A 57671-nucleotide genomic window follows, 5' to 3' on the forward strand; every position below is an offset into this window, starting at 1 on the left:
TTCCCTCCTGTTGGAGCATCAAACCATGCAAAAGTTTGCGTTCCTGTAGCAGTAGCGGTTAACGTAGCTGTACTGCCTGCACAAATAGGTGCTGAAGCTCCTGTTATTGTTGCATTAGGGAATCTGTATGAAGCTTCATAAATTTCCAGACTTGATAATGCAGTCGCTAATCCGTTTAGTTGTACTCTAACACTTGTAAAAGGTCCAGCTGCAACAAAACTTGCTTTAAAACGATTTCCGGATAATAACTGAACATTTAAAAGTGAACTAATTGCTGAAAAATCACCGTTAGGTAGACCAGCATTAAAACTTTGCAAACTAATATAAGATAAAGCACTAATATCCAGAAGTCCAACAGGAATTCCTAATTCTACCTCTATAATATCACCAGTCTCGCCTGTTGTAGGAAAAGTTAATACTTGTTCAATATGATCATTTAACAAGCCCAAAGGTATTGATAAGGTCGCAGCTGTACTATTACTTCCATCTACAGAACCTCCATCATTAGATGAACTACAGGTCAAACATCCTGTTGTTCCTCCTTTGGTGGTCACTTGTGAATTTGCTAATAAACAATTACTAACCGCATTTATAACCGTAACAGTAATAACTGCTCTTGTACTACTTGGACAATCTGTTGTCAAATCTCTTGCTTCAACATAAAATGTTTTATTTGCTGTTAAAGCCGGGCTGGGAGTATAAGTACTTCCTGAAGCTAACGAAGTCCCTCCAGTTGCAACATCATACCATGTATAGGTAAATCCCGGAGCATCTGTAACGGCTAACATTACACTTTGTCCCGATTGAATAACAACATTTGAATTTACCGGAACCGGTGCTGCTGGTCTAGCATTTACATTTACAGTCGTTGCTGTACGACCTGGACTTACGCAAGTACCAATTACCGCTTCTATATGATAAGTTGTACTGGCAGTCAAATTTGGAGTTGCAAAAATTTCACCCGTAAACACTAAATTTCCTCCAGTTGCGGCATCATACCAATTGTAAGTTGTACCGGCAACCGGTGACTGAATCGTTATGGTTGTAGCGTCTCCACTGCATATATTTAAAGGACTTGCTACTACTGTGGTCGGTGCCAAAGGATTGTCTACAGTAACAATTACAGGATTACGTTCGCTATTAACACAGCCATCACGTGTAAGTTCTGTATAAAAAGTAGTTGTTGCATTTAAAACTGGCGTTGTATAGGCAGCTGTAGAAGCAAGTAAACTTCCTCCAGTTGGAGCATCATACCATTTAACTGTTTCGGCAACTGCTAAATTTGCTGTTAAAGTTGTTGTCTGTCCGCCGCAAATATTTTTATTACCTGTAACTGCCGGCGCTTTGTATCTGTAAGATGCCTGATAAATGTCTAAATTAGTAAGTAAAGTTACTAAACCACCTATTCTAATTTCGATACGGTCAAAAGTGCCTCCAGCTACAATACTTGCTTTAAATCTATTTCCGGATAATAATTGTAAAGTAACCAAAGAGTTATTAATAAAGACTCTGTCTCCATTATAAGTTGAGCCATTATATGTAGCCAGACTAACTGCGCCAAGTAAACCGACATCGGCAATTCCGCCAGGTAAAGCTAACTCAACATCTATGGTATCATCCGCTTTTCCCGGATTATTAAATTGCAATGTTTGCTGAATCCATCCATCTGCTAAACCTACCGGAAGAGTTAGTCTTGCAAAAGTGGCAGGATTTCCATCAACTGAATTATTTGGAGTTGTAGAAGAGCAAAGTAAACAGAGTCCATTTTGAGCCGTTTGCTGGCTATTTGCTTCTAAGCAAGTTCCTAAAGGATTAGCAGAAACATTTACGGTCACTGCTACTCTTGAAGCACTTACACAACCTGCGGCACTATTACGTGATTCGATATAATAAGTTTTTGAAGCCGTTAAAATAGGAGTTGTAAAAGTATTAGAATCTCCTAATAATTTAGTTCCTCCGGTTGGTACATCATACCAGTCTAAAACAACTCCGGCTTCAGATGTTGAAGCACTTAAGGTTGCATTTTGTCCTGATAAAATAGAAACACTTTGTGTTAATACTGTTGCCAGTCCGGGAACCGGAGTTGAAGTAACACTCACTTTAGTACGAGCCGATTTGCAAGAGCCAATTGCTGCCTCTACATAAAAATCAGTTACACCTACCGGCACGGTTGGTGTATAAGTTGTACTTGTACTTAATGCACTTCCTCCTGTGGCCACATTAAACCAGGAATAAGTGGTTCCGGGAACGGGATTTATAACAGAAAGTGTTGTTGCCTGTGTTGCCCCCGAAGAACAAATTGAAGTTCCGGTCGTGCTTATAGTAGGTTGTATTGGTTCTATAACATTTATCGTTACAGGGAGCCGTGAATCACTTTCGCAACCCGGATTTCTTGAAGTACTTATATAATAAGTTGTTGTAGCTGTTAAAGCCGGAGTAGTATAGGTCGCCGAAGTTGAAAGCGCGGTCGTTGCAGTTGGAGTATCATACCAGGCAATAGTAGTACCTGAGGCTACAGTAGCCGAAAGTGCAATCGACTGTCCAAAACATACCGATTGTGTTTCTCCTCCTGTAATAGTTGGTTTTGCAAATTGTAATCGCACATCGTAAATCCTTAAATCAACTAATGCGGACAAAAGTCCGCCTGATTGAATTTGTATCTGATTGGCATCACCGGGTAATGTGTACTTTATTACTGCAGAGTTCCCCGCAGATAATAACTGGAGATTTAAAATGGGATTATTCATCGCAACTGCAGAACCAACATTAGCTGCTCCGTTTTTTGCCTGAATAGTTGCATTTGCAAGCAAACCAACATCCAACAATCCATTTCCTTCACCAAAATAGATCACTATTTGGTCCCCTGCCCTTGCAGTCTGATTAAAATGCAATGTTTCTTGCGCAAAACAGGCTAGACCCAGCACGTTTGTAATAGATGCATAAGTCGCCATGCTCGAATCAAATGCATTATCCGGATTCGTAACACTCATTCCTACGCACAAAAGACCTCCAGTACTATTTGTCTGGGAGTCTGGTCGACAAAAAGTTTGTGCAAAGTTTTTATTGCAAAAAAGCAACAAAAACAACAAACTAAATAATCTCTTCTTTAGGATGAGATCATAAAAAGTAAATTTTTTTTTCATAATTTGGAAGATTAGAAAATGGACAATAAAATACCTGTTGCGATAAGCACATATGCTTAGGCAATTCAAAAAATCGTTAATAATCAACTACTTAAAATGAAATTTAAATCTTAGCTGCTAAGATTTCATATTCCATTTCTTTTAAAAAAATTCATGATGCATTGTGTTTACAATATGTAAACTAAAGAGCATTCTCTACCTTAAAAGGTCTAAAACGCCTGGAAACTTTTAGGGAATACAGATCTTAATCAGTCTTCCATACGGAGTGATTTATTGGAGGCCTAATTTTCATAAACGAAAATTTAAGTTAAGCTAAAAGGGGGGAACTCTGAAAATATATTGGGTATTTCAATATTCTAAGAAAGTTGATTAGGCCATCTATGAATTTGTTTTTATTTTGAAATAGTCATGTAGATCAAAATAATTGAAATACGATTTTTAATCATTACTGCTATCACATTTAATAACTATTAAACATGAAAAAGTTTTTCATTTACACAATCGCCGACCGAAATTGATAAATAAAAAACAGATATAATTTTGACTTTCGTGGAACAAGTCTGCTATAGAAACAAAATTTACTTTTGTAGCAAATTTTAAAAAAGCAAAAAATAAAGTTAAAATAATTTGAACGCTTAATACAAACTTAATTATTAGAGTAGTTGTCAATTCCATATGCAAACTAATTTAAGTTAATTAATAAACCTTATTCTTTTTAAGACATTTTTAAATTCTCAAACATTAAACAAAACAGACACTTAATTTGTTTTAAGAAAAAGCACAAAGTATTTTGTTTAACATTTTCCTATCCTAAAATTAAGCAAAAGAAAAATATAAAACAAACAAAATATTATTATTATTTTAAGAGACTTGTGCTCAAAAAAGGAAAAAAAGGCTTATTCTATAGGAAAAAACAGCTATTTCAGGCAAAAAAGACTATTTTGCAAGTGAAGTTAAAAATGCAATATTTAACAAAAATATTTGCAAATATAGTATTTTTACTACATAAATATAAATTTCAATCGATTTAAATTTAACAACAGCTTAAAAACAGAGATAAAACCTACATTTTAAGCCCGAATATCTTAAAATTTTAAATAAATAAGAAAAAACACGTAAAAGTACGGGGTAAACAAAATACAAAAGATTAAACAAACGTTAAAAAAATAAAGAAAAAACAAACAATATACAGCAATATTGTTTATCCTTTCTTTATATGATTAAATACTACTAAGACTCAATTATAGTATTAATTTGCTTAAATAACTGTCCGTCACTTAAAAAAGCACCTTGCTGGATTAATTCAAATATCGAAGCATTTCTATCTTCTGTAAACACTTTCTTCCCTACTTTCATTTCAATGTTTTCTGTAAACATATTATCACTTAACCATTGCAAGCCTTCTTTAGACAGGAAATCCGTTTCCTGAACCAAAGACTTCAATACTATAGATTGCACATGAGTATCAAAACACTGAAATAAAAAGATATGATTTCTTGAAAAATGCTCTAAAAATTCTGCTCTTGACAAAACTCCTTCCCAAATCAAATCTGAAAAGACATCCAATTCCTGCTCAGCAACTTCCGGTTTATTTATTTTAAGTGAATCCCACTCAGCTTTATCAATTGCCTGTGTAGCCAAAAAGCTGGCAAATTCTGCATGCAATTCATCAAATTGCTCCTTAGTTAATCTTGCGTATTTCATTTTGTTTTTTTTTGCGTTTAAATACTTTCCGGAAGGCAAATAAATATTTTACGACAATATTATCTATAAAAAAAGCCCCCGCAAATGCGAGGGCAAATTTATCACTTTTTTTGCTTTACTAAAAAATGTATCTAAGACCAAATTGCGCTTGCCATCTGGACGTCAAACTAGCATCATAACTATACGTTTTAGTCTGAGTACCATTAAAGGTATAAGTAGGTACATTCCCTGCCACAGTTACCCCAATAGGCTGAACACTGGTAGGAACCTGCACAACTCCCCAATCAGAATTTATAAGGTTTCCAAAGTTCAGAACATCGATACTAAACTGAATAGTATTTTTTTTCTCTGATGCCGATGAAATTTTAAAATTATAATCCTGCATTACTTTAAGATCACATCTTCCTCTCCAAGGCGATATTGCCCCATAGCGCTCTGCATATTGCCCTCTTCTGTCTTTCATATAATCATCCTGCGCAATAAACCTGTCAAAAGCTTCAGCTTGTCCGGCAGCACTAAAATTCATCTGAGCAATTTCTGCAGTTGTAGGAATATAAATTAAATCATTTACAGAAGAACCATCTCCATTAATATCACCTCCGTACGTATAATTATAACGTCCTCCCTGAGCATATTCAAAAAAAGCAGAAACGGTCGTTGCCCATTTATCTTTTCCATATTTCCATTTTTTAGAACCAACTGCAATAAAACGATGATTATCTCCATATTTAGAATTTGAAAGCACATCATTATTCACATTACCCAATGCTGGATTAAAAGCAAATGCATCTCCGGTTATTTCTGCTTCAATAGAATTCACATCTTTTGATTTTAAATAGTTATATGCAATACTTGCATATAAACCATTCTCAAAATTTTTCTGCAATTTAATTGTTGCATTAAAAGCACTTCCTTTATCTGAATTTGTCATCACATAAGCATTATTAGCTCCTTTATCTGCCGCTGTATAAATCAATCTGTTATCTACCCCTGCCAATGTTCCTGTTGGAGGTTTTAATCCCCAGTTTTGCACATGAACAGCATTTATATCTTTATTATACGATAAATCAAGAGTTACAATATAATTTCCTTCAAATCGGTGATCATAACCCAAACTTGTTCTCCAAACCTGAGGCCATTTATAGTCAGGATCCATAATTTGTAAAAAACTATCATCCGCACCACTTACCTGATTTCCCAACCAAACAAACGGAATTCTTCCCGTAAATATTCCGGATCCACCACGAAGCTGAGAAGTAGCATCACCTTTTACATCCCAGTTAAATCCAATTCTTGGAGACCAAAGAATTCTGTCACTTGGTAAATCTGTCGAAATTAATTTAACAGCCTGCCCTGTTTGTGGATCATAATAATCAATACTATTATCTCTGCCCGCTCCTCCGTTATCAGTATCAATATATTTCTGAATCAAATCTGCCGTATTAAAATACAAAGGTTTATCGATTCTTAATCCTAACGATAATTTAAAATCATCACTAACACGAATATCATCCTGAGCATAAAAAGCCCATTGCCCTACGTTTAATTCAGCAAGCTTCCATCCGCCATCAGAACCAACAGCAAATTGACTTTTAGTATTGTGAGTATCCTGAGCATATTGAAGATTTTGAGCAATGATACTAGTAGCAAAAGGTTTTGCTGCATCATTCAAAAAGTCCTGTGTTGTAAAATAAGGCGTAAAAAAAGTACCCGCATACCCATTTGGATTACCGAAATTATCATAACCTGCCAAATTGAAAGAATTAGCAAATTCAAATTTTTCAAAAGAAGTTCCAAAAGTAAAAGCATGTTTACCTACCGTATAAGACAAATTATCAGTAATCTGAATTACTTTTTGATCTAGTGTATTATTGATAGAAAACGGTTCATGTCCTGCAATAATATAATTAGAACCCGCTCCATCCTGAATATTAATTACAGGCGCCGGAGTCGAAAAAGGTCTTCTGTAATCATTAAAATGAGTATAACCAGCCTGCAGTTTATTAGAAACTGATTCACTAAATTTTGAATTCAATTCTAATAAAACCGAATTCAACTTATTGTTAATCTGATATCCTGAATTTTGAAATTGTAAAATAGAAGCATTTGGCCCTCTAAATCCAAGAGCTGTTGGGTGTGCCGGTTTGTCTTTTGAAGCATCAAGGAAGTTGTAAATAACAGCCAGCTTATGATTGTCATTTATATTCCAGTCTACTTTTATAATTCCTTTACTGGAATTTGATTCATGTATAAACCCCTGATAAGCTCCTGTATTATATCCTAACTTAGCCAAAGCATCAGAAACCGCAATTAGATCAGACTCCATAACACGGGATTCATTAATTCCTGTTACACCGTCATTATTATTGGCCACAAAATTAGATCCAAGATCGCTTCTTTTATCAATTTCAAAATTTCCAAAAACAAACAATTTGTCTTTTATAATTGGTGCCCCTAAACTAAAACCTGCCTGAGTCTGCTCTAAGGTAGGAACAAATATTTTTTCTCCTTTAATTTTACTACCTGTTAAATCCTGATTTCTGTAAAAAACATAAGCAGTACCGTGAATTTCATTTGTACCCGATTTTGTAACCGCATTTACAGAAGCTCCTGTAAAACCTGATAAAGTAACATCATAAGGTGCTGTTGCTACCTGAATTTGCTCAATTGCGTCAAGAGAAATAGGCTGAGCACCTGTTTGCCCACCTGGAGTTGCAGCATCTAAACCAAACGGATTATTAAACACTGCTCCGTTTAGAGAGTAATTATTATATTGGTCATTTCTCCCTCCAAAAGAACCGCCACTTGCAGTTGGTTCTAAACGGGTAAAATCCTCAGCAGATCTTGAAATTGTTGGCAAAGCGGTTAATTCTCTTCTTCCAATAGAAGTTTCAGCACCTGTTTTTCCACTTTTAAAAACTTTATCTTTTGCTGTCACTTTTACTTCTTCAAGAGCCTGACTTTCATCTGCCAGCTGAACATCAAGAGTAAACGGCTTCCCCAAATCAAGGTAAAGATCGTTGTATTCCTGATTTTGAAATCCAACAAAGGACACAATTACTTTATACGGGCCTCCAATTCTCATGTTTAAAATATTAAACCTTCCATCTTCATTGGAAATAGCAGAATATTTAGTTCCGGTTGGAGTATGAATTGCCAAAATTCCGGCTCCTGGCAAAAGTTCATTACTTGAACTCTTAATAATCCCTTTAATACTCGAAGTTGTTGTTTGTCCCGTAGCAAGGGTGAGCCCGAAGACACACAACATTAGTGCAAAGATTTTTTTCATTTTCCTGGTTTTGAGTGAGTTAATTCAATCAAAAATAGGCAAAAAAAAATCACTCCTAAGAGTGATTTTTATATTTTATTAACAAGAAGTTAACAAAATGTTATTTTTCAGCAACGATTTCGTATGCTAATTCAACGATAACATCTCTGTGTAAACGGATGCTCGCTGCATATTTTCCAGTACGTTTTACGATACCACTAGTGATGAATTTTCTATCGATAGCATTTCCAGATTTCTCTAAAGCTTCAGCGATATCAATATTCGTGATAGAACCAAAAAGTTTCTCTCCACCAGCTTTTGCTGTAAGTTTAATTTCAAGAGCTTTTAAAGTTTCAGCTAATGCTTTAGCATCAGCAACAACTTTAGCTTCTTTGTGAGCTCTTTGTTTTAAATTTTCAGCTAAAACTTTTTTAGCAGAAGGAGTTGCTAAAGTAGCAAAACCTTGAGGAATTAAAAAGTTACGACCGTAACCAGGTTTTACAGATACTACATCATCTTTAAATCCTAAGTTTTGTACGTCTTGTTTTAAAATAAGTTCCATGTTGTTGTCCTTATATTTTAGAAGTTAGGTTCTGCTTTAACAGAAACCAGCGACTAGAGTTTTTAATTATTTTAATAAATCGGCCACGTATGGCATTAAAGCTAAGTGACGAGCTCTTTTTACAGCTACAGAAACTTTTCTTTGGTATTTTAATGAAGTTCCGGTTAAACGACGAGGAAGAATTTTTCCTTGCTCATTTACGAATTTCAATAAGAAATCAGCATCTTTGTAATCGATGTATTTGATTCCTGATTTTTTGAAACGACAATACTTTTTAGTTTTGTTAGTTTCAATGTTTAAAGGCGTTAAATATCTGATATCTCCGTCTTTTTTTCCTTTTGCAGATTGCTCGATTGTAGACATAATAATTACGCTTTAGTAGATTTTAATTTAGCTCTTCTTCTTTCCGCCCATGAAATAGCATGTTTGTCTAAACTTACAGTTAAGAAACGCATAACTCTTTCGTCACGTCTAAATTCAGTTTCAAAAGCTACAAGAACTTCTCCAGCTACTTTGAATTCGAATAAGTGATAAAAACCACTTTTTTTGTTTTGGATTTCGTAAGCCATTTTTTTCAGACCCCAATCCTCTTTCGATACCATTTCAGCTCCTCTACTAGTAAGAAATTCTTCAAATTTCGTTACTGTTTCCTTCACCTGAACCTCAGATAAAACGGGATTTAAAATGAAAACAGTTTCATAATGATTCATAAATACAATATTTATTTGTTAAAATTGGGTGCAAAAGTAAGCATAAAATTTAAATATCCAACAAAATTTTACTTTTATTCGTCATACAGCAAAAAATAGTCGCTCATTTTAGTTTTTTGTTCAAAAAAATAATACATTTACTATTGCTATCCTGAATTTATTCTAAATTAAAATGTTATGAAACTAAACTGTGTTGTTGTAGATGATAGTTCTATACAGAGGACAATTATTGCAAAATTAGTTAATAATCACCCAGGTTTGCACTTAATCGGGGATTTTTCTAATGCAATAGAAGCGAAAAGCTGTATCTCTTTAAATAATATCGATTTAATATTTCTTGATATTGAAATGCCTGTTATCAATGGTTTTGACTTCCTAGACGGATTAAAATCAAAACCTCAGATTATATTTATCACTTCTAAAGCAGAATATGCTTTAAAAGCTTTTGATTATGACGCTACCGATTATCTGCAAAAACCAATTGCCGTTGATCGATTTAATGCTTCTGTCAAAAGAGCCATTGATATGCATTTACTTAAGAAAGAGGTTAAAGAAGAAGAAGGTGAGCATATTTTCATCAAAAGCAATCTTAAAAAACTCAAAATTTTCACTGCCAAAATCAAATGGATTGAAGCTTTTGGAGATTATGTAAGGGTAGTTACCGAAGATGACAGCAATTTGGTCCTTTCAACAATGAAATCTTTTGAAAATGATTTATCAAAAGACAAATTTATTCGTGTACATAAATCGTATATCATTAATATTGATAAAGTAGAACGCTTCAATAGTAAGTTTGCAGAAATTCGAATTACTAAAATCCCATTAAGCCGCAACAAAAAAGAAGACTTAGTTAAAGCACTATCTACATCGTCTTAATAGAAATCGACATTCACAACAACTTTTATAGCTCTGTACTGAGCGACAGCTTCAAAACTATTCAACATTTTCTGAATAGTTTTTTTAGTATTCCCTAAATGCAGATTTTGTGGAATCTTAATTAATATAGTTCTAAGGTATTCATTTCTTATCCTGCTTATTGCCGGTTCTTCCGGTCCTAAAACCGGTATATTCAGATTCTGACTTAAAACCTGATACAGCCACATTGATCCTTCTTTTAATTTCTCGAATTCACGATGCTTTAAAGTCAGCTTTATAATTCTGAAATAAGGTGGGTATTTATAGATTTGTCTGTCATACAATTGCTCCTTATACATACCTATATAATTATGACTTGTAACCTGCTGAATTGTATTATGATACGGATTATAAGTCTGAATCACTACTTTTCCTTGTTTTTCAGATCTTCCGGCTCTCCCCGCGACTTGTGTCATCATTTGAAAACTACGCTCAAAAGCTCTAAAATCAGGATGATGCAGCATATTATCTGCATTCATAATTCCAACCAGACTTACATTATCAAAATCCAGACCTTTAGCCAGCATTTGTGTTCCAACTAAAATATCGATTTCTCTATTTTTAAAAGTATCGATAATCTTTTCAAAACCAAATTTTCCACGTGTGGTATCCTGATCCATTCTTCCGGTTTTTGCCTTCGGAAAAAGAGATAACAACTCCTGTTCGATTTGCTCAGTACCAAAACCTTTTGTCGTTAAATCTATACTGGAGCAGCTATGACAATTGGTAGGTTTTGCAATTGAATAGCCACAATAATGACAACGCAACTGATTTTTATACTTATGAAAAGTCAAACTTACATCACACTGTTGACAATGTGGTACATGACCACAAGTCATACATTCTATTATTGGCGAATATCCTCGTCTGTTTTGAAACAAAATCACTTGCTCACCCAAAGACAAAGCTTCGGCAATTTCTTCTATTAAAAGATCACTAAAATGCCCTGTCATTCTTTTTCTGAAATGCTTATCTTTTAAATCAACCAGAACAACCTCGGGCATCTGAACGTTTTTATAACGTTCAGTCAAAGTAACCAAACCAAATTTTTCAATCTGAGTATTAAAATACGTCTCAATACTTGGAGTTGCAGAACCTAACAGCACCTTAGCATTATGCAAATTTGCCAAAACAATTGCCGCATCACGAGCATGATATCTTGGTGCAGGATCGGTTTGTTTAAAAGTTTGTTCATGCTCTTCATCGACAATTAATAAACCTAAATCATTAAATGGCAAAAACAAGGCCGACCTTGCTCCTATCACAATTTGGGCTTTCTCTGAATTTTCAAGCGTTTGCCTCCAAACCTCAACTCTTTCATTGTTACTATATTTCGAGTGAAAAACAGCTACTTTATCCCCAAAATGAAGTCGTAAACGTGAAACTAACTGAGTCGTTAAAGCAATTTCCGGAAGCAAATACAATACTTGTCTTCCTGTTAACAAATATTCTTCTATTAATTTGATATAGATTTCAGTTTTCCCACTTGACGTTACCCCATGAAGCAGACAGACCTCTTTTTCTGAAAAACTATTCTTAATCTCAGAAAATGCATTCTCCTGTGCCTCACTTAACGTAAGTTCTTTCTCCGACTTTTCACCATTATAAGAAACCCTGTCGTGTTGTAAAAAATATTCTTCAAAAATCTCCTTTTCAATTAAAGCCTTAACAACTGCCGATGTAGCATTCGAAACTTCAGTAAGTTTTTTTACTGTAATTGGCTTTTTTTCTGAGGCATTAAGCTGAAAATAAGTCAAAACAATTTCTTTTTGTTTATTAGCGCTTTTCAACACTTCCAGTAATTCTGCCAGACCATTATCAGATTCATATTTTGAATGTAGCTTTACATATCGAATCAATTTTGGTTTATAAGTTTCTTTTATTTCCTCTTCTAAAACAATGATATCTTTACTCATTAATTTTTGAAGAACGGGAAGAATATTCTTTTTATTTAAAATTGAAGCAATTTCCTGAACCTTTAATGAACTCTGATGCTGCAATGCTTCATAAACCAGAAATTCATCATCAGAAAGTTCACTGTCATTTACTACAACTTCAGGCTTATGTGTAACTATGGTTTCACTCTCCAGTAATAATCCACTCGGGAAAGCACCACGATAGACATCACCAATACCACACATATAATAGCTTGCAACCCAAAGCCAGTGTTTGATCTGTATTTCGGTTGCAATAGGTTTTTCATCTAAAATCTGATGAATTTCTTTAGCATCATATAATGTTGGCTCATTTTCATGAATATCCAGCACAAGAGCAGTGTATATCTTACTTTTACCAAAAGGTACCGCCACCCGCATTCCTTTTTTAATGAAATGATATTCGGCCTCAGTAATACGATATGTAAACGTTTTTGCTAAGGAAAGCGGTAAAATAACTTCGATAAAAAACATGTAGTAATTTTAAAAAATTGAGAAATGAAACAGAACAAATCAGTCATTTATTTTCTTTCAAACCAATTCTCTATTTGAATTCCGTCTAAAAATTTAAAATCCTTAATATTATCTGTAACTAAAATCAATTGATTCTCAACTGCAGTAACGCCAATTAAAAGATCAAACTCGTCATTAATAGGTTTTCCTATTTTTCTAAGCCTGACTTTCTCAACAGCATACCTTTTAATTGATCCGAAAATTGGAAGTATCGTTAAACCTTTTAAAAATATATCCACAGCTTTATTAGACTTTATAGGGTCATCACTATTTTCTGCACCAAAGCGAAGCTCTGCAACTGTTATTTCTGAAATATAACAGTTTTCTAAACCAACTTGCTTTATCATTTTATCAAGATTAAGTTTTCCTCTAAGAAAAAAAACGCAAATACTTGTATCTAATAAATATCCCATTAAAACTTAATTTCTTTGTCCTTAAAGTTTCTATTAGATTTTATTTCTGAAACTATTTCTTCTGCTGATTTTTCAGATACAAAAGCTCCAAAAGATTTATAAAAATTATTCTCTTTTGATTTATTGCTTTTTAAAGATTTTGTAAGTCGTTCTATAAGTTCAATTTTATTAGAAAAACTAAGCCCTTCAAACAAGTTTGAGTAGGTTTCAAGTATATTTTTATCTATTACTGTCATTTTATTTTTCTTAATAATTACAATTACAAAATTAAACTATTTTTAGACTCTAATTATGTCCTGCTGAGATTTATAAATTTACTTTTTCTCAGAAGACTTCTGAGCCAAATACTCGTCGACTAATTTCTGTGTATGATTTAAAGACTCTATATTAGTCCAATCATCATGACCTGGAATGATATAAACAGGATTTTTAAATTTTGTCTGCACTTTTTTGATAGATTTTTGCCACTCCTTTACATCAGCATCACCCAAATAACCTAGATCTGTTGCCACAGTACTTTTTACAAAACAACCTCCGTAAAGTACTTTTTCTTTAGCAAACCAAACTACAATATTATCTGGCGCATGGCCTTTTCCAGGATAATAAACCTCAAAAGTATATTGTCCAACCTTAAAAGTTTTATCATTTGGAATTATAAATTCAGCTCTGCCTTCATTATTCTTTTTAAGAATATCATCGGTCAATTTGATTGAATACGTTTTTATTCCCTTTTTCTTATAAAAATCAAACCCTCCCGCACGGTCTTCATGAGAATGCGTTCCAAAAAGCATTACAACTTCTTTATGATGTTTTGCTTTTATACTGTCTAATAAAGGCTGAAACTGCGTTTTATCCCATGGGGCATCAAACAAAACAACACCTTTATCTGTAACCAGATACATGGCATTGGCAGAAATCAATGTTCCTTTGTAATCATGAAATGTTTTATAAACATAAAAGTCACCTGTAAGATGACTTATTTGTAATGGCGAATTCTTAGATTGTCCAAAAGTATTTGAAAAAATCACTAAGAATAAAACTATCGAAGCTAATTTTCGCATTTATATTTTATTTAGTTTTTTACGCGTGTCCAGTATTGCGTTCTGCCCATTAACGAGATTCCAACATAACCACGAAGTTTCAACTTATCTGCAGAATCTAAAGTGATATAACATTTGTATTTTTTACCATTTGTCGGATCAAGAATAGTCCCGTCATTATATTCACTTCCGTCTTTTTTAAGACCATTAATAATAACCATTCCTAAAATTGGTTTATTTTTCTCTGCACCGCTACATTTAGTGCAAACATCTTTTTTGTGGCTCTCACGAAGTATCTCTACTACTTTACCATAAATTTTCCCAGACTTTTCATAAACCTCTACAATAGATTTTGCTTCACCTGTTTCATCATCTATTGTTTTCCATTTGCCAACAACACTTTGAGCCTGCATTGTCATAGCGAAGAAAAAAACACCAATAGTTAACATCCAATTTTTCATATTATTTATTTTTTTTTTGTTTTAATTTTCTGATAGTAGCATTCAGTTCGAACCCCAAAAGCAGAATCATACAGTTTATCCAAATGTAAAACATTAGAATTAATAATGTACCAATTGAACCATAAAGTTCGTTATATTTTGAAAATTTTATAACCCAAATCCCAAAAAAGAACGAAGATATAACAATTAATATCGTCGTAAAAACAGATCCAATACTTATAAATGGCACTTTATTATACTGCTTAGTGCCATAACGAAGTAATATTGAAGACGTTATCAAAATCATTAAAACAACAAACAAATATCGGCCCAAAATAATCAGCGGAATTCGGTCACTAAGCACATCCTGAATAATAGTCTTTTGAATAAACACCTCAAAAACCACAATTGTTGCCACAGTTACAAATAAAATAATAGTCATGACAAGTGAAATTGCCAACGCAACAAGATACTGATTTAGAAAACCACGCTTATCAAAAACATGTTTGGATGATTCAAAACCACTTAAAATTCCGTTAATACCATTTGCCATTAAAAAAATCGAAAGCAAAAATCCCGTTGACAGCAATCCTGAGTGACTATTATTTAAAATATCACTAATAATTTTACTTATCGCATCATATGTATTTGGAGGAACTCCCTGTTGCACAAACTGAAGAAAGTCATCCTGAAAATTATCTATCGGAATAAACGGAATCAAGTTTAAAATAAACAGTGCAAAAGGAAACAAAGCCATAAAAAAACTAAAAGAAACTGCGCTTGCATGATATGAAAATGCACCATCAATAATTCCGATAGTGTACATTTCGAGCAGATCATACAACGAAAAGCCTTCCAGCCAGGGCAATTTTATTCTCTTTAAAAGTCGGGCCAAAGAACGAACTACAGGTAGCTTCTCAATCCGGTCTTCTATCTCTTTAGACATATTTTTTTTGATTTTAGATTTCTGAGCTTAGATTTTAGATGAAGAATAAACTAAATAATTTTCAAACTCGCAACTTATAACTCACAATTCAAAACTTAATTAAAAAGCTTTCAGACTCAAATCCATATTATAAACAGAGTGCGTTAAAGCTCCGGACGATATATAATTAACACCGCAAAGTCCATATTCGCGAATAGTTTTTTCATTAATATTTCCAGAAGATTCTGTCTGGCACTTTTTACCAATTAAAGCCACTGCTTTTTTAGTATCTTCATAATTGAAGTTATCTATTAAAATTCTGTGAACACCATCGCTTAATAATATTTCACGAATTTCATCCAGATTTCTGGCTTCAACAATAATTTTTAAATCCAGATTATTAGCTTTTAGATATTCTTTGGTCTTTTTAATTGCCAATGTAATTCCGCCTGCAAAATCAATATGGTTATCTTTCAGCATGATCATATCGTAAAGAGCATAACGATGATTTTCTCCTCCTCCTATTTTTACTGCCCATTTTTCAGCCACTCTGAAATTTGGAGTCGTTTTTCGGGTATCTAATATTTTAGCTCCCGTTCCTTCTAACAATTGCATCAAATGACTTGTTTTTGTCGCAATTGCAGACATACGCTGCATGGTATTCAAAACCACTCTTTCTGACTTTAAGATAGATTGTGAACTGCCTGAAACTTCAAAAACCACATCACCATATTCTACATGCGTTCCATCTTCAATAAAAGTTTTTACTTTTAATTTAGGATCAACAAACTCAAATATCATCTTTGCCATTGCAACTCCCGCAATAATTCCCTGGTCTTTAACCAATAATCTAGCCTGACCGTGCGCTGTATCAGGAATACAGGCAAGCGAACTGTAATCGCCTGGTCCCACATCTTCTCTAATGGCATTACTGATTAAAAGTTGTAATTCTGCTTGAAATTGAGCTTCGGTTATCATTTTTCTATTTTTAATAATATGCTAAATTAGGATATATTTTATGGATTTGAAAATTTAGAGCATTTGAAAAAAGCTTAATTTTTTATTTAATTGCTGATACTAAAATGATTCCATTACAAACCAACCAAAAAAAACATATAATGTTATTTTAAAAACTTTTAAGGGATGCTACTTGATTCATTTTAAAATATTTTTATCAGAATAGCTATTAAAAAACATCAAAACCATTTTAACAGTGTGAACTATAAGGAATAAAGCTTCAAAATAGTTCCAAAAATTTTAATTCTATCTAATCAATTAAATTTTATTAAGATGAACAAATTTACACTCTTATTGTTTTTTGCTGCATTTTTCTATTCTTGTGATAAAGATGATAATTCTGCTCCTCAACCTTATACTCCGGGAGAACAACCAACAGCAAATTTACCCGCCTATCCCGTTCAACGGCAAAATAATTATCCTATAGTACTCGTACATGGAATGTGCGGCTGGGGAAGAGATGAAATGAACGGTTTTTATTATTGGGGTGGCAAAGGTGATATTCAGACTTATTTAAACACACAAGGTTACACAACTTATACCGCTTCGATGGGACCATTATCAAGTAATTGGGACCGGGCTGTCGAATTGTATTATAATATAGTGGGCGGCGTGGTCGATTATGGTGCCGTGCACGCTATGCGTCACGGACACAGTCGTTATGGCGAATCGTACCCGGGATTTTACCCAAAATGGAATGCTGCCAACAAGGTTCATTTTATAGGACATAGTATGGGAGGGCCAACTCCCAGATTATTAATTGAGTTACTTGAAAATGGTGATGAACAGGAAAAAGCCTATATCCCGGGACCACATGAAGCTCCAACTTCTGATTTATTTAAAGGCGGTAAAAACAACTGGGTGGCAAGTCACACAACCATTTCAGGTGTTCACGATGGAGCTCTGCCTGCAGATTTTGTAGGTTTTCATGATAACTTAATGAAAATGTTAATTGGCATGGGTGCGATAGGCGGAATTATACTTGAAGAAAACGCCGTTTATAATTTTGATCTGGGACAATGGGGGCTTCAAAGACAAGAAAACGAAAGCCCAAAAGCATACATGGAACGTGTTTTTGATAAAACAGCTGCAGATGATGGCTCTGCAGCCCGCTTTTGGCAATCACAGGATAATTGTGTTTATGATTTAAGTGTAAAAGCATCCCAAATGCAAAATTATTGGGCAAAAAGCTCTCATAATGTATACTATGCTTCTTATTCGTTTAATGATATGACAGAACAACCGGACGGAATCTGGACACCTTCGGATAACATGAATCCATTATTAAAGCCAGACGGAGTTGGTATAGGTAAAACTACTTTAAATTTACCGCTGGGTTATAATAAATGGAGGCCTTGCGATGGATTGGTAAGTGTACCTTCCGGTCAATACCCAATTGGACATGATTATATTTTGAGAGACACAATTCATAGAAAATTAGCTCCAAAAGGTGTTTGGGATGTACATCCCGTTATTCAGGGACAAGACCACATCAGCATCATTACACCAGACAATAAACAATCTTCAACAAATTGGTTAAATAAATTTTACTTAAAGATTGCTAAAGATCTTTCCTGTTTACCCATCTAGCTCATCTAAAAGCCGAAAAATCAAAGCATACAATATTGATTTTCGGCTTTTATTACTTACTTCCTCTCTGCCTCATCAATTTACATAACACTTTAAAAAATGCGCTGTTCTTTACAATAAATCTTAAATAAAATTCCTATTCTTAAAATAATTTGTTTACCAAAAATCGAAGAACATTAAATATCTTTGAGGTTCAATCAAACAAATTATGGCATTAATCAAAGATATTTACTCCGTTTCTTTCTACGAAAAATTTGGTCAGGCTGTCGCCGAAGTGCATCCAGCATTCAATAAACAAAAATTCATTGAAACAATTTATGAAGGTGATTTTGCACAGAAAGAATGGAAAGAACGGATGAAACACACTACTGTTGTTTTTCATCAATTTATGCCACAAAATTTTACCGAAGCTGTTGCTTTAATTGATAAAATCATCGAAAACCTAAAGAAAAACAATTTCGCAGAAAGCAATTTAGCTTTCATTTTCTTTGCTGATTATGTCGAAATGTACGGTTTAGACGATTTTAAAACTTCTGCTAAAGCTTTTATTTCTATCACACAATTTATAAGCTGTGAATTTGCAGTTCGTCCTTTTATTTTAAAGTATAAAGAAAAAATGATTGACGAAATGATCCAATGGTCACTGCATGAAAATCTCCATGTACGAAGATTAGCAAGCGAAGGTTCACGCCCGAGATTACCGTGGGCAATGGCGATTCCGTTTTTGAAAAAAGATCCCTCTTCTATCCTTCCTATTTTAGAGAATTTAAAAAATGATTCTTCAGAATATGTTCGAAGAAGTGTGGCTAACAATTTAAATGATATTGCAAAAGATAACCCGCAGATTGTTCTGGAAATTGCCTCTAGATGGAAAGATCACAGCAAAGAAACCGACGCAATCATTAAACACGGAAGCCGAACTTTACTAAAACAAGGTCATCCGGAAATTTTAAGCCATTATGGCTTGGAAAGCAACAATATTGAACTTTCCTCTTTTGCAATCAAAACACCAATTGTAAAAATTGGAGATTATCTTCAATTTCATTTTCATTTAAACAATAAAAATGAAGAAGCTAAAACAGTTCGCTTAGAATATGCAGTTCATTACAAAAAAGCAAAAGGACATTTGGCCAAAAAAGTCTTCAAAATCAGTGAGAAAATTTATCCGCCGAATCAATTAATAAAGGTTGACAGAAATCAATCTTTTAAGATAATTACAACGAGAGTTTTCCATACGGGAATTCATCAATTATCGATTATAATTAATGGTACAGAAAGTGACGTTTTGGAGTTTGAATTGATTGATTAAAGAGAAAAGAAATCTTCATCAATATTGTCAGACTGAGGGAAGTCGAAGTCCAGCAAAGTGATTCAGCATGTGAGACTTCGACTTCGCTCAGTCTGACAAAAATGCACTTCGCCTTACAACAACAAAAATGAAATGAACTATTCGGGATTTTTCTTATTTTTATAAAACAAAAATCCAGAAACAACTTTTCTTAATCTAAATTAAGTTACAGACTCGCATTACTACTGTAATTTTGTTTTCAAATCAAACTATACCACATGTCAAATATCAATTTAATTATCGAAGAACGTGCTGCCAATATTGGCAACTTTATGGTAGGTCGTTTATTGCCTTTCCGCGAAAAAAGAGCCGTTGGGCCATTTGTATTTATCGATCATATGGGGCCAGCGCATTTAAGTGATCATGAAAATATGGATGTTCCGCCACATCCGCATATTGGACTTTCTACACTAACTTTTTTGTTTGAAGGAAGCATTATGCACCGCGATAGTTTAGGAACAGAATTAGAAATAAAACCCGGAGCAGTCAACTGGATGACAGCCGGAAAAGGAATCGTTCACTCTGAAAGAACTCCTGAATATTTAAGACATTCAGACAAAATGCTTCACGGATTGCAGATTTGGGTGGCACTCCCTAAAGAATTGGAACAAATGGATCCAAATTTTGCACATGTTGAAGCAGATGATATTCCGGCTTGGGAAGAAGATGGTGTTTCATACAAATTAATTGCCGGCGAAGCATTCGGAAAAAAATCTCCGGTTCCCGTTTATAGTCCGTTATATTTTATTGAAATTAAAAGTAAAACCACTCAAAAAATTAATATTGGAAGCCATTTATTTGGTGAAAGCGGTTTGTATATTTTAGAAGGAAGTATTAAAAGTGGTGAACATGTTTATGATCCAAAACAGATCTTAATTACCAACGACAGTACACTTTGCGAATTTGAAATTGCCGCTAATTCAACCGTATATATCTTTGGAGGGCAATCGTTTCCTGAAGAACATTTTATATTTTGGAACTTTGTTTCTTCGGATAAAAACCTCATCGAAAAAGCCAAACATGACTGGACAGCACAGACTTTTCCAAAAGTACCGGGAGAAACTGAATTTGTTCCGTTACCTGAACCAAGAATCAAATAAATATGGATACAGTATCAGCAAAAATAGATACGCGTTTATATCGCACCGAAATAACATCTACCAGTGGAAATATCTTAATTTCAGACGAACCGACACAATTGGGAGGTAAAAACTTAGGTTTAAATCCTACTGAACTTTTAGCTTCGTCTTTGGCCTCATGCACTTTGATTACTTTACGAATGTACATCAATCGCAAACAATGGGATGTTTCAGAAATAAACGTCAAAATTGATTTTGAAAGAAACTCAGAACGAAATGTATCTTCTTTTATCCGAAAAATTGAAGTAATTGGCGAAGTCGACGAGATGCAAAGACTAAGATTAGAAACCATTGCAAATAGTTGCCCTATACATAAAACACTAACACATTCAATCGAAATTAAAACGACATTAATATAACTTATCATGGAAATTCAACAAATAAACGATACAAGAAGAGGCTATTTTGAAGCTGTAGAAGATGGGAAAGAAGCTGGAAAAATGACCTACACTTGGGCAGGAGACTCAAAATTTATTATTGATCATACAGAAGTGAATCCTGAATTTAATGGAAAAGGTGTTGGTAAAAAACTAGTCATGGCCGCAGTAGAATATGCCAGAACAAACAATCTGAAAATTATTCCACTTTGTCCTTTTGCAAAAAGTGTTTTTGATAAGGTGCAGGAAATACATGATGTACTTTTTTCTTAAAAGGTACTAAGGTTCTGAGATACTAAGTTTTTTTTAACCGCAAAGCTCGCGAAGAATTACGCAAAGTTCGCAAAGTTTTTTTTTAAAAGCTTTGCGAACTTTGCGTTTATACTAAGTCTAGCAGATAACAAAACCTTGCGTTCTTTGCGTTAAAAAAACAACGCATAGAAATTCGATTTTCAAATTTCCGCGAAAACTCGTATATTTGCATGTAATTTAAACTTAGAGTATGACAAGGATAATTACGCTTTTCTGTATTTTTATAGCACAAATCGGCTTTTCTCAATCGGCTGAAAGTTATTTAGAAAAAATCAGAAACAATGAAGCTCTCTTAACAGCTTTTTTTCAACAAATGCCAAAAGGAGGCGATTTACACCACCATTTTTCAGGATCAATTTATGCAGAACCTCTTTTAGAAAGAGCAATCACAGAAGATTTCTATTTGAATTTAGAAACTATGGAAGTTTCTAAAACCAAACCTGCAAACGGAAACTGGCAAACTTTCTCCTCATTAAAAAATCAAGGCAAACTAGATTACTACCAACAGCAAGTTATGCAGACCTGGTCTATCAAGGATTATAATGGATCTGTACCTTCCGATGATCAGTTTTTTGACTCTTTCATGAAATTTGAACCAACTATCGCAGGTCATTTTGCAGAAGGAATGCTCGAATTAAAAAAACGTGCTATTGCAGAAAATGTAAGTTATATCGAAACACAATTATCGACAATTCCATGCGATATGAATGTTTCGGATTTGACTGATTTTAATACAAAATTGCGTCAGGCTGCGGCTCAAAAAGATGAAAAAGCAGTTTTAAAACTTTTAGACGAATTGTATAAATCATTTCAACAAAAAGACGCCAAAAAATATGCATTAGATTTCAACACAAATTTTATTGCTAAGTTGCATAAAGATTTAAAAATAGATGACGAAAAATTCACCATGCGTTATCAGAATTTTGTGCTTCGATTTATGGATCCGGTTGATTTGTTTAAAAACTTAAGCATCGCCTTTATCTCTGCAAATGACAGTAAGCTGGTTGCAGGTGTCAATATTGTTTCTCCGGAACATGGCGAAAATTCAATGAAAGATTACTGGTTACATATGGTAATGTTTAAATATTGTCATTCGAAATTTCCTGATGTAAAATATACGCTTCATGCCGGCGAATTGACTTTAGGCTTAGTTCAGCCAGAAGATTTAACCTGGCATATTAACGACGCTATTTATGTTGCCGGCGCTAACAGAATTGGTCATGGAGTTGATATAGCTTACGAAGCAAATTCGTATGATTTACTGAAATACATGTCCAAAAATAATATTCCTGTTGAGATCAATTTAACGAGCAATGAATTTATTCTGAAAGTAAAAGATAACAGACATCCGTTTACGCTTTATAAAGAATTTAATGTGCCAATTGTAATTAGTACAGATGATGCTGGAATTTTGAGAAGTAATATGACCGAACAATATGTTTTATTAGCCAAAAGATATCAGGATGTTTCATATGCAACGATAAAACAATACGTTTACAACAGCATTAATTACAGTTTCATTCAAGATGCATCTGTAAAAAAACAATTAATTAAAGATTTAGATACTCGTTTTAAAGCTTTTGAAGCGAAGTTTTCTAAAAACTAAACCAAACCCGACAAGTTTTAAAAACCTGTCGGGTTTGCTAACGTTACAACTATGATTCTAGAAGCAGCATTTTTATATGTTAAACCGGAATTAGCCTCTCAATTTGAGGTTGATTTTGCAAAAGCAAGCCAATACATATCATCAATAAACGGTTATTCAGGACATCGTTTGGAAAAATGTCTGGAAGTCCAAAACAAATATCTTTTATTGGTCGATTGGAATACGCTTGAAGATCATACAATTGGTTTTAGAACTTCTGAAGCTTATCTGGAATGGAAAAAGATTTTACATCATTATTACGAACCGTTTCCGATTGTAGAACATTTTGAAACTGTTTTCGAGAATAAAAAATAGATTTTTATTTTGCCACAGATTAAAAAGATTTCCACAGATTAATTTAAAGTAAAATAACAAAAATCTTTTCAATCCTCTTAATCTGTGCCTAAAAAAACAAACCAATGAACATCAAACTCATCGCAATAGGCAAAACGGATAACAAATCGCTTCAAACTCTGATTGACGATTATACCAAACGTTTGTCGTTTTACATCAAATTTGATTTGGAAATTATTCCCGATATCAAAAACGTAAAAAACTTATCTGAAAGCCAGCAAAAGGAAAAAGAAGGCGAATTAATTCTGTCGAAACTTTCGGCTACTGATCAATTAATACTTTTGGATGAAAACGGAAAAAACTTCTCTAGTGTAGGTTTCTCAGAAGAATTGCAAAAGAAAATGAATTCAGGAATCAAAACACTGGTTTTTGTAATTGGCGGACCTTACGGGTTTTCAGATACCGTTTACAGTAAAGCGCAGGGAAAAATTTCGCTTTCGCTAATGACGTTTTCTCATCAAATGGTTCGTTTATTTTTTATCGAGCAGCTATACAGAGGATTTACGATTTTGCGTAATGAACCTTATCACCATCAATAAATTGTCAATCACAAGAAAAACCACAATACTAACAATCAGCATTTTAAAATCAAAAAAAATTCTAAATCCAAAATAAAAGCGTAATTTTATACTGCTTTTATTAAATCTTAATAAAATTTAATAATTATAGTTTTTTAACCCTATTTTTTTAATCTAAAAACATATAATTATGAAATCTTTACTTCGTTTTTCAGCAATCTTATGTTTGCTTTTTATTGGAATTTCATGTTCTAATAATGATGACAATTCTAGTCCGGTTATTGTGACATTTACTGCAAGTTTGACTCCCGTTACAGGCGCTACTTCAACAGCCTCTGGTGATGCTACACTCAAATTAAACCAAACAGCCAAAACGTTTGAAATAAAAGTAAATTTTACAGGACTAACACCAATTCACGGGCATGTTCACAATGCTGCCAAAGCAATTGTTATTCCATTTCCCGACTCAAGTGTATCAACTTCACCCATAACAGTGTCCGGTACACTTACAGATACACAAATAGCTGAATTAATGGCTAATCAATATTATGTAAACCTGCATACAACTGCTTATCCTGATGGAGAAATAAGCGGAACCCTCATCAAAACAGGTACCTCCGGTGGCGGAGGTGGTGGAGGTGGCGGTTATTAACACCTGAAAAAACTAAAAACAAAGCCTTTCTATCATTTGGACGGAAAGGCTTTTTGCTGTTTTATATTTCAAATTAGAAAATGAATTCTACCGGAAGTTTATCAAGATTGTAAGTCACATATTTTTGCAGTAAAATTTTATCTTGAATATATTCTTCATAACTCATGTTCTTATCAAATAAGAACACCAAATCTGGTACTTTCTCAAACTTTATACTATAAAAATGCTGTAATATCTCTGTTATTTTTATTTCCTTATTTCCCATCAAAACATGTTCTTTTCCTTTTCTAAAATAAAAGACAAAATTTTCCTTATTCGGTTTTTCTGTTTTATAGTACACTTTCGTGAAAGACAAAAAAGCAAGATTCTTTCCAATAGAATCTGCATAAGAATAATAATTTTGGGCATTTTCATTTTTGTGTGCACTGTCAGCCCTTTTCTTTTCCTGCATTTTTATAACCTCCGGAATCACTAATTTCAAAGGCAAACGCTTATCGATATTAAAAATCCAATTGGTCGAAATAATAGCACTTTTTCTATTCAAATCAGCTATTGTATCTTTTCCTTCAACTTTTAAGAAAATATAAACTGGCGAATGATCCTGGACATCTTTTACAATCGAAATATTTGATTTTGGGAGTAAAACATCTTTCTTTTCTTCACAGGAGAAAAGAAGAAAAACAATAATTAATGTAATATATTTCATGTTTCCTTAATTATTTTATTCGATTTTATAATCTTCTGGTTTAAGTAAAGGAAGCCAATGCGTTAAATTTGAAAAACGCATTATATGATAACTATCATAGCCTCCTAAAAGCACTTTTTCTTTTGTGAGAATCAGCCTGGTCTTTTGAGGATACAAACCAAATCTGGCTTCATATATAGATACTCCTTCAAAAAAATTATTCAAAATATAAGGCGATTCGCGACTTCCTTCTCCATATTTAAATACTGATGCGATAATCTTGACCATCATCGAAAAATGAAGATTGCACAATTCTGTATTACCAAGACGTTTATAAGCGTAACTTAATTCTTTATGCCCCGTAATGTTGTTAGGACTTTGACTGAGAATTTCTTTAGCTACAATAATTGCTTCATTATATTTTTTGTCTTCATTAAGTTTATAAACTTTACGGGCTAAACTATCTAAATAAGTCGGATTTATTGTCTTAGAATGAATTTTATATTTAGTCAGACTTATTATTTGTGCAGCCGTTATAGCTGTTGTATCTCCTTTTTGAAGAAGAGCTTCAACATTTTTGTAGTAATAAATAGAATTTGGATTTGTAGATTCGGTAAACTTTACATCAAAACGCTGAACGCTTTGTTGGGATTTATCTTCTCCGTAAACTTTAGTACTATTTTTTACTCCTGTTGCTTTTACTTTAGAGTTTTGACTTTTCTTATTATCTTTTCCGTCGGGATCTCCATAAATTAGATCTGCTTTTTTAACCTTTTGCGTTGGCGGTGGTGGTGGCAAAGGAGCTTGTCCAGAGCTTAAATTAACCATAAAACAAACAAAGCAAACCAAGAAACATTTCTTTTTCATATTAATATCTAAACTTAAAAGTATATAATTTAAAAACTCATTTTATTAAACAAAGTAACGCACTCAACAGCTTCTTTCACATCATGAACACGAAGGATTTTTGCTCCTTTGGTCAAAGCAATTGTATTCAGGAATGTTGTTCCGTTTAAAGCTTCTTGTGGTGTAATATCAAGTGTTTTGTATATCATCGATTTTCTGGAAATTCCTGCTAAAACCGGTAACTTTAATAAATTAAAAAGCTCCATTTTTTGCATTACTTCATAATTCTGATCGGTTGTTTTAGCAAAACCAAAACCGGGATCTAAAATCAAGTCGTTGATTCCTAAACTTCTTGCTTTTTTTACTTTTTCAGAAAAATAGAAAAGCATTTCTTTTACAATATCTTCGTATTGTGTCAGGCTCTGCATCGTTTGTGGATTACCTCGCATATGCATCATAATGTATGGTACATTGTAATGCGCAATTACATCAAACATATTCTCGTCGAGTTCTCCTGCTGCAATATCGTTTATAATCGCTGCGCCACTTTCTATACTTGCTTTTGCCACTTCGGCTCTAAAAGTATCTATTGACAACAATGCTTCCGGATAATGCTTTAAAATCAATTCAATTGCAGGAACAATTCGGTCAATTTCTTCTTGCTCTGTTACAAATTCAGCGCTTGGTTTACTGGAATATGCTCCTATATCAATGAAAGTTGCCCCTTCTGAAAGCATTTTTTCAACCTGCGAAATAATTTCAACTTCGTTTTTATATTTTCCACCGTCAAAAAAAGAATTTGGCGTGACATTCAGGATTCCCATTACCTTTGGAATCTCTAAATCTATAAGTTTGCCTTTGCAGTTAATTGTCATTGTTTGTTTTGTTTCAGGTTTCAAGTTATCACCGTTAACAATTTGTTTAGAAAAAACTTGAAACAAAGAAAACCTGAAACTTGAAACTCTTTAATATTATCCCTATTTTTGGAAAAATTTAAGCAAATATACAGCATATAAATGAAGAATACTTCCCAAGAGTTTGATAATGTAATCGCGGTTTGCCGAACCTTGTTTATCAATAAAATGAAAGATTATGGCAGTGCGTGGCGAATTTTAAGACTACCATCACTAACAGATCAGATTTTCATAAAAGCGCAAAGAATTAGAAGTTTACAGGAAAATGATGTCCGTAAAGTTGATGAGGATGAAAAAGGAGAATTTATCGGTATCATCAATTATTCTATCATGGCTTTGATTCAGCTGGAACTGGGTGTTGTAGATCAACCCGATCTGGATGTTGAAAAAGCAACTGAATTATATGATGCTAAGGTTAAACTTACCAAAGAACTAATGGAAGCCAAAAATCACGATTACGGTGAAGCCTGGCGTGACATGCGTGTAAGTTCTTTAACCGATTTGATTTTGCAAAAATTACTTCGCGTAAAGCAAATTGAAGACAATAAAGGCCTTACTTTAGTTTCTGAAGGCATTGATGCTAATTATCAGGACATGATTAATTATTCTGTTTTTGCTTTGATTTTAAACCCTATTACTAAATAAATTCCAAATCGTAAAATTCCAAATTCCAATGCTAAACTTGGAATTTGGATTTTGAATATTTAAATATTTGTTATGAAGAACATCATTACCCAATTCTCCCGATTATTTGTCGGTATTTTATTTATCATTTCCGGATTAATTAAATTAAATGATCCAGTTGGTTTCTCTTATAAATTAGCAGAATATTTCAGCGAACCGGTTTTCAATATGCCTTTTTTAGAGCCATTAGCTTTAGGATTGGCTATTATCTTAGTGATTCTCGAAGTGGTTTTGGGTGTAATGCTTTTGGTTGGATACAAATCAAAGCTAACCATTTGGGCTTTATTACTTTTAATTGTTTTCTTCACATTCCTTACCTTTTACTCTGCTTATTTTGATGTGGTAAAAGATTGCGGATGTTTTGGAGACGCTTTACATTTAACGCCTTGGCAATCCTTCTCTAAAGATGTTGTTTTATTATTTTTCATTCTGATTTTATTCATCAATCAAAAATTAATTAAACCTTTATTTTCAACACCGCAAACTAACTTTGCTGTTTATGTGAGCGTTTTTTTATGTGCATTTATGGCGGTTTGGGTTTTAAATCACAATCCGTTAAAGGATTTCCGTCCGTATAAAGTTGGAACTAATATCGAGAAAGGGATGGAAATTCCTGAAGGTGCTCCGAAATCTGTGGTAGAAATGATTTTTATCTACAAAGTAAATGGTGTTGATAAAGAATTTACAGAGAAAGATTTAATGAATATTCCTGAAGGTGCCACTTTTGTTGATCGTAAAGACAAAGTAATCACAGAAGGTTATGTACCGCCAATTCATGATTTTACCATGACAAAAGATGATTCAGATTATAAAGACGAATTATTAAAGGAACCAAAACTGGTCATTTTTGTTACTTACGATTTGACTTTATCAGAACCAGCCGGTATGAAAAAACTAGCTAAAGTAACTGCCGATGCAAAAGCAAAAGGATACAAAGTAGTTGCTATGACAGCATCTGGAGCTGATGAAATTGCAAAAGCTAAAAAGACATACGGATTAGATGTTGATTTCTATTTCTGCGATGCAACAGCATTAAAAACTATCGAAAGAGCAAATCCTAGCATTGTAATTTTACATAAAGGAACAATAGTACAAAAAGTACATTATAATGACGTTGATAAATTAGAATTATCAGATGTTGCTTATGGTATTTAAAAAATATCATCATACTATTCAAAAAAAGCTACAATTAAAATTTGTAGCTTTTTTTTTACTTATTTTTATACTTTTGTGAATTTAAGACAAAAGAATGAAACATCTACAATACGATCTTTATAGAAATACTGACACAACTATTTTGGAATTTAAAAGCATCGGACCAAATAGAGAAATAACGAAAGTTATAACTTTTAATCCAACTCAATCTAAAGAAATTTATAATCTGGCATTTGGAGATTTAATTTATAATGAAGTTCAGGAAAGATATATTTTGGATGATTCAATAATAACTGACAACGGAGACAGAAATATCATTTTAGCTACCGTCGCAAAATCGGTTTATATTTTCACAGAAAAATATCCTGAAAAGATGGTCTTTTTTAAAGGCAGTACACCTGGACGAACACGTTTATACAGGAGAGCAATATCAATTCATTTAGAGGAATTATCTGAAACTTTCACTATCTTTGGAACAATAAAGAATGAGGCTGAAAATGTTGTAAGTGTTCCGTTTAAAACAAATGGCGATTTTTTTGGTTTTATATTAAAAAGAAAAGAATTATGAAAGCTACAGTAAGAAAAAAATCAGCTGAAAACAAAAATGCTTCTATTAATTCCAAAATAAAGATTGATAGAAAATTAGACGATTTAAAAATTACAGAATCAAATAAGCAAGAAGAAGTTAATAAACTTACTTTTAATGTGAATTTATAATTTAAGTCAACATATAAATAAGTAAAAAGTCCTTTTGTAAAATGGACTTTTTTTATGATAAAAAAATAATATTCTATGAAACACTTTCAAAAAATCTTCTTTACATTTTTATTTACTCTATCTCTTGTTTTTATGGCTTCTAGTCAGGAAAAAACAGCTAAACAAGACCAACGCTATATTTTCTTTCTGCACAATGCGTTTGTAGAACAAAATGATTTAAATGTTGCACATCCCGAATATGGTAAAGCTGAATACAACGAAATTCTGGCTTCTTTTAGAAAAGATAATTTTATTGTTTTTAGCGAAAAAAGAAAGAAAAATACAAATGCAGCAGATTATGCAGAAAAGATTGTAAAACAAATCAAAGGTTTATTAAAAAAAGGAATCTCTCCAGATAAAATAACTGTTATCGGGACTTCAAAAGGTGGTTACATTGCACAATTTGTTTCGACTTTTTTAGCCAATCCAGATGTGAATTTTGTTTTTATTGGATGCTTTATGGACTCTGACATAACGAAAATTCCGGATATTAATTTCTGCGGAAACATTTTAACGATCTACGAAAAATCAGATGTTTATGGCGTTTCTGCTATTAAGAGAAAGGAAACTTCTAAACTCAAAATAAATCATTTTAAGGAAATCGAATTAAATACGAATCTGAAACATGGCTTTTTGTACAAAGCTGCAGATAATTGGATTGCTCCATGTAAAAAATGGGCAAACGGAAATTACGACTTAAACTAAAATCTTTAAGCCTTCAATAGAATTATTTATTGAAGGCTTTTTTTATGAAATCTGACGTTTTTTTATTTCAAAATTCTATCAGAGAAGTAAAATTCTTCTCCATTTTTTAATCATTAGAAAAAACATTTAAAAAAACTGTCTGTTTTAAGCTCAACTATTACGATTTCATTCGATATTTTCTAACCTAAATTTCCAGTTTTGTTATAAAATAAGCTAGTCTTGAAATTTTGTTAATCTACAATTGGCATTCCATTTGTTTGTTTAACTTTGTGAATTCAGTATTAAAATAAAAATAGAAACTTATATGAAACAATTAGCCCTAATCGTTATTGCATTTATTACATTTTCTTGTTCACAAGCACAGAAAACAAGTTTTTCAAAAGAGGCTTTATCAGAAAAATTATTAGCAGCAGATGGAAGTCAGGTTGCATTTAAAGACATTTTAAAAAAATATAAAGGAAAAAATCTGGTTATTGAAGTTTGGGCTTCATGGTGTGGAGATTGTGTAAAAGCAATGCCAAAAGTAAAAGAATTACAAGCTGCAAATCCAAATGTATCTTACTTATTCCTTTCTGCTGATAAAACAGCTGACAAATGGAAAGCAGGAATCGAAAAGCACGAATTAAAAGGAGATCATTTTATGATGAATGACGGTATGAAAGGTGTTTTTGGAAAAGCAATTGATTTAGACTGGATTCCAAGATACATTGTTATTGACAGAACTGGTACTATTGTATTATACCGTGCTATTGAAACTGATTTTGATAAAATCAATGAGACGGTAAAAACTACACAATATGAATAAGTCTTTGACTTATTAAAAGCAAAAATTAAAAGAATAATAAAAACTACCAAAATGAGAAAAAAGATTGTTGCAGGAAACTGGAAAATGCATAAAAACGCAGCACAGACTGAAGAATTATTAAGCGAGTTAATCACTAAAATACCTGCAAAAACTACTGCACAAGTAATTGTAGCACCAACGTTTGTAAACTTACAAGCTGCAGTTGCAAAAGTAAAAAACACTACAATTGGTGTTTCTGCTCAAAACGTTCACCAGGCAGAAGGTGGTGCTTTTACAGGAGAAATTTCTGCTGATATGTTAACTAGTATTGGTGTAAACACTGTAATTCTTGGTCACTCTGAGCGTAGAGCTATTTTTCACGAAACTGATGCATTAATCGCAAACAAAGTTGATACTGCTTTAAAGCATGATATGACTGTTATATTCTGTTTTGGAGAAGAATTAAAAGACCGTCAGTCTGGAAATCATTTCAACATTGTTGAAAATCAATTACGTGACGGATTATTTCAAATTGCAAAAGAATCATGGTCTAAAGTTGTTTTAGCTTACGAACCAGTTTGGGCTATTGGAACGGGAGAAACTGCTTCACCAGAACAAGCTCAGGAAATGCACGAATTTATCAGAGAAGTTGTTCGTAAAGCTTACGGAGCTCAAATCGCTGACGAAGTTTCTATTTTATACGGTGGTTCTGTAAAACCAGAAAACGCTAAAGAAATATTCTCTAAACCAGACGTAGACGGTGGTTTAATTGGAGGTGCTGCTTTAAAAGCAGATGATTTCTTAGCAATCGTTACTGCAATCTAAAAACATTTAGCCACAGATTAAAAGATTCAAAAAGATTTTAAAATCTACTAAATAATAAAAGCGTTCGTAAACCGAACGCTTTTTTTGTGTCTATTTTAAACCATATAAGTGATATAAGAAAATTTAAGCGAGACTTCGAGTAAGAACTTTAAATGAACTTATATCACTTATATGGTGAAAAATAACTTATATGGTTAAAAAATTTTAGTTTATAAATGCTTTTAATAACGGGCAATTGTATCTTTTAAACGTTGGTGTTGTCTTATAAACGGAATAAAAATTAACCAGCTCCTGCCCTGCTTTAAATGGATTTTTTTCCTCTTCTTCAGCCGAAACAATATTAGCATAATGATTATAATAGTTACATTCAAAAATCATTAAACTGGCTAAGGCTTTTTCATTATTGTTTTTTGACATTTTTAAGGCTTTTTCGTAATACATTTTAGCCATGGTTAAACCGTAATAATTACCTTTTTGATAGCTCTTTTCATGCTCCGAATTGTCTCCATAAACATAATCAACATAAGATTCTCCCGATGTCCAGTCATACGCCACCATCATCCATGAATTTCCTAAATACGACACATTAAAATACGCATGAGCCAATTGCAAATTGCTAGCGGCTGTATTCTGTTTCTTCAATTGAATAAGTTTAGCAATAAAATCGGCTTTATTGAAATGATAATCAAATTTGCGTTCTTTATCATTCTGGAGAATTTTAGGAGCAAAAGGATTTTCGTTTAAGTAATTTTTAAACTCATAGTTTTTATCCCAGAAATCCTTTGGCATACTTGAAAAAGTTTTAAGAGCTAACTCTAAATTATTATTTCTAAAAGCAATAGTTCCTTTCAGGTCTTTATAATAATTAATATCCGGAGCAATTGTTCCGGAGCAAATATATTTTTCAAAAGGTGTTTTGTCTTCTTTTTCTTTTAGTGCCATTAAATGATCCATATCTTCTACTGTTGCACTTCGGTCAAAATAACCGATATAACTGTAATAATAAGGATTATTGCAAATAGAATATTCTCCTTCGTTTTTAAGGTCAGATTTCATCATTAACAAACCTGCTGACACCCGATCTCCTTTTTTCGAAAAATCAGCACTGGCAATTCTGTACAAACTGTATAAATTCTTAAACAATCCGTAATCCGTCTCCACCAGATTTTCGACTGAATCAAAATATGCAAAAAGCTGATTTTGCACTTTCTCACTTTTTAAATCATCTTGTTTTAATGAAACCAAAGCCAATTGAATATTCTTTTGCATTTTTATTGATGCATTGGCATTATCAGAAATCATATTAGTATATTTTTTCCCCTCATCAACCTGATCATCAATAAAACAAAGCTGAGCAATTGCCGCAGTTATGTAATCTTTTTGTTCTCCTGATGTTTGTTCTCGTATAGAGATCAAAAAGTACTCTAATGCTCTTAAATGCAAAATATCTTTGTTATAATTTTCTTCTTTTGCTTTGGCATAATTATCATACCAGACTGTTCCGTTAAAAACGACCGATGGACTTCCGTTATTGGTATATTGTGGTGTAAAAATCCAGTCTTCAAGTTTGTTGATTTCCCTTCCAATTAAAAAGCTCAAATTGACACTGTTTGGGCTTAACGCATAGATTTCTTCAATTGTTTTTAAATCCGGTGCAGGATTTCGAAAACTTTCTATTGCCAAAATTACACTTCGTTCTTCATCGTTTTGTGCTAAGGCTAAGGTTTCTGCGGTTAATTTCCAGTTATAATGTTGCAGGACAGCAAATGATTTTTCTTCGCAGGCAGCAAAAACTTTACTTAATAAATAATTTTGCAAAGGAAAATCATCAATACACAATGCTTTGTAATATAAGGCCCAAGGGGCTAAAATAGTATTCTTATTATCTGCAAAATAAGTATCATACAAACGAATTACTTCATTTTTATCCTGAGCATAAAAACTATATCTCAGCATCAAAAATGCATAACGCTGTTTAAGGAAAGTATCTTTTGCCGATTTTATTTTCTTCTCAAAATCGGTTACATCTGCAAGTTTATGCTCTTTGCTTCCATAACCAATTTGCGACCATGATTCCCATTTCACTTCTGTATTACTATTGTATTCCAGTTTTTTAGCAAACACTATATAGTTTAAAAAAGCTTTATTTTTTGGTAATAGCAGCGCCTCAATAAAGGTGTTTTTTTCAAATGCTTTTTTTAGCGATTTGTTTTCAAAAGCTGTTTCAAATTGCTCAGAATCTGTTTCATACAAAATAGTATGAACATCTTTAGGGTCAATCTGATTTCCCAATTTTTTCTTCCATTCTAAACAATTCAATTCCTGATCAACACCTGAAATAGTATTTGTCGAATAGTAATAATCTGCGGAATAGTAAAATGGCGTGAGCTTAAAAAATCCTTCACGTTGCGCTTTAAACAAAGCCAGTCTGCTGGTTTCAGGAGAAACACTCCAGCCGCAGGCAAAAGAAACCTGAAAACTTAAAACTAAAAGTAGGCTACTAAAAATGCGCATAATAGTCTGTGATATTTGGAATTCCATAATCGTTGATGTATTTTTTATCAAAAGAGAAAAATGTCACTTTGGTTTGATTATCAATCTTAATTTTGCTTTTTACAATCGAAATCATTTTCTCAAGTTCATCTTCAGAGATTTTCTCAATTCTGATTTCATCGCCATTCCGCAAATAGGTTTGTCCAATTAATACATCGTCCTGAAGAATATATTTAGAGTCTGAAATCTTTTTTAATTTGAGACTATCATTTCTCAATTGATCATAATCAGATAAAATTCCTTTAAATTGATTTCCTCTAAAAACTACTGCCCAACTGTACAACGGCAAAGCGATATCGAGTTTTAGTTTGTATTTATCACGCGTAATATATTGTGCTAATTCTTCGCTTGTTCCAATTGAATTTTTAGTTTTAAAATCATCTGGTTTTGATATATTATAACACATTAGCAAACCTTTATCTACTGGTGGTGTTCCTGCTTTTTCAGCATATTTATACTGCCACAATCTTATTGTTGCCGCAATTTTTGCTGTTGGATACTCTTTTTTGATTTGATGTAACAAATAGAAATAATTCTGTTGAGATTTTTGTGTCCAGTCGCAATCAATCAGGATCTCTTTGAAATCGACTTTTAATTTGGCTAACTCTATTGATTTTACAGAATCGTAATCGAGGCGCTTATAATTTTCATTTTTATAATAATCCTTTGGATAAACAATCGCATTTGTGTTATTATCTGCGGTGACCTCGTTCATTTTCACTCCAATCTGATGCACACGCTTAGCAATTCGAACCGCCAGACTATCTAATTGTTGCTTGCTTGATTGCAAAACAACTTCGTTTGTTATAAATATACTTGGCGTTATGTCAGGCTTGCTATTATTTAATCTTATATCATAAATGGTAGCTACAGGCAAAGGTTCTTTGGCATAAGGATTCCAGTCGATGTCAAAAAAACGCACGTAAAGATGTTTTACGTTTAGATTCTGTATCAAAGAATCATCTTGTTTATCAAAATTCAAATCGGTTTTCCAATAACAAAATGATCGTATAACTTCGTGTTCATTCTCACAACTTCCTGAGGTTAACACAACAAAGAGCAAAACAAAAATAACATTCCTCATATTCAAAAAATCCTTACAATTTGAATCAAATTTAACATTAATAATTATTAGAATACGAATTATTTATAAACAACTTTTGCTTTGTATTCATACCTTTGCAAAAAAATAATTTATGTCGAATATATATTTAGGATATCATTTTACGATTGAGCCGAAAGAATTAGGATCAGAAATTTTAGTTGCTGAATTAGGCGAAAAAGCATTTGAAAGTTTTACAGAAACTGAAAATGGAATTTCGGCTTTTGTGAAGAAGGATTTGTGGGATGAAAACATTCTGGATGATATTTACATTTTACAATCGGAAGAGTTTAAAATCGAATATACTATTGAAGAAATCGATCAGGTAAACTGGAATGAGGAATGGGAAAAAAACTTCGAACCAATTGATGTTGACGGCAAATGCCACGTTCGCGCTCCTTTTCATCCAAAAACAGATGCCGAATTTGATATTGTTATTGAACCAAAAATGAGTTTTGGAACCGGACATCATGAAACTACACATATGATGATTCAGCATTTATTAGAAATGGATGTTAAGGGGCTTAAAACTTTAGATATGGGATGCGGAACTGCAATTCTTGCAATTCTTGCTGAAATGAAAGGTGCCGAACCAATTGATGCAATTGATATTGACAACTGGTGTTATCTGAATTCTATCGAAAATGCTGAACGCAATAATTGCAAACATATCAGTGTTTATGAAGGCGATGCTGCTTTATTGGCCGGTAAAAAGTATGACCTGATTATTGCTAATATCAACAGAAATATTTTATTAAACGATATGCAGGCTTATGTTGATTCTTTAAACCCAAAAGGTATTATACTTTTTAGCGGTTTTTATGAAGAAGATGTTCCTTTTATCGACGCTTCATGTACTGAAAAAGGTTTAACTTATGTTAAAAAAATTCAAAGAAACAACTGGGTTTCATTAAAATACGTAAATTAGTTAATATCAATTACAAAGTACAAAAACTAAAAAAGATGAGTACTAAAGAAAAAGTAAGAGAAAGAGTTCGGGAAAAAGAAGCGACAGGATTCAATAATGAAATCATTATGTATAACGATGATGTTAATACTTTTGATCATGTTATCGATACCTTAATACGCGTTTGTAACCACACGGCAGAACAAGCAGAACAATGCTCCTTAATTGTACATTACAACGGAAAATGCACTGTAAAAACGGGTCCTATTGACAAACTAAAACCTCAATGTTTACAACTTTTGGAAGCTGGGCTTAGCGCCGAAATTGTTTAATTGCAAATAATTTAAAAAACATTCTATTTTATTCTATATTTGAAATAAAATAGAATGTTTTTTTTTATGGAAGAATACGGAAAGATATTAATTATTGCGATGCCCATTTTTCTAACTTTAATAGTGATAGAAAAGTTATATGGCATTTATAAAAAAGACGATACTGCGCCCTTAATAGACAGTGTGTCCAGCATTAGCTCAGGAATTACAAATTCTGTAAAAGATGTGCTGGGACTAAGTATAACTTTCCTGTCGTATGAATGGCTGGTTTCTAAAATTGCATTACAGCACTTAGAACCTAGTATTCTTTCTTATTGTATTGGCTTTTTTGTCATTGACTTTTATGGTTATTGGAGCCATCGTCTGGCACATCAAATCAATTTTCTTTGGAACAAACATGCAATTCATCACAGCAGCGAAGAATTCAATCTGGCCTGTGCCCTTCGTCAGCCCATTGCCAGTTTAGTTAACTTGTTTACTTTTTTATTAATTCCTGCTGCCCTTTTAGGAGTTCCGGCTTCTGTTATCGCTATCACATTGCCATTGCATTTGTTTTTGCAGTTTTGGTATCATACCAAACACATCAAAAAAATGGGCTTTTTGGAGCACATTATTGTGACACCTTCACATCATCGTGTGCATCACGCTATCAATCCTGAATATTTAGATAAAAATCATTCTCAGATCTTTATTTTCTGGGACAAACTTTTTGGCACATTTCAGGAAGAATTAGACGATGTTCCACCTGTTTTTGGTATAACAAGACCAGCAAACACCTGGAATCCTATTCGTATAAATTTCCAGCACTTAAGTTTATTAATTAAAGATGCATGGCGTGCCGAAAACTGGAAAGACAAACTCACCATCTGGTTTAAACCAACTGGATGGAGACCTGAAAATTTTGAAGAAAAATATCCGGTAAACAAAATCGAAAATGTTTTTGAATTTGATAAATACGGTACACAAAACTCATCAAAACTAGTTTACTGGTCAATTGCACAGATGTTAATTACGCTTTTGTTTGTAAGTTATCTCTTTGATAATATTGCCAAAATCGGACTTCCAAATATCTTTATTTATGGCTTTTTTATTCTGGTAACTATTTACAGTTATACCGAACTGATGGACAAAAGTAAATATGCTATCTTCTGGGAAGGTCTGCGTTTTGCAACCGTAGTTTCAATTATCGCTTATTATGGAGACTGGTTTGGTTTAAACCATGTTTTTTCTGCCAGTAATTATATTATTTTAGCTTATCTAAGTTTATCGTTTCTAATTACAGTTTATTTTGTAACAATCGATTTTAAAACCTACCAAAACCAACTAATAAAATCTTAACCCCACGATGAGAAACGCAACATTTTTTAAAACCTACATTCTATTTAGCATTTTCTATCTCTTTGCTATGCTTTTAGGATACGAAAATCTGGATTGTTTTTTAAAACCTGCCTTAATTCCCCTTTTAAGTTTAGGAGCCTATTTTTACAGAAAATTTCCATCCCAAAATCTACTTTTAAGCGCTTTATTATTTTCCTGGATTGGCGATGTGATTTTGCTCTTTACAGATATGGGCGAAATTTACTTTATCCTTGGATTAGTGGCTTTTCTAATCTCACACATTCTGTATTGTGTCCTTTTTAATAAACAAGGTAAAAAAGAAAGAAAAAAGAACAAAACAGTATTTGCAATTGGATCTGTTGTAATAGCACTTTATTTAGTTGGAATGCTTGCTCTTTTATTACCTTCTTTGGGAGATTTAAAAATTCCGGTAATTGTATATGCAACGGTTATTTCATTTATGCTTCTGTTTGCTTTTAATGGCTATTTAATATGGAAAAAACCTGGCAATCTTTACGTTTTTTTAGGGGCAATAGTGTTTGTAATTTCAGATAGTATTTTAGCAATCAACAAATTCTATTCTCCAATTGAGAAAAGTTCATTTTTTATCATGCTAACGTATCTTGTGGCACAATATCTGATTGTGGTTGGGATATTAAAACTGAATCCAAAAAAACCAAAAGTATAATTTAGTTCCGGTAATAATCTTTAGTCATGAAAAAAATAGCACTGTTTATTGTTTTACTCATTTCAACTGCTTCCTGTATAAGCACAAAATCGACTTTGAAAAATGTTGATGACAGTGCTCCGGATTTAGTTTTAAATAAAAATAATACGTTTGTAATTTCATTATTCAGCAAAGACAAAAAATACGGTTATGATCCAGATTATCCTGTAAATATATTTTTTAGAAATACCAGAGACGAGGCAGCAAACGAAGTTCGTTTCCTTAATGCTCTTGCTGGTCCTAATGGCGAAAAAATCACGTATAAACGTATGGAGACCTGTTGCCCTTTTCCAACAAAACGAAGCGACATGGGAGCCGGATTTCTAAATGTTTACGAATTAACGTGGGAAGGACAAAAGAAACCAATCACGCTTTATTTGAACATTTATGAAAAAGGAATTTTAATGGTACCGATGGGATTGAGTTTAAAGAAAGAATAATTTTTTTTTGAATGGATAAAATAAGTTATGATATAAAAATTTTTGGTGATGACTTTGCAGCTGCAAGGGCTCTTAACACTGCACAAAAAAAAGTTTCTTTAAAAAAAATAGTAATAGCAGTAGCAGCGTTAGGAATTTGCTCTATAATTTTTGGTTTTATTATATATTTCCTGGTTATCTCCATTTCACTTATTATACTGATTTTAATAGGTTTAAAATTTTATAATCAATGGACGCAAAAAAGAAGCACGCATATCAACGAAAAAGAAGCTCAAAGAATTTATGCTCATGAAAATATCAAAGTTACTTTTGATCATGAAAAAATAATATTTGGAAAAAGTGAGAAATATTATAAAGACGTACAAAGAGTTCTGGAAAACAATGCAATTTATTATTTTGGAACAAATGTAAATCCTTCTTTTCCTGAAAATGAAGCGGCGGTGATAATTCCTAAAAGATATATTGATAAAATAGAATTTGAAAATTTCATATTAAAAACCGCATTAGCAGAACATTTTTCAAATAAAAATTAAGAAAACGAACAATAAAGAATTAAATCATGCTCAGTCGGTTACCCTTTATTTTAATTCTTCTGCCCTTATTATTTCAATTAATATTAGGAACAAAAGCTATTTACAAATCTACCTCACTAAAATTTAGTACCATATCGTGGATCAGTTTTATAGCGCAATTAGTCTTTTCCTTTTTAGCGATATATATTGTAAATTATAATTTCTCAAAATACTTTGAAGAGCATCCAAATGTGACCAGATGCGGAATGCCTTTTTTAGGCTTCATCATGGCCACACTGTTTTTTATTTTGGTTCTCATCGTTATTATAATTATTCAATTTCTAATCAAAAAATGGAGGGATAAACAACTTAGATAAAACAAATATGATCAGAACAAAAACGGCATTTATAGTATTCTTGATTTTGTCCCTAATTATATTTCCATATTACACCATTTACCTGCAGTCAGATTTTTTAACCTCATTAGTTCCAGGCTGGAATACGAATATTTTTCCCGGAGAAATTATGGGTGATTTATTTAAATTTTTGATTCTAATGGTTACCGTTTATTTTTATTGGAAACTTTCTGTCATTTTGAAGGAGTTTAGTTTTAAAAGATTTTTAATTCATTTTATACTCACTCTTCCTGCTATTATTATTTCTAAAATTAGTTTTCATGAGTTTTTCAATTTTAATCCTTTAGATGCTGAAAAACTAATTCAAAAAACTCATCTTATTGTTTACAGCATTACCTTAATCAACATTTTATTTTTTATTAGTCAGGCCCTTTTCTGGAGATTTTATCTCAAAACTGAAAGAGCTGTCTTAAAGCAGCATAAAAATAATCTCAGACATTAAAAGTGTTGAATAAGTTAACTTAATTTCTCTTAATTCGATTAAGGTCTTAACTTTTTGTTAGCTTGAATTATTCTCAATAAAACTGCCTTTTTAGTTTCTTTATTAAAATAATCTCGTTAATTTAAAAAATAGATGCAAACAAAACATTAAAGTAATAAAAAGACTACACAATTAACATGCGTGCATCTTAAAATAATCTTAAATCTTAATCTGAAACTCATAAATCATAACTACCTTTGCACTGTCAAAAAATCATATTATGAACATACAACATATTCCTCAAATTAAGCATACTGACAGCGGGAATTTCTTTTTATTGGCGGGACCTTGTGCCATCGAAGGAGAAGAAATGGCGCTTAGAATTGCTGAAAAATTAGTTGGTATTACCGACAACCTTCAGATTCCTTACGTATTTAAAGGGTCTTTTAAAAAAGCTAATCGTTCAAGAATTGACAGTTTCTCTGGAATTGGTGACGAAAAAGCTTTAAAAATTTTAAGAAAAGTATCCGAAACTTTTCATGTTCCTACTGTAACAGATATTCATACCAATGAAGATGCTGATATGGCAGCGCAATACGTAGACGTTTTACAAATTCCCGCTTTCTTAGTTCGCCAGACTGATCTTGTTGTAGCTGCCGCTAACACAGGAAAAGTAGTAAATCTGAAAAAGGGACAATTTATGAGCCCGGAAAGTATGAAACATGCTGTACAGAAAGTATTAGACTGTAACAACGAAAATGTAATGGTTACAGATCGCGGTACTATGTTTGGTTACCAGGACATGATTGTTGATTTTAGAGGTATTCCTACTATGCAGCAATATGCGTCTACAGTACTTGACGTTACGCATTCGTTACAACAACCAAATCAAACTGCCGGTGTTACAGGCGGAAGACCTGATATGATCGAAACTGTTGCCAAAGCTGGTATCGCTGTAGGTGTGGACGGTATTTTTATCGAAACTCATTTTGATCCTGCTAACGCAAAAAGTGATGGTGCGAATATGCTTCATTTAGACTATTTTGAAGGTTTAATGAACAAGCTGGTTGCCATTAGAAAAACTGTAAATGCCTTTTAATTTATAATACTTAAGTTCTTTGAAAACAAAAATTTTATTTTTCTTACTGGCTTGCGTTTCTTTAAACACATTTGCTCAGGAAGAAATTCCAGTACAAAAATATGCTGCTCATAACAAAGGAAAATTCTTTGTTATGTGGGGTGGTAACAGAGAAAGTTACTCTAAATCTGATGTAAATTTCAGAGGTAAAGATTACAACTTTACAGTGGATAATATGAGTGCTCATGACAAACCAAAAGGTTGGCATGTTGATTATGTTAATCCGGTAAATATGACTATTCCGCAAACCAATTTGAGATTAGGTTATTTTTTTAGCGATCATTATAGTGTTACTATTGGTGTTGATCACATGAAATATGTAATGACACAGAATCAAATTGCAAATGTTACCGGAAATATCAATTTACCTGCAGATCAGGACGGCTCAATTTACAATGGAGTTTACAACAATACGCCTGTAGATATGTCCCAAGGTGGCGCTGTTGAAGGTGGTATGCCTGCGGGTAGCACTGGCACTCCTTTTTTAATTTATGAGCATACTGATGGTCTGAATTACATTAATACGGAAGTTTCCAGATTTGATGATGTTTCTAAATGGTTTGGTTTACCAAATATTGATAAAGTTCAGATTAACTTAACTGAAGGTTTAGGAATTGGGCTTTTATACCCTAAGACAAATACAACACTTTTAGGTAAAGAACGTCACGATGATTTTCACGTTTCTGGTTATGGTGTTTCTGCAAAAGCAGGTCTTAACATTACTTTTTTCAAACACTTCTATATTCAGGGAGAGTTAAAAGGTGGTTACATTAACATGCAGGATATTAGAACTACAACAAGCAGTGAAGACAAAGCTTCGCAGGACTTCTTCTTCTTCCAAAGAATTATTGCTGTTGGAGGAATTTTCAGAATCTAATTCTTCTCAGAAAATTATATTTAAAATAGCTGTCATTTTATTTGGCAGCTATTTTTTTTATTATTTACTTTGTACTTCAAAGTACTTTAAAAATATACTTTATGAAAAAATATTTATTTCCACTGATTACTTTTATTCTAAGTTTTGGATGCGCTCTGTTTGTTGCTTTAAAAGTTTTTCCTAACAATCCATTTACAGGAACTGCACCAGAAAAAACAATAGCGAGCAAATATAAAGATGGCGATATTATATTTCAAACCTCGGAATCGAAACAATGTGAAGCGGTTCGTATTGCAACTAATTCTAAGTTTTCGCACTGTGGAATTATTTATGATATTGACGGAAAATGGTTTGTTTTTGAGGCAGTTCAGCCTGTTAAACTTACTCCTTTTGAAGACTGGATTAAACACGGAAAAGAAAATAAATATGTAGTGAAAAGATTAAAAGACGAAAGTGCTTTGAATCCGCTGATTTTACAAAAAATGAAAGATTACAGTCAGCAATTTGATGGCAAAGAATATGACGCTTATTTTGAATGGACGGACAACAGAATTTACTGTTCTGAACTAATCTGGAAGATTTACAAGAATGCTGCAGGAATTGAGTTGTCTAAACTACGAGAATTAAAAGATTTTAACCTTGAAGATCCAAGAGTTCAAAAGATACTGAAAGAACGTTATGGAAATGACATTCCGCTAGACGAAAAAGTCGTTGCTCCTTCTGATCTTGCCGATTCTAATTTATTGAAAACTGTAATAGACACTTATTAATACATTAAAAGCTGGTTGATAATTTCCGGCTTTTTTATTTACTATTTAACTTTGAATTCCAAAGAACTTTTAAAACTATTTTATGAGAGATTTTTTAATTGAAAAACTGTATGAATCTTCGAAGAAACCTTATCAGAAATATTTCAAGAAAAATGAACCCTGGAATATTCCTAAACCCAAATTAATGGACTATCCGGAAAATAGTTTAGGATTTGGTCTGGGCAATTTTTTATATAAAAATCATTTTGATATTCAGGAAAAACTGGAGGATCACGACGTTATTCATGTTTTAACCAATACAGGAGTTTCAGTTTACGAAGAAATCGGGATGCAGTATTATTTGTTAGGAAACGGAAAGAAAAGCCTGTATTTATTTATGGTCATTTTATCCGGTACTATTTTTTATCCCAAACGAATGTATTATTTCATTCAACAATTTAAAAGAGGAAAAAAAGCACTTCCGTTTCACTATTTAGATTTTTCAAAAATGCTTTTCATGCCAGTTCAGTCTATTCAAAAAACTTTTAATATTTAAAATTATGAAAACTCTTAACGAAGAACCTTTCGAAGAAAAAGAATCAACCGAATTAGCTATTGGTTCATTTATAATCAGTACAGTTTTACTACTTCTTTATATTGCTTCAAATGAAAGTCCGACCGTTTTAGTGATTGGCTGGCCATTTGCTTTAGGGGCAATAGTTGTAAACATAATCATGCTTGTTCATTTAACAGATCGGTTTATTCACCTACCTCAGCAACGAAAAGTAATTGGCATTAAAATTTTAATTCTGTTATCTAATATTCCAGTCACCTTTTTGTATTATTTGATTGTGATGAAATCCTAATTCTTAAGTGCTATTTTACTATTTAATACAACAGATTGAAATCGGTTGTGACTAAATCATTTCCACAGAATTTATGCATTACAAGCATTTTATTACAGCACAAAAAAAAAGCCATAAGTTTTTGTACTTATGGCTTTAATACTTTTTTTATTTAAAATCTTAATTTGCTTTTTTAGTCTCGATTCCGTTTTGATCTAATAAATACATTAACGTAGTCATTGTTGCAGCACCAAGTTCTAATTCTCTTTTATTAATAGCATCAAATTTATCATTTGCTGCGTGATGGTAATCAAAATAACGTTGTGAATCTGGTTTTAAACCTGCTTTAACAATTGCCTGTGATGTTAAATGACTAATATCTGAACCTGCGTGACCAATTGTAAAACTATGTACTAAATAAGGCTCAAAAAGATCTCTGTATCCTTGTATTTTTTTTACGTTGGCATCATCTGCTTCAATTGAAAATCCGCGTGGTGAGAATCCGCCTGAATCACTTTCTAATGCAAAAATATGATTCTCTTTCTTTTGTTTTGAAACTTCTTCATATTTAGCACCACCTTTTCCTCCATTCTCTTCGTTCATAAATAATACAACACGAATCGTATTTTTAGGTTTGTAGTTTAGGTTTTTTAGAATGCGAATTACCTCCATACTCTGTACTACTCCCGCTCCATCATCATGAGAACCATCGGCTAAATCCCAGGAATCTAAATGTCCTCCCACTACCATAATATTTTCCGGAGTTACTGTTCCTGTTAATTCTCCGATTACATTATAAGACAAAACGTCCGGCAAAGTTTCGCAAGATTGTTTGAAATAAAATTTTAAAGACGGATTACGTTTCAAACTGGCACTTAGCAATTCAGCACCATTTGTACTAATTGCTGCAGTTGGAATATATTGCTCTTTTGGTAAATCTCCGTAGCTCTGTGCTCCTGTATGTGGAAAGTCATCTAAACGCAAATTCATCGAACGAACAATTGTTCCTACTGCGCCCAGTTTTGCAGCTTCTTTTGCACCTGCATATCTTTGATCTACGCAAGCTCCATAAGATGTAAATGTTTCGATATTTTCAGGATTCATTGGTCTGTTATAAAACACAATTTTTCCTTTTACTTTATCTCCTAATGCTTCCAGTTCTTTGATTCCCTGAACTTCTATTATCTCTGCTGTAAGTCCTGTTTTTGCAGTTGCAACAGAACCGCCTAAAGCACAAATTGGCACTGCAATTTTAGCTTTATTATCTAAGATAAAAGCAGTTTCTTTTGCGCCGCGTACCCAGTGTGGTACCATAACTTCCTGTAGATATACTTTGTCTAGACCTAAGCTTTCTAATTGGGTTTTAGTATACTGAACTGCCTGCTCTGCACTTGCTGATCCTGACAGACGGCTTCCAATATCATTTGACAAATACTCTAACCAAGTGTAGCATTTAGCTTCGGTTAAAGCTTTTTTATAAAATAATTTAATGTTCTTTTCATCATTTGACTGTGCAAAAGATGTTAATCCGCTTAAAACTATAGCAGTTAAAAGAATCGTTTTTTTCATAGGTTTATTAACTTTTTGGGTTGTTGTCACAAAGGAACAAAATTCTTCAGACCTGTAAGAGTTTTTATACCACCTTTTCACAAAAAAAAACCTTGATTACAAATTATTTTGTTTGTAATCAAGGTCTTTATAAGTTTAGCAGGTTAAAACTATTTCACTTCTGTAATTTTAGTTTTTGCACCTATTCCATTTTCATTGAATGGTTCAATCGTAAAATAATACTTTGTGCCTTTGTCTAATCCTCTAAAATCGTATGCGCTTTCGTCATAAACCATAATACTATTATATAATTTATCAGGGCTAATTCCGTAGTAAATATTATATCCTATAGCATCTGTTTGTTTTTTCCAGCTGATCATTGCATTTCTTGAATCTGTGGCATTTCTGGCTACTTTAAAATTAGAAACTGCTTTTGGCTTAGTTTCTAATCCGTTTCCGAAAACTCTGAAATCTGAAATCGCAAATAATCCGGAAGCGTTATGAATATTTACCATTTTGATGTAACGCGCCTTAAACGATTTTGTCAATTCTACATAGTCATGAGGAACGTCTTTGGTGTTTTGAGATTTATCTACCACCAATGTCCAATTTTGAGCATCATCTGACATAAAGATTTTATATTGATAATAAATATCCATTGCCTTATTATACTGCGTTGCTTTATGATCAGCATAATTAATTTGAAGTGCATTTATCTCCATTGCTCTTCCTAAATCAAGTTGCAGCCATTCTCCCGGAGCATCTGTCTTTGCAGACCAATACGTCTGAATATTTTCATCGGTTAAATTATTTGCTCCGTAACAAAACTTCTCATACACTTTTTTCCCTCCATTATCCATTCTGTGGGTTTCGACTTCCATACAATCTTCAGAAGAGGAAACTGTAACCGGTTTTTTATATGAAAGTAGCATCCAGCCTTTTGAAGCTCCGTTTTCCTGGTTTCTTTGACCAGTTGGAAGTACAGTTGGAAAATCGCCATAAGCTGTAATAGAATACATTACATCGTCTTTATCAAATCCCGCAGGAAACATATCAATACGACGTTCAAAACGATCCTTAATAGAGATTTTACAAGTTCCGGTATTCCAGTAATTTCCATAATTATCTGCAAAAGTATTTCCGTGTCCTGCCCCAATTACAAACCCACCTGGTTTATACGACATTGGATTGTGTTTTTGATAGGTAAATGGTCCTAACGGATTATCACCAACATGCACACCGTTTGCATATCCTTTAAATTCGGTTGCAGGTGCTCCATACTGCATATAATACTTTCCATTATGTTTGGTCATCCAGGCACCTTCAATAAAATTCCCCCAGGGTGCAGGTTCCATATCATTGTTAGGTCCAAAACGCTCCCATCCATGATTTGCAGGATCTAAACCTACAACTTCTTTTATTTGTCCATACGGACGCTGAATATCTTCAACTTCTGTTGCTTTATATAATTGTGCATAATCTGCCTGATTTCCTTTTGGAAGCCAGGTTTTATAATCAACTTCTGTACCTACAAGTGGTAACTTCCCACTTGATCCGTAATACATATAGACTTTTTTATCATCATCCTGAAAAATGGCAGGATCCCAGGTTGGCAACATGGCTTTGTTTACGTGGCGTGTCCATCTTCCTGATTTTGGATCTGCTGTTTTCCAGATTGGATGGTCTCTTTTCCATGTTGAACCTACATAAAATAAGGTATCATTTACCACCCATGCAGCTGGTGCACACTGGTCATCATCACCTGGCTGTCTTTGAAAACTTCCGTAAACAAAATTCCAGTCTGACATGTCTTTACTCCAAAAGAAACCAGCCTGATTGGTAGCAAATAAATAATATTCGCCTTTATAAGTGATAATTACAGGATCTGCACTTGAACGTCGGGATTCCGGAATTCCGTTATGATTATGAGTTGTATAATTGTAACCGATATTAATTGGGTTACAATAGGTTGTCGCCGGTTTATTTGGATCAAACCATTCCGTTTTACCGGGAAGAGCCAAATTTTGAGCCTGAATATTGTTATTGAAAAATATCACAAACAATAAAACAGGGAATGTAAGCTGTTTATATATTTTTTTCATGATTTGGTTTGTTTTTGTAATGGGATTACTTTTTCTGGTTTATTCTTTCCTGCAAAAGTTCCGGTTCATTTGTAGTTATATAATTGAATTTATAATCTATAATCCAATCCATATCTGTCGCCTCATTGACTGTCCAGGCATTCAGAATAATCTTGTTGTCTTTTGCTTCTTTAACCCATTCCGGATGCTTTTTGAAAACGGAATAATGATAATCTACGCCATTAATCTTGTCAGCCTTAACTTCCTTTGGAGATTTATTTCCTTCCAGGTATTGCAATACTGTTTTAGAATCAATTGTTCTTATTTGTTTTAGAATATCATAATCAAAACTAATATAACAGGTCTTTTTATCTGCTTTGAGTTTTTTGATGGTTTCTACTGTTTTTAAAGCTGTTATTTTTCCATGCTCTTTGCTAATTTCTGAGGGTTTTATTTCACAAACCAAAAGAGTATGTTTATTGTTTCTTAAACCTTCAGTAATATACTCATGAAGCGTTGGCAGCTTTTCACCATTAGACAATTTAAATTGTATTAAATCTGCGTAATTGGTTTCTTCAATAAGTAATTTATTATAATGTGCATCGTGATTGATTACAAGTGAATCATCTGCGGTTCTCCAAACATCAAATTCCGAACCTGTCAAATTTAAATCGATGGCATGTCTTAGGGCTGCGATTGAATTTTCGGGCATATTATTTTTTTTCCATGCACCACGATGTGCCACAATGCCATTCTTTTTTACACTGCAGGAAGAAAAAACTACCAACAGAACTAATGAAGCTATTTTAAAAGTATTCATACAATTTAAAAATTAAAAGAGGTTTTATACTAGAAAAAAAGCCCTTCGCTAACCAACACGAAGGGCTAATTACTAATCAATAAACCAACTATTTAGTTAACTCAAAACTAACTTTCTTGTCGGCAGCTGAATTTCCTCCAACGAAAATCTCAAACTGTCCAGGCTCTGCTACGAATTGTAAATCAGAGTTATAAAATTTTAAATCTTCAACAGTAATATCAAAACTTACTGTTTGTTTCTCCCCTTTTTTAAGGGCTATTTTCTGGAAACCTTTCAATTCTCTAACTGGTCTTGTTACCGAACCAACTAAATCTCTGATGTATAACTGAACTGTTTCTTTACCGTCAAAATTTCCTGTATTTGCAAGATCAACTGTAACTTTAAGTTTTCCGGTTGCATTCATTTTGTCTGATGAAATTTTCAGATTTGAATAATCAAAAGTCGTATAACTTAAACCAAACCCGAATGGAAATAAAGCTTCGTTTCTTTCGTCGATATAGTTTGATCTGAATTTTTCAAATTTCCCTTCTGTATTAGAAAGTGGTCTTCCTGTATTTTTGTGTGCGTAATAAATTGGCAACTGACCAACACTTCTTGGGAAAGTTGATGTTAATTTTCCTGAAGGGTTTACATCTCCAAATAAAACATCAGCAATAGCGTAACCTGCTTCTGTACCAGCAAACCAAACGTTTAAGATTGCAGGAACTGTTTTTGCTTCGTCCGTAATTACCAACGGACGTCCGTCAAATAAAACTAAAACAACTGGTTTTCCTGTTTTTAATAAAGCGTTTAATAAATCTTTTTGCGCCTGAGGAATTTCTAAGTTTGTACGGCTGCTTGATTCTCCGCTCATTTCTGCAGATTCTCCTAAGGCAGCTACAATTACATCCGATTGCTCAGCAACTTTTAAAGCTTCAGCTAATAATTCTTCTTTTGAACGTGCATCACGGTGTAATGTTTTTCCAAACATTGTTGCATTAGTCTCAAAAGTTTCATCGTAATCTAAGTTACTTCCTTTAGCGTATAAAACTTTTGTTCCTGCTCCTGCAACTTCTTTGATTCCGGCTAATAATGAAATAGCATTTTCCATTTTTGTAGCTACACTCCAGGTACCCGGCATATTTTCTTTAGCATCTGCCAATGGTCCGATAAGTCCAATCGTTCCTGATTTTTTAAGAGGCAATACCTGATTTTGATTTTTTAGCAACACTAAAGATTGTGAGGCGATTTGACGTGCTTCTTTTCTGCTATCCATAGTAAAGATTTCAGTTTTAGCTCTTTTTTCATCACAATATTTATATGGATCCTGGAATAAACCTAAATCGTATTTTGCTTCTAAGATAAGTTTAACAGCATTGTCGATTGTTTCGATTTTTACTTTTCCTTCATCCAAAGATTTTTTCAAAGTTCCTAAGAAACCTTCTCCAACCATATCCATTTCAACTCCGGCGTTTAATGACAAAGCAGAAACTTGTTGAAGATCTCCCATTCCGTGCTCAATCATTTCAGGAATTCCTGTAAAATCTGTAACCACAAAACCTTTAAAACCCCATTGTTTTCTTAGAATATCTGTCATTAACCATTTATTTCCTGTTGCCGGAATTCCGTCAATTTCATTAAAAGAAGCCATAACCGAACCTACACCAGCATCAACTGCTGCTTTGTAAGGAGGAAAATAATCGTTAAACATTCTGATGTGACTCATATCAACTGTGTTGTAATCACGTCCGCCTTCTGGAGCACCGTATAATGCAAAGTGTTTAACGCAAGCTAAAATCGAATTGTTTTTAGAAAGATCGTGTTGTTGGTAACCGTTTACCATTGCTTTTGCAATCTGGCTTCCTAAATATGGATCTTCTCCTGAACCTTCAGAAACTCTTCCCCAACGCGGATCACGCGAAATATCTACCATTGGCGAGAATGTCCAGTTGATTCCGTCAGCACTAGCTTCTTTTGCCGCGATTTGAGCACTTCTTTCGATTAAGCCCATATCCCATGTACAAGACAATCCTAACGGAATTGGGAATGTTGTTTCATAACCATGAATAACATCCATACCAAAAAGCAACGGAATTTTCAAGCGGCTCTTTTCAACCGCAATTTTTTGAACTTCCTTAATTTTTTGAACTGATTTAATGTTGAACAAACCTCCTACTTTACCTTCGGCAATATTTTTTGCAACATTTGAGCTGTTTGCCTGTCCTGTTGTAATATCTCCTGATGTAGGTAAATTTAATTGTCCTAATTTTTCATCTAATGTCATTTTTGACATTAATTCTGCTACAAACTCCGACTTAGGTTTAATTTTTACTGTACTCTTTGTGTTCTTTTTTTGAGCGTAACCCAAAACAGCACATCCTAAAAAAAGTAAGACTAATTTGTTTTTCATGTGTATTTAATATTTATTTTTTAATGGAACATGGAATCGCTTTTCTTGATTCTGTTTGTAATTTGGAATCAAAGCGATTTCATTCTGTTTTATTTATTTGTTTGTATTGTATTCTTTCTATTCTGTTTAAACATCCAGTCATATATTTCCTGATTGTCGTAAACTTTTGTCCAGCTATCATGTCCTGCGTTGTCAAAAATGGTCAATTGAACATCTTTTGCATTACATTTTTTCAATTCTTTGTAAATCGTAATTGCATAATCAACATTAACTACATCATCTAATAATCCGTGGAAAATTCTGGTTGGAATATTGGCTATTTCACAGGTTTTTTCCAGCTGAATTAAATCTACAAAACCAGCGACAGGTACGTTTGCTGCAAATAGATCCGGATGTGCAAAAGCCAAATTCCATGAAGCCCAGCCTCCTGAGCTCAAACCAGTAACATATATTCTATCGGAATCAATATTGTTTTCTTTTTGCATTTTCAAGATCAACTGATAAATTGATTCAATGTCCCAATTTTCATCTTCTTTACATTGCGGCGCCAGAATATAGGCATCTAATGCGTGTGTTTTTAAATATTTGAACGGACCATTAATTTTAACCTTTTCAATGTCGGTCCCTTTCTCACCATCTCCCGAAATAAAAACTATTAATGGCTTCTTTTCTTTTGTACTTAAAGGCTTATGAAATGCATAACCTAATTCAGTATTGATGACAACAACTGTTTTAAATTTTCCTATGGTTTCACTTTGTGCAAAACCAAATACAGAAAACAATAGAATAAGCGCCGTTATTTTATATCTCATTTATTTGAATTTAAATTCCGTATTTACCTGATTTAAACCCAAGTTTTGTTAATCCTTGTTTTACTTCCGGAGCATTCATAAATAATTTCCAAAGTAGACCTGTACGATAATTTTCGATCATCACTATTTCCGGCCCCTGATCGATTGCTAAATAGCGTTTTGCTACCCAATTATCATTTCCTAAACTAAGTGCATCGTAAAAACCGGCCTCTCCCCAGGTTTGCTCTTTATGATTTTCGTATAAATTACGTATCAAAGCCATTGACTCTTTTGGTGTATACACAATTGAACTAATTGCTGCCGTTGGAGAAATTACGTCCTGATCATTACTTGGCATGTGTGCATTATATCCAATTGAACCGTCAGGGTTTCTGGAATATGAGGCTGTTAATCCCCAATAATCTTTACCGTAACCTTTAAACTTTTTAGGATTCTCTACACAATATTTGTAATCAATCTTAACCTGATTTACATTTAGATCCCAATAGTTTGCATATTTATCTGTTAATTGGTTCGGATCTAGTCCTACATAAGAATAATGTGCCCAAAATAATGGTCCACCAAATTCTTCTGCTCCATTGTGTTTTAGCACTAAAGGAATATTGTATTTAGTTTTAGAAGAAACAATTCCGCCACTTCTTGCCCAGCCTTCATGGTATGCTTTTGCATCAATACCATGTGTTGGCGAAGAAGCTGCCAAAATGTACGTGATTAAACATTCGTTGTATCCTTCCAACGGAAAATTCATTTGCCAGTCATAATTTGGCGACCAGTGCCAGTACAAAACATTTTTGTTATTGGTATACCATTGCCACTCTACGCCTTTCCAAAGCGCATCATATTTTTGTGCAACAGCTTTTTCTTTTTCAGAACCATTTTTAAGATATTCACGAACTGTAATCATTCCTGAAATTAAAAATGATGTTTCGACTAAGTCTCCTCCATTATCTTTAGTCCCAAATGGTTTTACTTTTCCTGTATTTCCGTCAATCCAGTGTGACCATGCTCCATGAAAACGATCTGCTTTTGCAAGAAAATCGGCAATTTTATCTAATCTTTTTACTCCTTCCTCTTTTGTAACATAACCTCTTGACATTCCGGAAACAATAGCCATTAATCCAAAACCTGATCCTCCTGTTGTTACAATATTTGAATCATTTTCAGGGTAATTTCCATCAGGATGATAACGTTCTCTTCCTAATCCTGAATTTGGTTCAGCATAATCCCAGAAGTATTTAAAGGTTTGTTTTTGAACAACATCTAAAAGTTGTTCATCAGTTAATGCAGTAACACCAGAAGTATTTTCTCCTGTATTATTCTTTGATTTTTGGGCATTTGATCCACAACCAAAAAAGGTAAAAGCTAAAAACAAAACTGAAATTCTAATCATTATAAAAATTTTGAGATTGTAATAAATAATCACTTCCTTCTGAGAACCAGAAGGAAGTGATATTATGAATATTAATTATAACCAGGATTTTGAGAAGACATTCCTTCTGCTATTAAAAGGAAAGATGCCGGAATTGGGAATAATTCATTTTTACCCACTGTAAATACTTTTCCATCTACAGCGAAAGCATCTTTTGCCTGACCAGTTCTAACTAAATCAAAAAATCTGTCAAATTCAAATGCTAACTCAACTCTTCTTTCTTTCCAGATTGCAGTTCTAACTGCTGCCTGAGAAGTTGCTGGAGTATCTCCTAAACCAGCTCTGTGTCTGATTACGTTTAATAATGGAATTGCTTCTGAAGTCTGACCTAGTTCATTTAAAGCTTCTGCTTTCATTAACAATACTTCACCATATCTCAAATACTTGATATTTGCATCCGTTTCCCATGCATTTGTGAACGCAGAAGAATATGCTTTAAAGTTGTATCTCGGATTAGGATCTACTTGTCCTTCTGGTAATACAACCAAAGGAACTACTGTACCATCATATAAAGTTGTTCCTCTAAAAATAATGGTAGCATCTTTTCTAACATCACCAGGCTCATAAGCATTTACCAAACTTTGAGAAGGCTGATTGAAGCCCCATCCCCATGAATCACGAACACCCTGAGTATTAGAATATCCTTGAATTCCGCGTGCAGGAACACTACCTACACCATTTATTTCAAAAATAGATTCTCCATCATTTTCTCCTTCCAATCTAAACATTTTAGCATAGCTCGGAGAAATAATATATCCTGTGATCAGATTACAATTATCAACAACACTTTGCCATTTTTTCTGATACAAACTCACTTTTGCTAACAATGCATAAGCTGCTCCTTTTGAAGCTCTGGCTTTTTCAGCATCAGCATATTGGGATTTATTTGGTAAAACCGCAGCTGCTTCTTTTAAATCTTTTTCAATAAAAGCATAAACTTCAGCAGATGTTTTACGAGTTAACTGCATCGCTTTATCTTCTGTTGATAATGGAATTTTTGATACATGATCTACAATAGGCACTCCTCCATAACATTTTACTAAAGTAAAGTACATGAAAGCTCTTAAAAATTTTGCCTCAGCCATTAATCTTTCTCTTAATGCAGGATCAGCTTTAGATAATTTAGGCAGAATTTCTAATGCCTGATTACATCTGTTAATTCCGTCATAGTTTGCATTAAACGTACTCTCAGCAGATGGATTTGATGCATTATATGTTAATGCATCCAAAACGTCTTTATCAGTACCAGTATCACTAGGAGTTGAACCTTTATCAGCATCATCAGATGTAATACTTGCTAGTCCAATCCATCCGAATGAACTCATATCCCAGTCTAAAAATTTGCTGTAAATAGAAGTCACAAATGTTTTTGCTCCATTGTCATTGTTAAACAACTCGATATCGTCAACAGAAACTGTTTCTGTTTGTTTAACATCTAAGTAATCATCAGCACATCCTGTAAAAGTGAATGCTGATAACACGAAGATTGATATATATATCTTTTTCATAATATTAAAATTTAAAATTAGCACCAATTACAAACGATCTTAATGTTGGATAAGCATCCAATTCAACCCCTTGAGTTCCATAAGGATTCCCGTCTCCATTCAATTCAGGAGAAAAACCTGAGAATTTTTGAGTAATGAATGGATTAATTGCATTCAGGTAAATTCTGCAAGAGCTAATAAATTGATCTTCTCTAAGAGGAAGTTTGTAACCCAATGTAATATTGTTGATTCTAAAGAAATCTCCAGATTCCATATAGTAAGTAGATGCTACCGGAACAGTATTAAATGGTCTTGGATTTGGCGATGTTGTATTTGTTGGTGTCCAATAATCATTTGTCATAGAAGCTTCAATATTTTCACCTCCAAAACGCTGTGCTTTTTTACCATTGTATACTTTTGCTCCTCCAGTACCATATCCGTCAACTGAGAAATCAATGTTTTTGTAAACAACTCCTAAAGAAACTCCGTAGTTAGATGTTGGCAAAATTGAACCTACATATTTTTTATCAGCTGTTGCAGATAAAGCATCCTGAGTTACTTTAGCACCTGCAGCATTATAGTAAAGCATATTTCCATTTGCCGGATCTACACCTGCATATTCATAAAGATAAAAACTACCTAATGGCTGACCTATTGAGTTGTTATATAACAATTTGGTATCCTGACCATTTCCTAAATTACCTCCGACAACCTGAGATAATGAAACATCTTTTAAACTTGTAAGTTCATTCTTGTTGTTAGAATAGTTTCCTCCAACCCAGTAACTTAAATCGTCTGTAATTTTATCATCCCAACGTAAAGCTATCTCATAACCTTTATTTGAAACCTCACCAACATGTGATGGAGTTGCTACTGTAATACCAGAAGTTGGATATGGTTTAATGTTCAGAATAACATTGTTTGTATTTTTATCGTAAACATCAAAAGATCCTTTTAATCTATTTTGAAATAATTCAAAATCTAAACCTACAGAAGCTTCCTCAGTAATCTCCCAAGTTAAAGTAGGGTCAATTTGAGAAGTAATACTTGTTCCTTCATTTAAGATAGATCCGCCTAAATAACTGTTTAATCCAGAAGCATACCCTTGATTATTTAATGGTACATTTTGGTTACCTAATTTACCCCAGCTTCCTCTTAATTTAAGCAAATCAACTCCTTTAATATCTGACAAGAAACTTTCTTTAGTCATAATCCATCCAAGACCTACGGATGGGAAAGTTCCCCAACGGTAATCTTTTGCAAAGTTTGAAGATCCGTCACGTCTAATAGTTCCAGTTACTAAGTATCTGTCCATTAATTTGTACTGAAGACGGCCAAAATAAGAAGCTAATTTACTTTCGTTAAATACAACATCTTGTAAACTTGTAACTGTACCAACATAGTCTACACCTTTTGAATCTTTTGAGTTATATAAGGCCCAATAGTTAGAATCCGGACTTACATTTTTTCTTACGATTGTTAATTTTTCTCTTGGCCCTTTTACAGAAGTTTCAATACCAGCAGTTAATTCAACATCATTAATATTAGCAAATACTTTATTATAAGTAAAATAGTTAGATAAGTTCCAGTTAAAGTACTGCTCTCTACCTTTAGTCAATAAATTGATAGGATCTGATGAAGGATAACCTGAATCAACGCGAGTTGGATTTGCTGCTAACCAAACATTTTTAGTATCTTCATAATTATATTGTTTCCAGCTATAATACTCTCCATTAAATTGTGAAGTAAATTTTAACCCGTCTACAATTTCATAATCTAATTTCAGACCTCCTTGAAGAGTAATACTTCTTTGTTCTTCATTATAGAAATCTAATTGTGCAACCGGGTTTCCAACATTATTAAACGATGAACCAGTTGGACTTGCTACTCCGTTTGCATCTGCAAAAGGAACACCATATTTACCATTTGAAAAACGCACAGGAACAATAGATGATTGCTTGTATGCATTTGTAAATGCACTTAACGGTTTTGGTGAAGAATTAGCTGATGTAAAACTAAAGTTTTGATTTAAAGTAACTTTTTTAGAAAGTTTAAATTCATTGTTATTTCTAAAACTTGTACGGCTATAATCTAAGCCATTTAGAATCGCTTTTTCTTGATAGTTACCTGCGCTAAAAAAGTATTTAATATTTTCTGAAGCTCCAGAAATAGAAATATTATTTTGAGTATAAGTACCCGTTCTTGTAATTTCATCAAACCAATCTGTATTTACTGGCTGATTTGTAGAGAATTTGTTTGTCCCTAAAGCTGCATTACTATAGCTTGCATATTGATTTGCATCTGCCATTTTTACTTTCTTAAGTGGTGTTCTTACACCACCAAAGCTTTCAACTTCTACAGAAACTTTGTCACCTTTACCTTTCTTTGTTGTAATAATGATTACCCCGTTTGCAGCTCTGGTACCATAGATCGCCAGAGACGAAGCATCTTTTAGAATTTCGTAAGAAGTAATATCGTTTGTATTGATATTATTGATGTTTTCAGTTGGCATTCCATCAACAATATATAAAGGATTTCTTCCTCCTAATGCAGTACCCAAACCTCTAATAACCACAGAAGGTGTACTTCCCGGAACATCTGAAGAAGTTACCTGAACCCCTGCAGCTTTACCCTGAATAGCCTGAGATGCATTTAATACCTTTGTTTTTGTAACATCTTCTGCTCTTAATGAAGTAATAGCAGAAGTATTATCAATTTTCTTTCTGGTACCGTAACCAATTACAACCACTTCTTTTAAGGAAGTATCACCAGCTTCTTTTAATGTAACTGACATTACACCTGCAGTTGCAGGTACAGAAACAGAATCGAAACCAAGCATCGAGATTTTTAAAGTCTCTCCAACTTTAGCATTAAT

55 protein-coding genes (2 of these 55 running past the window's edge) are annotated in these 57671 nt (G+C 33.2%); 29 read left to right on the forward strand and 26 right to left on the reverse strand.

Annotation, left to right across the window (positions count from 1 at the left end; translation table 11 throughout):
• The 6 genes from OLM51_RS14280 to rpsF all read right to left on the reverse strand — a co-directional run.
• Positions 1-3143, reverse strand: partial view of a gliding motility-associated C-terminal domain-containing protein gene (locus tag OLM51_RS14280; protein ID WP_264551274.1) — the beginning only. The gene continues 7972 nt to the left of window position 1, outside the view; only the first 3143 of its 11115 coding nucleotides appear in the window; the start codon lies at positions 3141-3143; its stop codon lies off the left edge, out of view.
• Between the two features lie 1230 nt (positions 3144-4373).
• Complete coding sequence (locus tag OLM51_RS14285; protein WP_264551275.1) at positions 4374-4847, reverse strand: DUF6495 family protein; 474 nt, start codon at positions 4845-4847, stop codon at positions 4374-4376.
• 118 nt (positions 4848-4965) lie between these two features.
• Entirely contained in the window at positions 4966-8136 is a 3171-nt protein-coding gene (locus OLM51_RS14290; protein WP_264551276.1) for a carboxypeptidase regulatory-like domain-containing protein, read from the reverse strand.
• Positions 8137-8236: 100 nt separating this feature from the next.
• On the reverse strand, positions 8237-8677 hold the full coding sequence (rplI, locus tag OLM51_RS14295) for a 50S ribosomal protein L9 (RefSeq protein ID WP_213256064.1): 441 nt from the start codon (positions 8675-8677) through the stop codon (positions 8237-8239).
• A gap of 66 nt (positions 8678-8743) precedes the next feature.
• Positions 8744-9040 (reverse strand): 30S ribosomal protein S18, encoded by a 297-nt coding sequence (gene rpsR / locus OLM51_RS14300; RefSeq protein WP_002987043.1) that lies wholly within the window; start codon positions 9038-9040, stop codon positions 8744-8746.
• Between the two features lie 5 nt (positions 9041-9045).
• Entirely contained in the window at positions 9046-9387 is a 342-nt protein-coding gene (gene rpsF / locus OLM51_RS14305; protein WP_026729424.1) for a 30S ribosomal protein S6, read from the reverse strand.
• A gap of 177 nt (positions 9388-9564) precedes the next feature.
• Here rpsF and OLM51_RS14310 point away from each other — a divergent pair, with 177 nt between their 5' ends.
• Positions 9565-10263 (forward strand): LytR/AlgR family response regulator transcription factor, encoded by a 699-nt coding sequence (locus OLM51_RS14310; protein WP_264551277.1) that lies wholly within the window; start codon positions 9565-9567, stop codon positions 10261-10263.
• On the opposite strand, the gene priA is transcribed toward OLM51_RS14310, so the two are convergent.
• The 7 genes from priA to nadC all read right to left on the reverse strand — a co-directional run bounded on the left by priA (position 10260) and on the right by nadC (position 16545).
• The gene (priA, locus tag OLM51_RS14315; protein ID WP_264551278.1) at positions 10260-12710 is read right to left on the reverse strand and encodes a primosomal protein N'; all 2451 of its coding nucleotides are present in this window, start codon (positions 12708-12710) and stop codon (positions 10260-10262) included. The two genes, OLM51_RS14310 and priA, sit on opposite strands and share 4 nt — an antisense overlap.
• Before the next feature lie 47 nt (positions 12711-12757).
• Complete coding sequence (locus OLM51_RS14320) at positions 12758-13162, reverse strand: type II toxin-antitoxin system VapC family toxin (protein ID WP_264551279.1); 405 nt, start codon at positions 13160-13162, stop codon at positions 12758-12760.
• On the reverse strand, positions 13162-13398 hold the full coding sequence (locus OLM51_RS14325; RefSeq protein ID WP_264551280.1) for a hypothetical protein: 237 nt from the start codon (positions 13396-13398) through the stop codon (positions 13162-13164). The genes OLM51_RS14320 and OLM51_RS14325 overlap by 1 nt, the downstream gene beginning before the upstream one ends.
• Positions 13399-13476: 78 nt before the next feature.
• Entirely contained in the window at positions 13477-14223 is a 747-nt protein-coding gene (bla-B1-FLAV, locus tag OLM51_RS14330; RefSeq protein WP_264551281.1) for a subclass B1 metallo-beta-lactamase, read from the reverse strand.
• 11 nt (positions 14224-14234) lie between these two features.
• On the reverse strand, positions 14235-14663 hold the full coding sequence (locus OLM51_RS14335; RefSeq protein ID WP_264551282.1) for a DUF2147 domain-containing protein: 429 nt from the start codon (positions 14661-14663) through the stop codon (positions 14235-14237).
• Between the two features lies 1 nt (position 14664).
• On the reverse strand, positions 14665-15588 hold the full coding sequence (locus tag OLM51_RS14340; RefSeq protein ID WP_264551283.1) for a YihY/virulence factor BrkB family protein: 924 nt from the start codon (positions 15586-15588) through the stop codon (positions 14665-14667).
• A gap of 99 nt (positions 15589-15687) precedes the next feature.
• The gene (gene nadC, locus OLM51_RS14345) at positions 15688-16545 is read right to left on the reverse strand and encodes a carboxylating nicotinate-nucleotide diphosphorylase (RefSeq protein WP_264551284.1); all 858 of its coding nucleotides are present in this window, start codon (positions 16543-16545) and stop codon (positions 15688-15690) included.
• Positions 16546-16857: 312 nt separating this feature from the next.
• Between nadC and OLM51_RS14350 the strand changes: the two genes are divergently transcribed.
• From OLM51_RS14350 to OLM51_RS14390, 9 genes are all read left to right on the forward strand, one after another.
• Complete coding sequence (locus OLM51_RS14350) at positions 16858-18174, forward strand: esterase/lipase family protein (RefSeq protein WP_264551285.1); 1317 nt, start codon at positions 16858-16860, stop codon at positions 18172-18174.
• A 208-nt stretch (positions 18175-18382) separates the two neighbouring features.
• The gene (locus OLM51_RS14355; protein ID WP_264551286.1) at positions 18383-19483 is read left to right on the forward strand and encodes a DNA alkylation repair protein; all 1101 of its coding nucleotides are present in this window, start codon (positions 18383-18385) and stop codon (positions 19481-19483) included.
• A 257-nt stretch (positions 19484-19740) separates the two neighbouring features.
• Positions 19741-20622 carry a pirin family protein gene (locus OLM51_RS14360; protein ID WP_264551287.1) on the forward strand — a complete coding sequence of 294 codons (882 nt, stop codon included), beginning with the start codon at positions 19741-19743 and terminating at the stop codon, positions 20620-20622.
• A gap of 2 nt (positions 20623-20624) precedes the next feature.
• Complete coding sequence (locus OLM51_RS14365) at positions 20625-21020, forward strand: OsmC family protein (protein WP_264551288.1); 396 nt, start codon at positions 20625-20627, stop codon at positions 21018-21020.
• Between the two features lie 6 nt (positions 21021-21026).
• Complete coding sequence (locus OLM51_RS14370; RefSeq protein ID WP_264551289.1) at positions 21027-21311, forward strand: GNAT family N-acetyltransferase; 285 nt, start codon at positions 21027-21029, stop codon at positions 21309-21311.
• Between the two features lie 229 nt (positions 21312-21540).
• Positions 21541-22956: an adenosine deaminase gene (locus OLM51_RS14375; protein WP_264551290.1), complete on the forward strand. Its 1416-nt coding sequence runs from the start codon at positions 21541-21543 to the stop codon at positions 22954-22956.
• A gap of 51 nt (positions 22957-23007) precedes the next feature.
• Complete coding sequence (locus OLM51_RS14380) at positions 23008-23310, forward strand: antibiotic biosynthesis monooxygenase family protein (RefSeq protein WP_264551291.1); 303 nt, start codon at positions 23008-23010, stop codon at positions 23308-23310.
• A 104-nt stretch (positions 23311-23414) separates the two neighbouring features.
• A complete protein-coding gene (gene rlmH / locus OLM51_RS14385; protein ID WP_264551292.1) occupies positions 23415-23888 on the forward strand; it encodes a 23S rRNA (pseudouridine(1915)-N(3))-methyltransferase RlmH in 474 nt (157 codons plus the stop codon).
• A gap of 169 nt (positions 23889-24057) precedes the next feature.
• On the forward strand, positions 24058-24519 hold the full coding sequence (locus OLM51_RS14390; protein WP_264551293.1) for a CHRD domain-containing protein: 462 nt from the start codon (positions 24058-24060) through the stop codon (positions 24517-24519).
• Between the two features lie 73 nt (positions 24520-24592).
• On the opposite strand, the gene OLM51_RS14395 is transcribed toward OLM51_RS14390, so the two are convergent.
• From OLM51_RS14395 to folP, 3 genes are read right to left on the reverse strand one after another with little or no spacing between them, the layout of a single operon-like run.
• Positions 24593-25225 (reverse strand): hypothetical protein, encoded by a 633-nt coding sequence (locus OLM51_RS14395; protein ID WP_264551294.1) that lies wholly within the window; start codon positions 25223-25225, stop codon positions 24593-24595.
• Between the two features lie 15 nt (positions 25226-25240).
• Positions 25241-26071, reverse strand: a complete 831-nt coding sequence (locus OLM51_RS14400; RefSeq protein WP_264551295.1) for a DUF4919 domain-containing protein — start codon at positions 26069-26071, stop codon at positions 25241-25243.
• A 29-nt stretch (positions 26072-26100) separates the two neighbouring features.
• Positions 26101-26925 (reverse strand): dihydropteroate synthase, encoded by an 825-nt coding sequence (gene folP, locus OLM51_RS14405; RefSeq protein ID WP_264551296.1) that lies wholly within the window; start codon positions 26923-26925, stop codon positions 26101-26103.
• 141 nt (positions 26926-27066) lie between these two features.
• Between folP and OLM51_RS14410 the strand changes: the two genes are divergently transcribed.
• The 7 genes from OLM51_RS14410 to tpiA all read left to right on the forward strand — a co-directional run bounded on the left by OLM51_RS14410 (position 27067) and on the right by tpiA (position 31873).
• Positions 27067-27609, forward strand: coding sequence for a DUF1599 domain-containing protein (locus OLM51_RS14410; protein WP_264551297.1), 543 nt, complete (start codon positions 27067-27069; stop codon positions 27607-27609).
• A 72-nt stretch (positions 27610-27681) separates the two neighbouring features.
• Positions 27682-28803, forward strand: a complete 1122-nt coding sequence (locus OLM51_RS14415; RefSeq protein WP_264551298.1) for a BT_3928 family protein — start codon at positions 27682-27684, stop codon at positions 28801-28803.
• A gap of 94 nt (positions 28804-28897) precedes the next feature.
• Complete coding sequence (locus OLM51_RS14420) at positions 28898-29371, forward strand: DUF6934 family protein (protein ID WP_264551299.1); 474 nt, start codon at positions 28898-28900, stop codon at positions 29369-29371.
• Positions 29368-29520, forward strand: a complete 153-nt coding sequence (locus tag OLM51_RS14425; RefSeq protein ID WP_264551300.1) for a hypothetical protein — start codon at positions 29368-29370, stop codon at positions 29518-29520. The genes OLM51_RS14420 and OLM51_RS14425 overlap by 4 nt, the downstream gene beginning before the upstream one ends.
• A gap of 75 nt (positions 29521-29595) precedes the next feature.
• Positions 29596-30264, forward strand: a complete 669-nt coding sequence (locus tag OLM51_RS14430; protein ID WP_264551301.1) for an alpha/beta hydrolase — start codon at positions 29596-29598, stop codon at positions 30262-30264.
• A 304-nt stretch (positions 30265-30568) separates the two neighbouring features.
• Positions 30569-31069: a TlpA family protein disulfide reductase gene (locus tag OLM51_RS14435; protein WP_264551302.1), complete on the forward strand. Its 501-nt coding sequence runs from the start codon at positions 30569-30571 to the stop codon at positions 31067-31069.
• Between the two features lie 51 nt (positions 31070-31120).
• Complete coding sequence (gene tpiA, locus OLM51_RS14440) at positions 31121-31873, forward strand: triose-phosphate isomerase (RefSeq protein ID WP_264551303.1); 753 nt, start codon at positions 31121-31123, stop codon at positions 31871-31873.
• A gap of 204 nt (positions 31874-32077) precedes the next feature.
• On the opposite strand, the gene OLM51_RS14445 is transcribed toward tpiA, so the two are convergent.
• Positions 32078-34414, reverse strand: a complete 2337-nt coding sequence (locus OLM51_RS14445; RefSeq protein WP_264551304.1) for a hypothetical protein — start codon at positions 34412-34414, stop codon at positions 32078-32080.
• Positions 34374-35510 (reverse strand): hypothetical protein, encoded by a 1137-nt coding sequence (locus OLM51_RS14450; protein ID WP_264551305.1) that lies wholly within the window; start codon positions 35508-35510, stop codon positions 34374-34376. The genes OLM51_RS14445 and OLM51_RS14450 overlap by 41 nt, the downstream gene beginning before the upstream one ends.
• A gap of 112 nt (positions 35511-35622) precedes the next feature.
• Between OLM51_RS14450 and prmA the strand changes: the two genes are divergently transcribed.
• From prmA to OLM51_RS14510, 12 genes are all read left to right on the forward strand, one after another.
• Positions 35623-36456: a 50S ribosomal protein L11 methyltransferase gene (prmA, locus tag OLM51_RS14455; RefSeq protein ID WP_264551306.1), complete on the forward strand. Its 834-nt coding sequence runs from the start codon at positions 35623-35625 to the stop codon at positions 36454-36456.
• Positions 36457-36491: 35 nt separating this feature from the next.
• Positions 36492-36767, forward strand: coding sequence for an ATP-dependent Clp protease adaptor ClpS (locus OLM51_RS14460; RefSeq protein WP_264551307.1), 276 nt, complete (start codon positions 36492-36494; stop codon positions 36765-36767).
• 66 nt (positions 36768-36833) lie between these two features.
• A complete protein-coding gene (locus tag OLM51_RS14465) occupies positions 36834-38105 on the forward strand; it encodes a sterol desaturase family protein (RefSeq protein ID WP_264554295.1) in 1272 nt (423 codons plus the stop codon).
• A gap of 7 nt (positions 38106-38112) precedes the next feature.
• The gene (locus tag OLM51_RS14470; RefSeq protein WP_264551308.1) at positions 38113-38793 is read left to right on the forward strand and encodes a lysoplasmalogenase; all 681 of its coding nucleotides are present in this window, start codon (positions 38113-38115) and stop codon (positions 38791-38793) included.
• Between the two features lie 26 nt (positions 38794-38819).
• The gene (locus OLM51_RS14475; RefSeq protein WP_264551309.1) at positions 38820-39272 is read left to right on the forward strand and encodes a 2-dehydro-3-deoxyphosphooctonate aldolase; all 453 of its coding nucleotides are present in this window, start codon (positions 38820-38822) and stop codon (positions 39270-39272) included.
• Positions 39273-39283: 11 nt separating this feature from the next.
• Positions 39284-39805: a hypothetical protein gene (locus OLM51_RS14480; protein ID WP_264551310.1), complete on the forward strand. Its 522-nt coding sequence runs from the start codon at positions 39284-39286 to the stop codon at positions 39803-39805.
• Positions 39806-40168: 363 nt separating this feature from the next.
• Positions 40169-40642 (forward strand): hypothetical protein, encoded by a 474-nt coding sequence (locus OLM51_RS14485; protein WP_264551311.1) that lies wholly within the window; start codon positions 40169-40171, stop codon positions 40640-40642.
• Positions 40643-40901: 259 nt separating this feature from the next.
• Positions 40902-41720 carry a 3-deoxy-8-phosphooctulonate synthase gene (kdsA, locus tag OLM51_RS14490; RefSeq protein ID WP_184163646.1) on the forward strand — a complete coding sequence of 273 codons (819 nt, stop codon included), beginning with the start codon at positions 40902-40904 and terminating at the stop codon, positions 41718-41720.
• Between the two features lie 19 nt (positions 41721-41739).
• A complete protein-coding gene (locus OLM51_RS14495; RefSeq protein ID WP_264551312.1) occupies positions 41740-42636 on the forward strand; it encodes a hypothetical protein in 897 nt (298 codons plus the stop codon).
• A 101-nt stretch (positions 42637-42737) separates the two neighbouring features.
• A complete protein-coding gene (locus tag OLM51_RS14500) occupies positions 42738-43406 on the forward strand; it encodes a YiiX family permuted papain-like enzyme (RefSeq protein ID WP_264551313.1) in 669 nt (222 codons plus the stop codon).
• Between the two features lie 82 nt (positions 43407-43488).
• Positions 43489-43941: a ubiquinone biosynthesis protein COQ4 gene (locus OLM51_RS14505; protein WP_264551314.1), complete on the forward strand. Its 453-nt coding sequence runs from the start codon at positions 43489-43491 to the stop codon at positions 43939-43941.
• Between the two features lie 4 nt (positions 43942-43945).
• On the forward strand, positions 43946-44251 hold the full coding sequence (locus OLM51_RS14510) for a hypothetical protein (protein WP_264551315.1): 306 nt from the start codon (positions 43946-43948) through the stop codon (positions 44249-44251).
• A 159-nt stretch (positions 44252-44410) separates the two neighbouring features.
• On the opposite strand, the gene OLM51_RS14515 is transcribed toward OLM51_RS14510, so the two are convergent.
• The 8 genes from OLM51_RS14515 to OLM51_RS14550 all read right to left on the reverse strand — a co-directional run.
• Positions 44411-45799: a M20/M25/M40 family metallo-hydrolase gene (locus OLM51_RS14515; RefSeq protein WP_264551316.1), complete on the reverse strand. Its 1389-nt coding sequence runs from the start codon at positions 45797-45799 to the stop codon at positions 44411-44413.
• A gap of 149 nt (positions 45800-45948) precedes the next feature.
• On the reverse strand, positions 45949-47880 hold the full coding sequence (locus OLM51_RS14520; protein ID WP_264551317.1) for a discoidin domain-containing protein: 1932 nt from the start codon (positions 47878-47880) through the stop codon (positions 45949-45951).
• Positions 47881-47905: 25 nt separating this feature from the next.
• Complete coding sequence (locus OLM51_RS14525; RefSeq protein WP_264551318.1) at positions 47906-48679, reverse strand: glycerophosphodiester phosphodiesterase family protein; 774 nt, start codon at positions 48677-48679, stop codon at positions 47906-47908.
• 88 nt (positions 48680-48767) lie between these two features.
• Complete coding sequence (gene bglX, locus OLM51_RS14530) at positions 48768-51068, reverse strand: beta-glucosidase BglX (protein ID WP_264551319.1); 2301 nt, start codon at positions 51066-51068, stop codon at positions 48768-48770.
• Between the two features lie 89 nt (positions 51069-51157).
• Complete coding sequence (locus OLM51_RS14535; protein WP_264551320.1) at positions 51158-51880, reverse strand: prolyl oligopeptidase family serine peptidase; 723 nt, start codon at positions 51878-51880, stop codon at positions 51158-51160.
• Positions 51881-51890: 10 nt separating this feature from the next.
• Positions 51891-53270, reverse strand: a complete 1380-nt coding sequence (locus OLM51_RS14540) for a glucoamylase family protein (protein WP_264551321.1) — start codon at positions 53268-53270, stop codon at positions 51891-51893.
• 71 nt (positions 53271-53341) lie between these two features.
• The gene (locus OLM51_RS14545) at positions 53342-54817 is read right to left on the reverse strand and encodes a RagB/SusD family nutrient uptake outer membrane protein (protein WP_264551322.1); all 1476 of its coding nucleotides are present in this window, start codon (positions 54815-54817) and stop codon (positions 53342-53344) included.
• A 4-nt stretch (positions 54818-54821) separates the two neighbouring features.
• Positions 54822-57671 carry the 3' portion of a SusC/RagA family TonB-linked outer membrane protein gene (locus OLM51_RS14550; protein WP_264551323.1) on the reverse strand. 180 nt of this gene lie beyond the right edge of the window, so the window shows 2850 of its 3030 coding nt (coding positions 181-3030); the start codon falls outside the window, past its right edge — the gene reads right to left on this strand; it ends in the stop codon at positions 54822-54824.

The organism is Flavobacterium sp. N2038 (assembly GCF_025947185.1).
Classification (GTDB): domain Bacteria; phylum Bacteroidota; class Bacteroidia; order Flavobacteriales; family Flavobacteriaceae; genus Flavobacterium.

Coding starts and splice junctions, on each gene's coding strand:
- OLM51_RS14450 (WP_264551305.1), bottom strand. CDS start 35,510: ATGAGGAATGTTATTTTTGTTTTGCTCTTTGTTGTGTTAACCTCAGGA.
- OLM51_RS14395 (WP_264551294.1), bottom strand. CDS start 25,225: ATGAAATATATTACATTAATTATTGTTTTTCTTCTTTTCTCCTGTGAA.
- rpsR (WP_002987043.1), bottom strand. CDS start 9,040: ATGTCTACAATCGAGCAATCTGCAAAAGGAAAAAAAGACGGAGATATC.
- OLM51_RS14360 (WP_264551287.1), top strand. CDS start 19,741: ATGTCAAATATCAATTTAATTATCGAAGAACGTGCTGCCAATATTGGC.
- OLM51_RS14310 (WP_264551277.1), top strand. CDS start 9,565: ATGAAACTAAACTGTGTTGTTGTAGATGATAGTTCTATACAGAGGACA.
- OLM51_RS14460 (WP_264551307.1), top strand. CDS start 36,492: ATGAGTACTAAAGAAAAAGTAAGAGAAAGAGTTCGGGAAAAAGAAGCG.
- OLM51_RS14480 (WP_264551310.1), top strand. CDS start 39,284: ATGGATAAAATAAGTTATGATATAAAAATTTTTGGTGATGACTTTGCA.
- OLM51_RS14365 (WP_264551288.1), top strand. CDS start 20,625: ATGGATACAGTATCAGCAAAAATAGATACGCGTTTATATCGCACCGAA.
- OLM51_RS14335 (WP_264551282.1), bottom strand. CDS start 14,663: ATGAAAAATTGGATGTTAACTATTGGTGTTTTTTTCTTCGCTATGACA.
- OLM51_RS14445 (WP_264551304.1), bottom strand. CDS start 34,414: ATGGAATTCCAAATATCACAGACTATTATGCGCATTTTTAGTAGCCTA.
- OLM51_RS14390 (WP_264551293.1), top strand. CDS start 24,058: ATGAAATCTTTACTTCGTTTTTCAGCAATCTTATGTTTGCTTTTTATT.
- OLM51_RS14545 (WP_264551322.1), bottom strand. CDS start 54,817: ATGAAAAAGATATATATATCAATCTTCGTGTTATCAGCATTCACTTTT.
- OLM51_RS14515 (WP_264551316.1), bottom strand. CDS start 45,799: ATGAAAAAAACGATTCTTTTAACTGCTATAGTTTTAAGCGGATTAACA.
- OLM51_RS14350 (WP_264551285.1), top strand. CDS start 16,858: ATGAACAAATTTACACTCTTATTGTTTTTTGCTGCATTTTTCTATTCT.
- OLM51_RS14375 (WP_264551290.1), top strand. CDS start 21,541: ATGACAAGGATAATTACGCTTTTCTGTATTTTTATAGCACAAATCGGC.
- OLM51_RS14465 (WP_264554295.1), top strand. CDS start 36,834: ATGGAAGAATACGGAAAGATATTAATTATTGCGATGCCCATTTTTCTA.
- bla-B1-FLAV (WP_264551281.1), bottom strand. CDS start 14,223: ATGCGAAAATTAGCTTCGATAGTTTTATTCTTAGTGATTTTTTCAAAT.
- OLM51_RS14535 (WP_264551320.1), bottom strand. CDS start 51,880: ATGAGATATAAAATAACGGCGCTTATTCTATTGTTTTCTGTATTTGGT.
- OLM51_RS14420 (WP_264551299.1), top strand. CDS start 28,898: ATGAAACATCTACAATACGATCTTTATAGAAATACTGACACAACTATT.
- OLM51_RS14320 (WP_264551279.1), bottom strand. CDS start 13,162: ATGGGATATTTATTAGATACAAGTATTTGCGTTTTTTTTCTTAGAGGA.
- OLM51_RS14430 (WP_264551301.1), top strand. CDS start 29,596: ATGAAACACTTTCAAAAAATCTTCTTTACATTTTTATTTACTCTATCT.
- OLM51_RS14505 (WP_264551314.1), top strand. CDS start 43,489: ATGAGAGATTTTTTAATTGAAAAACTGTATGAATCTTCGAAGAAACCT.
- kdsA (WP_184163646.1), top strand. CDS start 40,902: ATGAACATACAACATATTCCTCAAATTAAGCATACTGACAGCGGGAAT.
- OLM51_RS14520 (WP_264551317.1), bottom strand. CDS start 47,880: ATGAAAAAAATATATAAACAGCTTACATTCCCTGTTTTATTGTTTGTG.
- rpsF (WP_026729424.1), bottom strand. CDS start 9,387: ATGAATCATTATGAAACTGTTTTCATTTTAAATCCCGTTTTATCTGAG.
- OLM51_RS14425 (WP_264551300.1), top strand. CDS start 29,368: ATGAAAGCTACAGTAAGAAAAAAATCAGCTGAAAACAAAAATGCTTCT.
- OLM51_RS14510 (WP_264551315.1), top strand. CDS start 43,946: ATGAAAACTCTTAACGAAGAACCTTTCGAAGAAAAAGAATCAACCGAA.
- OLM51_RS14400 (WP_264551295.1), bottom strand. CDS start 26,071: ATGAAAAAGAAATGTTTCTTGGTTTGCTTTGTTTGTTTTATGGTTAAT.
- rplI (WP_213256064.1), bottom strand. CDS start 8,677: ATGGAACTTATTTTAAAACAAGACGTACAAAACTTAGGATTTAAAGAT.
- OLM51_RS14380 (WP_264551291.1), top strand. CDS start 23,008: ATGATTCTAGAAGCAGCATTTTTATATGTTAAACCGGAATTAGCCTCT.
- OLM51_RS14410 (WP_264551297.1), top strand. CDS start 27,067: ATGAAGAATACTTCCCAAGAGTTTGATAATGTAATCGCGGTTTGCCGA.
- OLM51_RS14470 (WP_264551308.1), top strand. CDS start 38,113: ATGAGAAACGCAACATTTTTTAAAACCTACATTCTATTTAGCATTTTC.
- OLM51_RS14340 (WP_264551283.1), bottom strand. CDS start 15,588: ATGTCTAAAGAGATAGAAGACCGGATTGAGAAGCTACCTGTAGTTCGT.
- bglX (WP_264551319.1), bottom strand. CDS start 51,068: ATGAAAAACAAATTAGTCTTACTTTTTTTAGGATGTGCTGTTTTGGGT.
- OLM51_RS14485 (WP_264551311.1), top strand. CDS start 40,169: ATGATCAGAACAAAAACGGCATTTATAGTATTCTTGATTTTGTCCCTA.
- OLM51_RS14285 (WP_264551275.1), bottom strand. CDS start 4,847: ATGAAATACGCAAGATTAACTAAGGAGCAATTTGATGAATTGCATGCA.
- folP (WP_264551296.1), bottom strand. CDS start 26,925: ATGACAATTAACTGCAAAGGCAAACTTATAGATTTAGAGATTCCAAAG.
- OLM51_RS14525 (WP_264551318.1), bottom strand. CDS start 48,679: ATGAATACTTTTAAAATAGCTTCATTAGTTCTGTTGGTAGTTTTTTCT.
- OLM51_RS14325 (WP_264551280.1), bottom strand. CDS start 13,398: ATGACAGTAATAGATAAAAATATACTTGAAACCTACTCAAACTTGTTT.
- OLM51_RS14475 (WP_264551309.1), top strand. CDS start 38,820: ATGAAAAAAATAGCACTGTTTATTGTTTTACTCATTTCAACTGCTTCC.
- nadC (WP_264551284.1), bottom strand. CDS start 16,545: ATGATAACCGAAGCTCAATTTCAAGCAGAATTACAACTTTTAATCAGT.
- OLM51_RS14540 (WP_264551321.1), bottom strand. CDS start 53,270: ATGATTAGAATTTCAGTTTTGTTTTTAGCTTTTACCTTTTTTGGTTGT.
- prmA (WP_264551306.1), top strand. CDS start 35,623: ATGTCGAATATATATTTAGGATATCATTTTACGATTGAGCCGAAAGAA.
- priA (WP_264551278.1), bottom strand. CDS start 12,710: ATGTTTTTTATCGAAGTTATTTTACCGCTTTCCTTAGCAAAAACGTTT.
- OLM51_RS14435 (WP_264551302.1), top strand. CDS start 30,569: ATGAAACAATTAGCCCTAATCGTTATTGCATTTATTACATTTTCTTGT.
- OLM51_RS14290 (WP_264551276.1), bottom strand. CDS start 8,136: ATGAAAAAAATCTTTGCACTAATGTTGTGTGTCTTCGGGCTCACCCTT.
- OLM51_RS14355 (WP_264551286.1), top strand. CDS start 18,383: ATGGCATTAATCAAAGATATTTACTCCGTTTCTTTCTACGAAAAATTT.
- OLM51_RS14415 (WP_264551298.1), top strand. CDS start 27,682: ATGAAGAACATCATTACCCAATTCTCCCGATTATTTGTCGGTATTTTA.
- tpiA (WP_264551303.1), top strand. CDS start 31,121: ATGAGAAAAAAGATTGTTGCAGGAAACTGGAAAATGCATAAAAACGCA.
- OLM51_RS14500 (WP_264551313.1), top strand. CDS start 42,738: ATGAAAAAATATTTATTTCCACTGATTACTTTTATTCTAAGTTTTGGA.
- rlmH (WP_264551292.1), top strand. CDS start 23,415: ATGAACATCAAACTCATCGCAATAGGCAAAACGGATAACAAATCGCTT.
- OLM51_RS14370 (WP_264551289.1), top strand. CDS start 21,027: ATGGAAATTCAACAAATAAACGATACAAGAAGAGGCTATTTTGAAGCT.